53 protein-coding genes (1 of these 53 only partly in view) are annotated in these 56,415 nt (G+C 74.0%); 28 read left to right on the top strand and 25 right to left on the bottom strand.

The window, feature by feature from the left end; all coding sequences use genetic code 11:
• Positions 1–483 carry the 5' portion of a GntR family transcriptional regulator gene (locus tag AB0B41_RS14620; RefSeq protein WP_358202993.1) on the bottom strand. Its footprint begins 222 nt before the window's first position, so the window shows 483 of its 705 coding nt (coding positions 1–483); it begins with the start codon at positions 481–483; the stop codon falls past the left edge of the window.
• 295 nt (positions 484–778) lie between these two features.
• Between AB0B41_RS14620 and AB0B41_RS14615 the strand changes: the two genes are divergently transcribed.
• From AB0B41_RS14615 to AB0B41_RS14595, 5 genes are read left to right on the top strand one after another with little or no spacing between them, the layout of a single operon-like run.
• Complete coding sequence (locus tag AB0B41_RS14615; RefSeq protein ID WP_358203049.1) at positions 779–1,942, top strand: NRAMP family divalent metal transporter; 1,164 nt, start codon at positions 779–781, stop codon at positions 1,940–1,942.
• A 25-nt stretch (positions 1,943–1,967) separates the two neighbouring features.
• Positions 1,968–2,726, top strand: coding sequence for a 5-oxoprolinase subunit PxpA (locus AB0B41_RS14610; RefSeq protein ID WP_358202991.1), 759 nt, complete (start codon positions 1,968–1,970; stop codon positions 2,724–2,726).
• Positions 2,723–3,337: an allophanate hydrolase subunit 1 gene (locus AB0B41_RS14605; protein WP_358202989.1), complete on the top strand. Its 615-nt coding sequence runs from the start codon at positions 2,723–2,725 to the stop codon at positions 3,335–3,337. Before AB0B41_RS14610 ends, AB0B41_RS14605 begins: the two co-directional genes overlap by 4 nt.
• Positions 3,334–4,179 carry a biotin-dependent carboxyltransferase family protein gene (locus AB0B41_RS14600; RefSeq protein ID WP_358202986.1) on the top strand — a complete coding sequence of 282 codons (846 nt, stop codon included), beginning with the start codon at positions 3,334–3,336 and terminating at the stop codon, positions 4,177–4,179. The genes AB0B41_RS14605 and AB0B41_RS14600 overlap by 4 nt, the downstream gene beginning before the upstream one ends.
• Before the next feature lie 58 nt (positions 4,180–4,237).
• A complete protein-coding gene (locus tag AB0B41_RS14595) occupies positions 4,238–5,035 on the top strand; it encodes a putative hydro-lyase (RefSeq protein WP_358202984.1) in 798 nt (265 codons plus the stop codon).
• Here the strand turns inward: AB0B41_RS14595 and AB0B41_RS14590 are convergent.
• Positions 5,032–5,622, bottom strand: coding sequence for a TetR/AcrR family transcriptional regulator (locus AB0B41_RS14590; RefSeq protein ID WP_358202982.1), 591 nt, complete (start codon positions 5,620–5,622; stop codon positions 5,032–5,034). The two genes, AB0B41_RS14595 and AB0B41_RS14590, sit on opposite strands and share 4 nt — an antisense overlap.
• Before the next feature lie 292 nt (positions 5,623–5,914).
• On the opposite strand from AB0B41_RS14590, the gene AB0B41_RS14585 reads away from it, so the two are divergent.
• Entirely contained in the window at positions 5,915–7,117 is a 1,203-nt protein-coding gene (locus AB0B41_RS14585) for a cytochrome P450 (protein ID WP_358203047.1), read from the top strand.
• Here AB0B41_RS14585 and AB0B41_RS14580 read toward each other — a convergent pair.
• On the bottom strand, positions 7,081–8,010 hold the full coding sequence (locus AB0B41_RS14580; protein WP_358202980.1) for a LysR family transcriptional regulator: 930 nt from the start codon (positions 8,008–8,010) through the stop codon (positions 7,081–7,083). The two genes, AB0B41_RS14585 and AB0B41_RS14580, sit on opposite strands and share 37 nt — an antisense overlap.
• 91 nt (positions 8,011–8,101) lie before the next feature.
• Here AB0B41_RS14580 and AB0B41_RS14575 point away from each other — a divergent pair, with 91 nt between their 5' ends.
• Both AB0B41_RS14575 and AB0B41_RS14570 read left to right on the top strand, forming a co-directional pair.
• Positions 8,102–9,346, top strand: coding sequence for a cytochrome P450 (locus AB0B41_RS14575; RefSeq protein ID WP_358202978.1), 1,245 nt, complete (start codon positions 8,102–8,104; stop codon positions 9,344–9,346).
• A 101-nt stretch (positions 9,347–9,447) separates the two neighbouring features.
• Positions 9,448–10,671 (top strand): cytochrome P450, encoded by a 1,224-nt coding sequence (locus tag AB0B41_RS14570; protein ID WP_358202976.1) that lies wholly within the window; start codon positions 9,448–9,450, stop codon positions 10,669–10,671.
• 61 nt (positions 10,672–10,732) lie between these two features.
• Here AB0B41_RS14570 and AB0B41_RS14565 read toward each other — a convergent pair whose 3' ends face one another.
• Positions 10,733–12,391, bottom strand: a complete 1,659-nt coding sequence (locus AB0B41_RS14565; protein ID WP_358202973.1) for an AMP-binding protein — start codon at positions 12,389–12,391, stop codon at positions 10,733–10,735.
• 87 nt (positions 12,392–12,478) lie between these two features.
• Here AB0B41_RS14565 and AB0B41_RS14560 point away from each other — a divergent pair, with 87 nt between their 5' ends.
• From AB0B41_RS14560 to AB0B41_RS14545, 4 genes are all read left to right on the top strand, one after another.
• Positions 12,479–13,357: a TetR family transcriptional regulator gene (locus tag AB0B41_RS14560; protein ID WP_358202971.1), complete on the top strand. Its 879-nt coding sequence runs from the start codon at positions 12,479–12,481 to the stop codon at positions 13,355–13,357.
• 197 nt (positions 13,358–13,554) lie between these two features.
• Positions 13,555–14,523, top strand: a complete 969-nt coding sequence (locus AB0B41_RS14555) for a cyclase family protein (protein WP_358202969.1) — start codon at positions 13,555–13,557, stop codon at positions 14,521–14,523.
• Positions 14,524–14,531: 8 nt separating this feature from the next.
• Positions 14,532–16,187: an AMP-binding protein gene (locus tag AB0B41_RS14550; RefSeq protein ID WP_358202967.1), complete on the top strand. Its 1,656-nt coding sequence runs from the start codon at positions 14,532–14,534 to the stop codon at positions 16,185–16,187.
• Positions 16,188–16,426: 239 nt separating this feature from the next.
• On the top strand, positions 16,427–17,512 hold the full coding sequence (locus tag AB0B41_RS14545) for an SDR family oxidoreductase (RefSeq protein WP_358202965.1): 1,086 nt from the start codon (positions 16,427–16,429) through the stop codon (positions 17,510–17,512).
• Between the two features lie 262 nt (positions 17,513–17,774).
• On the opposite strand, the gene AB0B41_RS14540 is transcribed toward AB0B41_RS14545, so the two are convergent.
• Both AB0B41_RS14540 and AB0B41_RS14535 read right to left on the bottom strand, forming a co-directional pair.
• Complete coding sequence (locus AB0B41_RS14540) at positions 17,775–18,479, bottom strand: type 1 glutamine amidotransferase (RefSeq protein ID WP_358202963.1); 705 nt, start codon at positions 18,477–18,479, stop codon at positions 17,775–17,777.
• 53 nt (positions 18,480–18,532) lie between these two features.
• Entirely contained in the window at positions 18,533–19,108 is a 576-nt protein-coding gene (locus AB0B41_RS14535; protein WP_358202961.1) for a TetR/AcrR family transcriptional regulator, read from the bottom strand.
• A gap of 107 nt (positions 19,109–19,215) precedes the next feature.
• Here AB0B41_RS14535 and AB0B41_RS14530 point away from each other — a divergent pair, with 107 nt between their 5' ends.
• Positions 19,216–20,226 carry a phosphotransferase family protein gene (locus tag AB0B41_RS14530; protein WP_358202959.1) on the top strand — a complete coding sequence of 337 codons (1,011 nt, stop codon included), beginning with the start codon at positions 19,216–19,218 and terminating at the stop codon, positions 20,224–20,226.
• 185 nt (positions 20,227–20,411) lie between these two features.
• Here the strand turns inward: AB0B41_RS14530 and AB0B41_RS14525 are convergent, their stop codons facing one another.
• Positions 20,412–21,149 carry a CDP-alcohol phosphatidyltransferase family protein gene (locus AB0B41_RS14525; protein WP_358202956.1) on the bottom strand — a complete coding sequence of 246 codons (738 nt, stop codon included), beginning with the start codon at positions 21,147–21,149 and terminating at the stop codon, positions 20,412–20,414.
• A 56-nt stretch (positions 21,150–21,205) separates the two neighbouring features.
• Here AB0B41_RS14525 and AB0B41_RS14520 point away from each other — a divergent pair, with 56 nt between their 5' ends.
• Positions 21,206–22,009, top strand: a complete 804-nt coding sequence (locus AB0B41_RS14520) for a class I SAM-dependent methyltransferase (protein WP_358202954.1) — start codon at positions 21,206–21,208, stop codon at positions 22,007–22,009.
• On the opposite strand, the gene AB0B41_RS14515 is transcribed toward AB0B41_RS14520, so the two are convergent.
• Positions 22,002–23,669, bottom strand: coding sequence for a sulfatase (locus AB0B41_RS14515; RefSeq protein ID WP_358202952.1), 1,668 nt, complete (start codon positions 23,667–23,669; stop codon positions 22,002–22,004). The genes AB0B41_RS14520 and AB0B41_RS14515 overlap by 8 nt on opposite strands.
• An 80-nt stretch (positions 23,670–23,749) precedes the next feature.
• Positions 23,750–24,565, bottom strand: coding sequence for an MOSC N-terminal beta barrel domain-containing protein (locus AB0B41_RS14510; RefSeq protein ID WP_358202950.1), 816 nt, complete (start codon positions 24,563–24,565; stop codon positions 23,750–23,752).
• Positions 24,566–24,674: 109 nt separating this feature from the next.
• Here AB0B41_RS14510 and thpR point away from each other — a divergent pair, with 109 nt between their 5' ends.
• Entirely contained in the window at positions 24,675–25,211 is a 537-nt protein-coding gene (thpR, locus tag AB0B41_RS14505; protein WP_358202948.1) for an RNA 2',3'-cyclic phosphodiesterase, read from the top strand.
• On the opposite strand, the gene AB0B41_RS14500 is transcribed toward thpR, so the two are convergent.
• The gene (locus AB0B41_RS14500; protein ID WP_358202946.1) at positions 25,198–26,016 is read right to left on the bottom strand and encodes an LLM class flavin-dependent oxidoreductase; all 819 of its coding nucleotides are present in this window, start codon (positions 26,014–26,016) and stop codon (positions 25,198–25,200) included. The two genes, thpR and AB0B41_RS14500, sit on opposite strands and share 14 nt — an antisense overlap.
• On the bottom strand, positions 26,013–26,702 hold the full coding sequence (locus AB0B41_RS14495; RefSeq protein ID WP_358202945.1) for a DUF4386 domain-containing protein: 690 nt from the start codon (positions 26,700–26,702) through the stop codon (positions 26,013–26,015). Before AB0B41_RS14495 ends, AB0B41_RS14500 begins: the two co-directional genes overlap by 4 nt.
• Positions 26,703–26,777: 75 nt before the next feature.
• Here AB0B41_RS14495 and AB0B41_RS14490 point away from each other — a divergent pair, with 75 nt between their 5' ends.
• From AB0B41_RS14490 to AB0B41_RS14470, 5 genes are all read left to right on the top strand, one after another.
• Positions 26,778–27,239: a MarR family transcriptional regulator gene (locus AB0B41_RS14490; RefSeq protein ID WP_358202942.1), complete on the top strand. Its 462-nt coding sequence runs from the start codon at positions 26,778–26,780 to the stop codon at positions 27,237–27,239.
• A gap of 47 nt (positions 27,240–27,286) precedes the next feature.
• Positions 27,287–28,762 carry a peptide MFS transporter gene (locus AB0B41_RS14485; protein WP_358202940.1) on the top strand — a complete coding sequence of 492 codons (1,476 nt, stop codon included), beginning with the start codon at positions 27,287–27,289 and terminating at the stop codon, positions 28,760–28,762.
• Entirely contained in the window at positions 28,759–29,754 is a 996-nt protein-coding gene (locus tag AB0B41_RS14480) for a Gfo/Idh/MocA family oxidoreductase (protein WP_358202938.1), read from the top strand. The genes AB0B41_RS14485 and AB0B41_RS14480 overlap by 4 nt, the downstream gene beginning before the upstream one ends.
• A gap of 76 nt (positions 29,755–29,830) precedes the next feature.
• A complete protein-coding gene (locus AB0B41_RS14475) occupies positions 29,831–30,436 on the top strand; it encodes an aquaporin (RefSeq protein WP_358202936.1) in 606 nt (201 codons plus the stop codon).
• Positions 30,393–30,593: an aquaporin gene (locus AB0B41_RS14470; protein ID WP_358202934.1), complete on the top strand. Its 201-nt coding sequence runs from the start codon at positions 30,393–30,395 to the stop codon at positions 30,591–30,593. Before AB0B41_RS14475 ends, AB0B41_RS14470 begins: the two co-directional genes overlap by 44 nt.
• 7 nt (positions 30,594–30,600) lie before the next feature.
• On the opposite strand, the gene AB0B41_RS14465 is transcribed toward AB0B41_RS14470, so the two are convergent.
• From AB0B41_RS14465 to AB0B41_RS14455, 3 genes are all read right to left on the bottom strand, one after another.
• A complete protein-coding gene (locus AB0B41_RS14465) occupies positions 30,601–30,876 on the bottom strand; it encodes a hypothetical protein (protein WP_358202932.1) in 276 nt (91 codons plus the stop codon).
• Positions 30,877–30,981: 105 nt separating this feature from the next.
• Positions 30,982–31,419 (bottom strand): anthrone oxygenase family protein, encoded by a 438-nt coding sequence (locus AB0B41_RS14460; protein WP_358202930.1) that lies wholly within the window; start codon positions 31,417–31,419, stop codon positions 30,982–30,984.
• Positions 31,416–32,267: an NAD(P)H-binding protein gene (locus tag AB0B41_RS14455; RefSeq protein WP_358202928.1), complete on the bottom strand. Its 852-nt coding sequence runs from the start codon at positions 32,265–32,267 to the stop codon at positions 31,416–31,418. The genes AB0B41_RS14460 and AB0B41_RS14455 overlap by 4 nt, the downstream gene beginning before the upstream one ends.
• Before the next feature lie 136 nt (positions 32,268–32,403).
• Here AB0B41_RS14455 and AB0B41_RS14450 point away from each other — a divergent pair, with 136 nt between their 5' ends.
• Positions 32,404–33,390 (top strand): AraC family transcriptional regulator, encoded by a 987-nt coding sequence (locus AB0B41_RS14450; protein WP_358202927.1) that lies wholly within the window; start codon positions 32,404–32,406, stop codon positions 33,388–33,390.
• Here the strand turns inward: AB0B41_RS14450 and AB0B41_RS14445 are convergent.
• Positions 33,290–34,576, bottom strand: coding sequence for an MFS transporter (locus tag AB0B41_RS14445; protein WP_358202925.1), 1,287 nt, complete (start codon positions 34,574–34,576; stop codon positions 33,290–33,292). The two genes, AB0B41_RS14450 and AB0B41_RS14445, sit on opposite strands and share 101 nt — an antisense overlap.
• Before the next feature lie 65 nt (positions 34,577–34,641).
• Positions 34,642–35,766, bottom strand: a complete 1,125-nt coding sequence (locus tag AB0B41_RS14440; RefSeq protein ID WP_358202922.1) for a DUF2332 family protein — start codon at positions 35,764–35,766, stop codon at positions 34,642–34,644.
• Between the two features lie 109 nt (positions 35,767–35,875).
• Between AB0B41_RS14440 and AB0B41_RS14435 the strand changes: the two genes are divergently transcribed.
• Positions 35,876–36,388, top strand: a complete 513-nt coding sequence (locus AB0B41_RS14435; protein WP_358202920.1) for a bifunctional nuclease family protein — start codon at positions 35,876–35,878, stop codon at positions 36,386–36,388.
• On the opposite strand, the gene AB0B41_RS14430 is transcribed toward AB0B41_RS14435, so the two are convergent.
• On the bottom strand, positions 36,363–37,589 hold the full coding sequence (locus AB0B41_RS14430; protein WP_358202918.1) for an FAD-dependent monooxygenase: 1,227 nt from the start codon (positions 37,587–37,589) through the stop codon (positions 36,363–36,365). The two genes, AB0B41_RS14435 and AB0B41_RS14430, sit on opposite strands and share 26 nt — an antisense overlap.
• Positions 37,590–37,738: 149 nt before the next feature.
• Here AB0B41_RS14430 and AB0B41_RS14425 point away from each other — a divergent pair, with 149 nt between their 5' ends.
• Positions 37,739–38,623 (top strand): TetR/AcrR family transcriptional regulator C-terminal domain-containing protein, encoded by an 885-nt coding sequence (locus AB0B41_RS14425; protein ID WP_358202916.1) that lies wholly within the window; start codon positions 37,739–37,741, stop codon positions 38,621–38,623.
• Positions 38,624–38,654: 31 nt separating this feature from the next.
• On the opposite strand, the gene AB0B41_RS14420 is transcribed toward AB0B41_RS14425, so the two are convergent.
• Positions 38,655–40,526, bottom strand: a complete 1,872-nt coding sequence (locus AB0B41_RS14420) for an ABC transporter ATP-binding protein (protein WP_358202914.1) — start codon at positions 40,524–40,526, stop codon at positions 38,655–38,657.
• A gap of 231 nt (positions 40,527–40,757) precedes the next feature.
• The gene (locus AB0B41_RS14415; protein ID WP_358202912.1) at positions 40,758–41,615 is read right to left on the bottom strand and encodes a tetrahydrofolate dehydrogenase/cyclohydrolase catalytic domain-containing protein; all 858 of its coding nucleotides are present in this window, start codon (positions 41,613–41,615) and stop codon (positions 40,758–40,760) included.
• Between the two features lie 199 nt (positions 41,616–41,814).
• Here AB0B41_RS14415 and AB0B41_RS14410 point away from each other — a divergent pair, with 199 nt between their 5' ends.
• Positions 41,815–42,477: a hypothetical protein gene (locus tag AB0B41_RS14410; RefSeq protein WP_358202910.1), complete on the top strand. Its 663-nt coding sequence runs from the start codon at positions 41,815–41,817 to the stop codon at positions 42,475–42,477.
• On the opposite strand, the gene AB0B41_RS14405 is transcribed toward AB0B41_RS14410, so the two are convergent.
• Positions 42,383–42,676, bottom strand: a complete 294-nt coding sequence (locus AB0B41_RS14405) for a hypothetical protein (RefSeq protein ID WP_358202908.1) — start codon at positions 42,674–42,676, stop codon at positions 42,383–42,385. The two genes, AB0B41_RS14410 and AB0B41_RS14405, sit on opposite strands and share 95 nt — an antisense overlap.
• A 70-nt stretch (positions 42,677–42,746) precedes the next feature.
• A complete protein-coding gene (locus AB0B41_RS14400; RefSeq protein WP_358202906.1) occupies positions 42,747–44,108 on the bottom strand; it encodes a carotenoid oxygenase family protein in 1,362 nt (453 codons plus the stop codon).
• Positions 44,109–44,181: 73 nt separating this feature from the next.
• On the opposite strand from AB0B41_RS14400, the gene AB0B41_RS14395 reads away from it, so the two are divergent.
• Entirely contained in the window at positions 44,182–44,715 is a 534-nt protein-coding gene (locus tag AB0B41_RS14395; RefSeq protein WP_358202904.1) for a PadR family transcriptional regulator, read from the top strand.
• Positions 44,716–44,834: 119 nt separating this feature from the next.
• Here the strand turns inward: AB0B41_RS14395 and AB0B41_RS14390 are convergent, their stop codons facing one another.
• Positions 44,835–46,118: a multidrug effflux MFS transporter gene (locus AB0B41_RS14390; RefSeq protein ID WP_358202901.1), complete on the bottom strand. Its 1,284-nt coding sequence runs from the start codon at positions 46,116–46,118 to the stop codon at positions 44,835–44,837.
• A 177-nt stretch (positions 46,119–46,295) separates the two neighbouring features.
• Here AB0B41_RS14390 and AB0B41_RS14385 point away from each other — a divergent pair, with 177 nt between their 5' ends.
• From AB0B41_RS14385 to AB0B41_RS14375, 3 genes are read left to right on the top strand one after another with little or no spacing between them, the layout of a single operon-like run.
• Complete coding sequence (locus AB0B41_RS14385) at positions 46,296–47,966, top strand: SDR family oxidoreductase (RefSeq protein WP_358202899.1); 1,671 nt, start codon at positions 46,296–46,298, stop codon at positions 47,964–47,966.
• A 9-nt stretch (positions 47,967–47,975) separates the two neighbouring features.
• A complete protein-coding gene (locus tag AB0B41_RS14380; RefSeq protein WP_358202897.1) occupies positions 47,976–48,971 on the top strand; it encodes an alanine racemase in 996 nt (331 codons plus the stop codon).
• A 5-nt stretch (positions 48,972–48,976) separates the two neighbouring features.
• The gene (locus AB0B41_RS14375; RefSeq protein WP_358203044.1) at positions 48,977–50,134 is read left to right on the top strand and encodes a pyridoxal phosphate-dependent aminotransferase; all 1,158 of its coding nucleotides are present in this window, start codon (positions 48,977–48,979) and stop codon (positions 50,132–50,134) included.
• Between the two features lie 54 nt (positions 50,135–50,188).
• On the opposite strand, the gene AB0B41_RS14370 is transcribed toward AB0B41_RS14375, so the two are convergent.
• The 3 genes from AB0B41_RS14370 to AB0B41_RS14360 form a co-directional block, all read right to left on the bottom strand.
• A complete protein-coding gene (locus tag AB0B41_RS14370; protein WP_358202895.1) occupies positions 50,189–51,574 on the bottom strand; it encodes a hypothetical protein in 1,386 nt (461 codons plus the stop codon).
• Positions 51,556–53,166: an amino acid adenylation domain-containing protein gene (locus tag AB0B41_RS14365; protein ID WP_358202892.1), complete on the bottom strand. Its 1,611-nt coding sequence runs from the start codon at positions 53,164–53,166 to the stop codon at positions 51,556–51,558. Before AB0B41_RS14365 ends, AB0B41_RS14370 begins: the two co-directional genes overlap by 19 nt.
• Before the next feature lie 502 nt (positions 53,167–53,668).
• Positions 53,669–55,960 carry an FdhF/YdeP family oxidoreductase gene (locus AB0B41_RS14360; RefSeq protein ID WP_358202890.1) on the bottom strand — a complete coding sequence of 764 codons (2,292 nt, stop codon included), beginning with the start codon at positions 55,958–55,960 and terminating at the stop codon, positions 53,669–53,671.
• Between the last annotated feature and the right edge of the window lie 455 nt (positions 55,961–56,415).

The raw sequence follows: 56,415 nt of genomic DNA, 5'->3' as shown, positions 1-56,415 counted from the left end.
GCCGGCCAGCCCGACGAGCGCGCGGTGGAAGTGCTGGTTGGCGCCGGCGACTCCGGGCCAGTCGTCCCGCGCGGCGGCCTCGCGACCCTCCCGCACGGCCGCGCGCAGCCGTCCGACGGCCTTCGGGTCGCCCGCGCGCTCGCCCTCCCGGACGGCGGCCGGCTCGATGAGCAGCCGGGCGCGGTAGACGTCCCGGACCGCCTCGGCGTCGGGCACGGCGACGAACACCCCGCGGTTCGGCTCGCGGACCAGCACCCGCTCCGCGACCAGCTGTGACAGGGCCTCACGCACCGTGTTCCGGGAGACCCCGAGCGCATGGGACAGCGCCTGCTCGGGTAGCCGTCCACCGGGGCGCAAGCGGCCCTCGACCACCTCGTTCCGCACTGCGTCGGCCACCCGTTCGGCCGTGGACGTGCGGGCGACGAGGGCCCGCGCCCCGGTGAGCGAGGCGAGAGCGGCGCCGGCCGGGTCCGCGATCGTCACGGGCAGAGCCTACGTGACCATCGTGTTTCCGTATCCGGGCTTCCTCTTGCTGAATTGTTGAGCAATTCCTACGCTCACCATCCGAACGACCGGGTGTGGTCCCGGTCATGGTCCGGCGGGAGGGCACGTGAGCGCGAACGGCGGCAAGGCACAGGACGGCGACCCGGCGGTGCGGGCGCGGGACGTCGGCCCGGTGGGCCCGAGCGGCGGCGCCACCGGCAGTCCGGGCGAGGGAAGGGGCCCCGCACCGGCCACGCGTCCGGCCACCGCCGTCGCGAAGGGCGGCCGCGGCGCGCTGCTCGGCGCGATGTTCCTGATGGCGACCAGCGCCATCGGCCCCGGCTTCATCACCCAGACCACGACCTTCACCGTCCAGCTCGGCGCGGCCTTCGCGTTCGCGATCCTGGTGTCGATCCTGATCGACGTCGCCGTACAGCTGAACGTGTGGCGGGTCGTCGGCGTCTCCGGCCGCCGGGCCCAGGACCTGGGCAACCGGGTGGCGCCGGGCGTCGGCTGGGTGCTCGCCGCGCTGGTGCTGATCGGCGGGTTCGTCTTCAACATCGGCAACGTCGGCGGCACCGGCCTCGGGCTGAACGCGATGCTGGGGCTCGACGCGAAGATCGGCGGCGCGATCTCGGCGGTGATCGCGATCGCGATCTTCCTGAGCAAGCGGGCCGGGGTCGCGCTGGACCGGATCGTGGTGCTGCTGGGCGTCCTGATGATCGGCATGACGGCGTACGTCGCGATCGTCTCGCAGCCCCCGATCGGCGAGGCGCTGCGCAGCTTCGTGCTGCCGGACACCGTCGACTTCCTGTCGATCACGACGCTCATCGGCGGCACCGTCGGCGGCTACATCACCTATGCCGGCGCGCACCGCATGCTGGAGTCCGGCGTGACCGGTCCCGAGAACGTCGGGCCGATCACCCGCAGCTCGGTGCTCGGGATCATGGTCACCGGCGTCATGCGGGTGGTGCTGTTCCTCGCGGTGCTCGGCGTGGTCGCGGGCGGTGTCGCGCTGGCGAAGGACAACCCGGCGGCGAGCGCGTTCCAGGCCGCGGCCGGGGAGGTCGGCCTGCGGCTCTTCGGCGTGATCCTCTGGGCGGCCGCCATCACCTCGGTGATCGGCGCGGCCTACACGTCCGTCTCCTTCCTCACCACCGACCGGACCTCGCCGCGCACGCGGAACCTGCTGACCATCGCCTTCATCGGGCTGAGCGCCGTGGCCTACCTGCTGATCGGCACCGCGCCCGTCACGCTGCTGGTGTTCGCGGGCGCCTTCAACGGCCTGATCCTGCCCCTCGGGTTCACCGTGGTCCTGTGGGTGGCGTGGCGGCGCCGCGACCTGCTCGGCGGCTACCGCTACCCGCGCTGGCTGCTGGCCGTCGGCGTCCTCGCCTGGCTGATCGCGCTCTACCTCGGCTGGTCCTCGCTGGCCGCGGTGGGCAGCCTGTTCTCGTGACCCTTCTGCACGCGGAGGTGCCGACGTGACCGCCTTCGACCTCAACTCCGACCTCGGCGAGTCCTTCGGCCGCTGGGAGCTCGGCGACGACGAGGCCATGCTCGGCCTGGTGACCAGCGCGAACGTCGCGTGCGGCTTCCATGCCGGGGACCCGTCGACGCTGCGCCGGACCGTGGCGGGCGCCGCGGCGAACGGGGTGGTCGTGGGTGCGCAGGTCGCCTACCGCGACCTCGCGGGCTTCGGCCGCCGGTTCATCGACGTGCCGCCCGCGGACCTGACCGCCGACGTGCTCTACCAGATCGGCGGGCTGGAGGCGATGTGCCGGGTGGCCGGCACGACCGTCCGGTACGTGAAGCCGCACGGGGCCCTCTACAACGCGACCGTGCACCACCGGGAGCAGGCGAAGGCCGTGGTCACCGCGGTCGCCGAGTACGACGCGGCGCTGCCCGTCCTCGGTCTGCCCGGTTCGGAGCTGCTGCGCGCGGCCGAGGAGGCGGGCCTGCGCGGGGTGCCCGAGTTCTTCGTCGACCGCGGCTACACGCCGGAGGGCGCGCTCGTCTCGCGGCGCGAGGAGGGCGCCGTCCTGCACGATCCCGACGAGGTCACCGCGCGCCTGCTGCGGATGCTCGACGAGGGCGTGGTCCGGGCCGTCGACGGCTCGGACGTGCGGGTGTCCGCCGAGTCCGCCTGCGTGCACGGAGACTCGCCGGGTGCGGTCGGCATGGCCACCGCCGTGCGTGCGGGGCTGGAGAAGGCCGGCGTGGAGCTGAAGGGGTTCGTGTGAGGGTCCTGCCCTACGGCGACGCCGCGCTGCTCCTCGAAGCCGACGGGGAGATCGCGCAGGTCGTGGCGCTCGCCGACGCCTGCCGGGAGGCGGAGCTGCGTGGGGTGCTCGACGTCGTCCCGGCAGCCCGGACCGTGCTGCTCGTCGCCGAACCCGGCGCCGACCTCGGCCGCCTGCGTGCGGACGTCGACGCGCTCGAGGTCCGGCCGGCCGAGGCGGGCGCACCGGCCGGCACCGTCGAGATTCCGGTGATCTACGACGGCCCGGACCTCGACGACGTCGCCCGGTTGACCGGGCTGGACCGCGCGGAGATCGTCGCCGCGCACACCGGCACGCCGTGGCGGGTGGCCTTCGGCGGATTCGCGCCCGGCTTCGCCTACCTGTCCGGCGGCGACCCGCGGCTGCAGGTGTCGCGCCGCGAGGAGGCCCGCACGAAGGTCCCGGCCGGGTCCGTGGGGCTGGCCGGGGAGTTCAGCGGGGTCTACCCGCGGTCGTCGCCCGGTGGGTGGCAGCTGATCGGCCGCACGGACGCGCAGCTCTGGGACCTCGACCGCGACCCGCCCGCGCTGCTGCAGCCGGGCGCCGAGGTCCGGTTCGTGGAGGCGTCGTGATCGAGGTCCTCGACACCGGCCCGCAGGCCCTGGTCCAGGACCTGGGGCGGCCCGGGCTGGCGGCGATCGGCGTCGGGCGCTCCGGGGCCGCCGACCGGGCCGCGCTGCGGCTCGGCAACCGGCTGCTGGCCAACGACGAGAGCGCCGCCGGCGTCGAGATCCTCCTCGGCGGGTTCGCCGCCCGGGCCGGGAAGGACCTGCTGGTAGCACTGACCGGGGCCCCCGCCCCGGCGACCGTCGACGGCCGCCCGGTCGGCCACCACGCGCACGTCCGGCTCCGGCGCGGGCAGGAGCTGCGGCTCGGCCCGCCGCCCGCCGGCCTGCGCACCTACCTGTGCGTGCGCGGCGGGATCGCGGTGTCGCCCGTGCTCGGCTCGCGCAGCACGGACGTCCTCTCCGGGATTGGTCCCGAGCCGCTGGAGAAGGGGGCCGAGCTGCCGGTCGGCCCGGAGCCGGAGGACTTTCCGGTGATCGACTTCGCGCCCGTCGCGACGCCGCCCACGGGGCTCGTCACCCTGCACGCGATCTCCGGGCCGCACGCCGAGCACGCCGTCGACCCGCGGGCGCTGGCCACCGCCCGGTGGGTGGCCTCCGGCCGCACCGACCGCGTCGGGATGCGGCTCGAGGGCGCGACGCTGGAGGTCGCCGAGGGCGCCGGCTCGCTGCCCAGCGAGGGCCTCACCCGCGGCGCGATCCAGCTGCCCCCGGGCGGCGAACCCGTCGTCTTCCTCGCCGACCATCCCGTGACCGGCGGCTATCCCGTGATCGCGGTCCTGCGCGACGCCGACGTCGACCGCGCCGCCCAGGTCCGCCCCGGCCAACCCGTCCGCATCACCCTGTGAGTGGCGATAGTCGCCAGAGCGACTATTGCCACTCACAGGCCCTGACCAGGGAGAACACGTGCAGAACCTGACCCCCGTCGAGGCCCGCGAGCGCTTCCGCGCCGGACTCGTCACCCCGACGGCCGGGTGGTGCGCCGGCTTCACCCAGGCCAACCTCATCGCCCTGCCCCGCGAGCTGGCCTGGGACTTCCTGCTGTTCGCGCAGCGCAACCCGCAGCCCTGCCCGGTGCTCGACGTCCTGGAGCCCGGCGAGTTCGGTGGCCCGATCCTCGACGGCGACATCCGCACCGACATCCCGCTCTACCGGGTCTACCGCGACGGCGTGCAGGTCGCCGAGACGCCCGACGCCCGCGAGTTCTGGCGCGACGACCTCGTCGCCTTCCTCGTCGGCTGCAGCTTCACGTTCGAGCGGGCGCTGCTGGCCGCGGGCGTTCCGGTGCGGCACGTCGAGGAGGGCCGCAACGTTCCCATGTACCGGACGAGCCGGCGGTGCCGCGGCGCCGGGGCGCTCGGCGGCCCGATGGTCGTCTCGATGCGGCCGGTCCCGGAGCACCTGGTGAACACGGCGATCGCGGTGACGGCCCGCTACCCCTCCGTGCACGGCGCGCCCGTGCACGTCGGCGACCCGGGTGAGCTGGGCATCGCCGACCTCGCCGCGCCGGACTACGGCGACGCCGTGACCGTCCGGGAGGGCGAGGTGCCGGTGTTCTGGGGATGCGGGGTCACGCCGCAGGCCGCCGTCGTCGAGTCCCGGCCCTCGCTCGCGATCGCGCACGCGCCCGGCCACATGCTGATCACCGACGCCCGGGACGGGGACCACCTCGTCGGCCCCGAGCCGCTGGTGGGCGCGAGCTAGCCGCAGATCTGGTCGAGGTAGGCGGTCAGCGTGCGCCGGATCGCCTCCGGCGAGGTGAGCCGCGGCCGCGCGCAGCCCTGGAAGATCAGGCCCTGGAGCAGGGCGTCGAGGCAGAAGGCGGTGGCCTCGGGGTCCAGCTCCGGCCGCAGCTCCCCGCTGGTCTCCAGGACGCCGACGGCCCGGCGGGCCAGCCGGCGGATCCCGGCGCCGGTCTCCTCGCTGATCGCCGCCAACGCCGGCGACGACCGGGCGTGCGCCGCGAGGGCGAGGTAGGTCTCGGGGTCGGCGCGCTGCCGCTCCTCGACCGGCAGCAGCTCGAGCAGCATCCGCTCGACGCCCTTGCGGTCCACCGCCTCCACCAGCAGCGGTACCACCCGGGCGGCGCCACTGGTGACGGTCTCCACCATCGCCGTCTGCAGCAGGGCGTCCTGCGTGGGGAAGTAGTAGCGCAGGGCCGTGGGGGACAGGCCCGCCTCGGCGGCGACGCCGCGGACGGACGCCCCGGCGATCCCCTCGCGGCGGAGCACCCGCCAGAGCGCCTCGACGATCTCGGCGCGCCGGGCGTCGTGGTCGGCGAGGCGCGGCACGGGCTTTGTCTACCACGGCGCGGCGGGTAGGTTCTGGTACGGCCGTACTAGCAACGCTCCGTGCCGGTGGGTGACCGACGGGGGGTCGGCACGGGCGACGCGACGTGCGGTCAGGGCGCGGCCCCGGTCCCGTGACCGGGGCCGCGCTCCCCCGAACGCCGTCTCAGGGGTGTCTCAGCGTCGTAGCGGTGCTTGCATCGGATGTTCACGAGCCCCCGCTAGGGTCGGCCGCGTGCTGCCCACGCTCCGAGCACGCCTCGCGTCCTGGTTCGTCCGCCGTCAGCTGGCCCGCATGAACCGGAAGGGACTCGACCTGGGGTCGCTGCTGCCCGACTCCGCGCTGATGCCGCTGCGCCGCGACGGGCTCGACCCGATCGCGGCCCTGGCCGAGAGCCGGGAGGCCGCGCCCGTCAGCCGGCTCGACCTGCCGGTGAAGATCAGTGTCTGGCTGGTCACCGGGCGTGACGAGGTCCGTTCCGTCCTCGGCTCCGTCGACACCTACTCGAGCGACTTCAACCACCTCGCCGTGCAGGTCGGGATGGCGGAGAGCGAGCACCCCGGGGGGCTCGGCTTCTCCGACCCGCCGGTGCACACCCGGCTGCGCAAGCTCCTCACCCCCGAGTTCACGATGCGCCGGCTCGCCCGGCTCACCCCGCGGATCGAGGAGATCGTGGGGGACTGCCTCGACCGGATGGACGCGGCCGAGGGCCCCATCGACCTCGTCGAGGAGTTCGCGCTGCCGATCCCGTCGCTCGTGATCTGCGAGCTGCTCGGGGTGCCGTACGCCGAGCGCGAGGCTTTCCAGGAGGTCGCGACCGCGCGGTTCGACCTGCTCGGCGGGGCCAGCGCCTCGCTCGGCGCGATCTCCGACTCGCTGGTCTTCCTGCGCGAGCAGGTCAAGAAGCAGCGCGACGCCCCCACGGACGGCCTGCTCGGCATGATCATCCGGGAGCACGGCGACCGGGTGGACGACGAGGAGCTCGCCGGTCTCGCCGACGGCGTCCTGACCGGCGGGTTCGAGACCACGGCCAGCATGCTCGCCCTCGGCACGCTCGCGCTGCTCGAGGACCGGGAGGCGGCCCGGATGATCCGCGAGGACGACGCCGCGGCCGGCCCGATCGTCGAGGAGCTCCTCCGCCACCTCACCGTCGTGCAGGTCGCGTTCCCGCGGTTCGCCACCCGGGACGTCGAGATCGGCGGGGTCGCGGTGCAGGAGGGCGACGCGGTGATCTGCTCGCTGCTCTCCGCCGACCGGGACGGCGAGGGGCTGGAGACCTTCGACCCGCACCGCGTGCCGGGCTCGCACTACGCCTTCGGCCACGGCATCCACCGCTGCATCGGCGCCGAGCTGGCCCGGATGGAGCTGCGCGCCGCCTACCCGGCCCTGTTGCGCCGGTTCCCCGACCTCCGCCTCGCGGTGCCGGTGGACGAGCTGGAGTTCCGGGACGCCTCGATCGTCTACGGGGTGGAGACGCTGCCCGTGCTCGCGCGCTGAGCGCGCCAGCTCTCGCAGAACTCGACGAACGCCGCCGCCCGGCGGGTGAGGCGTCCGGCCGCCGGCGTCGCCACCACGACCGGCATCGGCGGCAGGGGGTCACGGACCGCCAGGTGGCGCAGCGGTAGCCCTTCGGCACTGGAGCGGACCACGGGCTGCTGGATGAGCATGCCGAACCCGAGGCCCCGGGCGACGAGTGCGCGCACGGTCTCGACACTGCGCGTCCGGTGCCGGATGCGCGGCTCGACCCCGTGGTCGCGGAGCAGGCCGCCGAAGTACTCCTCGCTCGGCGGGACGTCGAGCATGATCATGTCCTGGTCCGCGAGGGCGGCGAGGGGCACGTCCGGCGCGGCGGCCAGCGGGTGGTCGGGTGCCACCAGCACGTAGGGCCAGGTCCGCTCGACCACGCGGGTCTCGATACCGGGCCGGATCCCCAGGTCGTAGAGCAGCGCGGCCTCGCAGTCCCCGGCCAGCAGCGCGCGCTGCAGGCCCTCCAGCGAGTCCTCCACGAAGTCCAGCCGGACCGCCGGGTGGGCCGCTCCGAACGCCTGGAGCAGGGGCGGCAGCACGAACGGGCCGAGGGTCCGGAAGCACCCGACGACCAGCCGCCCGGACAGGGCCCCGCCGAGGTCGCGGGCCCCGGCCACGAGATCCTCCGCCCGCGCGAGGAGGGACCGGGCCTCCGGCAGGAGCTCGCGCCCGGCGGCGGTCAGGGTGAGCCCGCGGGCCCGGTGCCGGAGCAGCAGCTGGACGCCCAGGCCGCGCTCCAGGTCGGCGACGGCCATCGAGACCGCGGACTGCGACACGTGCAGCCGCTGCGCGGCGCCGGACATCGTCCCGACCTCCGCGGCCGCGACGAAGTAGGCCAGCTGCCGCAGGTCGACGCGGGTCATCAGCAGAACTTATCCAGTGGGTCAAACCTATGTGCTTTACGGATCACGCGGCCGCGCCCATCCTGGGCGCACCCGACGACGGAGGTGGACCATGACCCCACCCGACACCCGTGGCTGCCCGGTCCGCGCGGACGTGGACCCGTTCGACCCGGCCTACCTCGCCGACCCGTATCCGCTGCTCGCGGAGCTGCGCGAGCACGAGCCGGTCACCTACCTGCCGGTCCTCGACATGTGGGCCGTCACCCGGCACGCCGACATCGACGCCGTCTTCCGGGACCCCGTGACCTTCTCGGCGTCGATCGCGCAGGATCCGATCTTCCCGCCCGCTCCCGAGGCCCGGGCGGTCCTGGCGGGCTTCCGCGCGGCCCCGACGATGTCGAACTGCGATCCGCCGAAGCACACCCGGATCCGCCGGCACACCGCGCGCGCGTTCTCCGCGCGGCGGATCGCGGTGGTGGAGCCGGCGATCCGGGCGAAGGCCGCGGAGCTGATCGCCGCGATGCTGCGCGAACCGGAACCCGACGTCGTCGAGTCCCTGACCTTCCCGCTGCCCGCCTCGATGATCTTCACGCTGATCGGCTTCCCGCCGGAGGACACGGAGATGTTGCGCGGGTGGTGCGGCAACCGCACGGCCTTCAGCTGGGGCCGGCCGACCGCCGAGGAGCAGACCGGGATCGCCCGGAACATGGTGCGGTACTGGCGGTACTGCGAGGAGTTCGTGCACGCGCGGCTCGCCGATCCGGCCGACGACTACACCAGCGACCTCCTCCGCGCGCACCTCGCCGACCCGGAGGACCTGACGGTCGACGAGATCGTCAACGTCGTCTACGGGCTGAGCTTCGCCGGCCACGAGACCACGACCAACCTCACGACCAACGGCCTGCGCCGGCTGCTGGAGGACCGCAGCCGGTGGGAGGCGCTGTGCGCCGATCCGGCGCTGGTCCCGGCCGCGGTCGAGGAGGTGCTCCGGTACGACACCAGCGTGATCGCCTGGCGGCGCCGCACAACCCGCCCGGTCGACGTGGGCGGGGTGCCGTTGCCGGCGAACGCCCGCCTGCTGCTCCTGCTCGGCGCGGCCGGGCGCGACCCGCGGGCCCACCCCGACCCGGACGTCTTCGACCTGCGGCGTGAGCCCCGTCCGCACCTGGCCTTCGGCAAGGGCGTGCACTTCTGCCTCGGCGCCCCGCTGGCCCGCTCGGAGTTCCGGATCCTGCTCGAGCTGCTCCTGGCGGCGGCGCCGGACCTCGAGCTCGTCCCGGACCAGGAGCTGCGGTTCTCCCCGAACGTCAGCTTCCGCGGCCCGCGCTGCCTGCTCGTGCGCCGCGGGGGTGGATGAGCCACCACCGGATCGAGGTGTGGTGGGTGTCACGGGCGGGTGTTACGGTCGGACAACCAAACGGACGTTAGACAACGACGCCTGATGTGCCGGAGGCCCTCGTGTCCGCACCCACCACGCCCGCCGCGCCCGACATCCTCTCGCCGGAGTTCGCGCGCGACCCCTACTCCGCCTACGCCGTGATGCGCGAGCACCACCCGCTGATCTGGCACGAGGCGACCTCGTCCTACGTGATCAGCCGCCACGCCGACGTCGTCCGGGCCTTCAAGGACCCGGTCTTCACCAGCCGGAACTACGAGTGGCAGCTCGAACCGGTGCACGGCCGGACGATCCTGCAGATGGACGGCCGGGAGCACGCGACGCACCGCAACCTGGTCGCGCCGGCCTTCCGGGGCCGCGAGCTGGCCGAGAAGTTCGTGCCGGTCATCGAGCGCAACTCGGCGGAGCTGATCGAGGCCTTCCGTTCGGCGGGCGAGGTCGACCTGGTCGACCGCTACGCGACCCGGTTCCCGATCAACGTCATCGTCGACATGCTGGGCCTGCCCAAGGGCGACCACGAGCACTTCCACCGCTGGTACACGTCGATCATGGCCTTCCTGTCCAACCTGTCCGGGGACGAGGAGGTCGTCGCGCAGGGCCTGGCGACCAAGGCCGAGTTCGAGGAGTACCTGCTCCCGATCATCGCCGCCCGCCGGGAGGACCCGGACGACGACCTGCTGTCCACCCTGTGCACGGCGGAGATCGACGGCGTCCGGATGAGCGACCACGAGATCAAGGCCTTCTGCAGCCTGCTGCTCACCGCGGGCGGCGAGACCACCGACAAGGCGATCGCCAGCCTGATGGTCAACCTGGTGGCGCACCCCGAGCAGCTCGCCGCGGTCCGCGCCGACCACTCCCTGATCGCGGCCGCGTTCGCCGAGACGCTGCGCTTCTCCCCGCCGGTGCACATGATCATGCGGCAGCCGGCCGAGGACGTGGAGCTCTCCGGCGGCGTCGTCCCGGCGGGGAGCACGGTGACCTGCCTCATCGGGGCGGCCAACCGGGACCCGGAGCGGTACGCGAACCCCGACGAGTTCGACCTGCACCGCCCCGATCTGGACCTGGCCCGGGCCTACACCGCGGGTGCCGGCCACACGGCGTTCGCGCTCGGGCGGCACTTCTGCGTGGGCGCGATGCTCGCCCGCACGGAGCTGGAGATCGGGATCGCCCAGCTGCTCGACGCGATGGACGACATCCGGTTCGCCGACGGCGCGCCGCCTCCCGAGTACGGCGTCTTCACCCGCGCACCGACCTCGCTGCCCCTGGTGTTCACGCCCGCCGGGTGACCCCGCCGCCCCCGCCGGCGCGACAGGCGGCCGGGAGGGGGTGGGGTGCCGGGGCGGTCGGTCAGTCCTGCCGCAGCTCGCGGCGCAGGAGCTTGCCCGTGGCCGACCGCGGGAGGGCGTGCACGATCTCCACCTCGCGCGGGTACTTGTAGGCCGCCATGCGGCGTCGGCAGTAGTCGATCAGTTCCGGCTCCGTCGCCCCGACCCCCGGGCGCAGCGCGACGTAGGCCCGGGTCGACTGCCCCCGGTAGTCGTCCGCGATGGCGACGACCGCCGCCTCCTGCACGGCGGGGTGGGTGGCGAGCACCTGCTCGACCTCGTGCGGCCAGACCTTGTACCCCGCCGCGTTGATCAGGTCGGTGCTGCGGTCGACGACGTAGAACCAGCCTTCGGCGTCCATGAACCCCACGTCGCCGGTCTTCAGTCCCGCGTCGGCGAAGGCGGCGGCCGTCGCGTCGGGCCGCCGCCAGTAGCCCGGCGCCACCTGGGGGCCGGAGGTCACCAGCTCGCCGATCTCGCCCGGCGGCAGGGGCTCGCCGTCGTCGTCGACGACGCGGACCATCGTGTCGAAGACCGGTACGCCGACGGAGAGCACGCCTGTGTCGCGGTCGACGGGCGCGCGGACGCCCGGCGGGACCATGTGCGTCGGTGACGACGACTCGGTCTGGCCGTAGACGTTGTGGATGTAGGAGCCGAGCGCCGCCTCCAGCCGGTCGGCGACCTCGGGGAGGATCGGCGAGCCCCCGGAGTAGAGCAGGCGCAACGACCGGAGGTCCCCCGTCCGGAGCCCCGGCTCCTCCGCGAGTGCGATGTACGCCGTGATCGGTGCGACGGCGAAGGAGGGCCGGTGCTCCCGGACGGCGTCCAGCACGACGCCGGGGTGGAAGCGGTGGGTCAGCACGACCGGGGAGCGGAGGGTGAACGCCAGCAGGATCGCGCCGACGAGGCCGGTGACGTGGAACACCGGTGCCATGGCGAGGACCGGTTCGCCGGCGCGCAGGCCCGTCCAGTCCCGGTAGGTCTGCGCGTTGAAGGCGAGGTTGCGGTGCGTCAGCATGGCCGCCTTCGGCTCGCCGGTCGTCCCGGAGGTCGGGGCGAGGACGGCGACGTCCGTCGGGACCGGCGGGACGTGCACCGGCGCCGGCCCGGCGAACGAGGCGACGAGGGCGCCCAGGTCGAGCGTGTCGCCGGGCCTGCAGCGGCGGGCTCCGGCGAACAGGCGCTCGTCAGGACGGGTCTGGTCGTCCAGGGGGGACGCCGTGACCACTGTGTGGACCCCCGTGTCGCCCTGGGCCAGCACGCCGCGGGCCACGTCCTCGTAGAGATCCTCGAGGGCGAGCAACGCGGTGGGGGCGTAGTCCCGCAGGGCGAACTCGAGCTCGCGCGCCTTGCTCATCGGGCTGACCAGGGCGGCGATGCCTCGCGCCTTCCACGCGGCGATCAGCCCGATCACGAACGCGGGATCGTTCTGCAGGTACAGGGCGAGCCGGTCTCCGGGGGCGAACCCGCGAGCCGTCAGCAACGCGGCGAGCGCGTCGGACGCAGTGTCGAGCCGGGCCCAGCTGATGCTCGTGCCGAAGTAGTGCAGGGCGGGAGCGTCAGGCGCCGCCTTCACTGCCGAGGTGAAGAGGGCGAGGGCCGACTCGTGCTCGACCTGCAGCGACGGGGCGCGCCCGGCGGGGTAACGCGCGAGCCACGGCCGTTCGTCGTCGACACTCATGCCCGCCTCCCGGCGACCGGGGCGAGGGTGACCGCTCCCACGTGCGGGGAGTCTACGGACCGGCGCGAGCCGCCTACGATGTTCAGCATGCCCGAACAGCCGGCCGGAGGGGTGGCGGTCCGACGGGCTCGTCAGCATGCCGGTCTGACGCTGCGGCAGCTCGCCGCCGATCTCGGGGTGAGCGTCGGCACGATGAGCGCGATCGAGAACGGGAAGGTCGGCCTCACCGTCGACCGCCTGCAGCAGATCGCGCGCCGCCTCGGGATGTCCGCGAGCCAGCTGCTCGACCCCGACACCGCCCCGCTCCCGGGCCCACCGCCGCCGGAGGCCTCCCCGCCTCCGGCGGGCTGGCGGGATTTCGCCGCACTCGACCTCGACCCGGTGCTCACCTCCGCGGTCGAGGTCTTCAACGAGACCGGCTACCACGGCGCGACCATGCGGGTCATCGCGACCGGCGCCGACATCAGTATCGCCGGCATGTACCACCACTACCCGAGCAAGCAGCGGCTCCTGGTGGCGCTGGTGGAGCTCGCCCTGCAGGACCTCCGCTGGCGTATCACGGCCGCGGCCGGCGACGCGGCCGGCACGGTGCAGGAATTCGCGAACATGGTCGAGGCCATGGCGCTCTTCCACACCGAGCGGGCCGAACTGGCCCACATCGTCCTCTCCGAGATGCGCAGCCTCGAGGAGCCCGACCGCAGCCGGCTGACCGGCCTTCAGGGCGAGATCCGGGAGGCCTTGGACAGCACCGCCTCCCGTGCCGTCGAGCAGGGGAGGTTCGCCGTGCGTGACCTGCCGACGACGATCCGGGCGATCACGACGATGTGTCTCGCCCTGCCCTACTGGTTCCCGGGCGACGGGTCACCCGGTGCGCCCGGGCCGGCAGGGCTCGCACGCCGGTACGCGGACCTGGCCCTGGACATGATGCGCGTGGTCCCGGACCAGGCGGGACCCGAGTTCAGCTGAGCTGAACTTCCGCGCTCGCAGCCGCGGACGCTCGCCGCGCGAGATCCTGCGTCGTTCCGCAGGTCAACCCAAACCAGGCCTTGACGGGACCGTCGGTCGTCAGCATCATCCTGAACACCGCCCGAGCGAACGTTCTGAATGCTCGGCGTCTGTTCAGTGCCGGTGATGTGCGTGTTGTGTGCGTGAAGGAGACGACGATGTCCGAAGTTCCTGCGATGCGCGAGCTCCTCGGCGAGGACGCCCCGAAGAACTGGGGCAAGTGGGGTCCCGACGACGAGCTGGGCTGCCTGAACTACCTCGACGCCGGTGAGGTGCTGCGCGGCGTGCAGCACGTGAAGTCGGGCGAGGTCTTCACGCTGCAGATCCACATGGGTCGCACCGAGAGCCCCGGGGACCCGATCTGGCCCGGCCGCAAGGGCATGTCGCGCCAGAACGAGCTCGACGAGTCCACGTGGGACGGTGCGGACGCCCCGGCCTTTCCCGGTGGCCTGCACTACGCGGACGACACCGCGCACATCTTCCTGCAGGGCTCCACGCAGTACGACGCGCTGGGCCACGTCTGGTACGACGGCCAGCTCTGGAACGGCTACGACGCCCGTACGACGATCGACGCGATGGACAAGGCGTCCGTGCTGCCGATCGCCGAGAAGGGGGTCGTCGGGCGCGGCGTGCTGATCGACATGGCCCGCCACCGTGGCAAGCAGTGGCTGGACAAGGGCGAGACGTTCGACCACACCGACCTCGAGGCCGCGGCGAAGAACCAGGGCGTCGAGATCGAGAAGCACGACGTGCTGGTCATCCGGACCGGTTGGATGAAGTACTGGTACGAGCTCAACGACCCGGAGACCTTCTACGACGGGTTCGTCGAGCCCGGCCTGACCTACTCCCGCGAGCTCGTCGAGTGGTTCCAGGAACGGGAGATCCCGAACCTGGTCACCGACACCATCGCCAACGAGGTCACCGCCGACCCGAACTCCGGTGTCGCCTTGCCGCTGCACTGCGCGCTGATGCGCAACCTCGGCGTCACGCTCACCGAGATCGCCTGGCTGGACGACCTCGCGGACGCCTGCGCCGCCGACAACCGCTGGTCCTTCCTGTACGCCGCCGCTCCGCTGAAGGTCGTGCACGGCACGGGCGCGCCGGTCAACCCCATCGCCATCCGCTGAGGGATTCGATGTCCGTCTACGACGACAAGCCCTGGCTCGCCCGCTACGACCAGGGCCAGCCGCATTCACTCACCCCGGAGTACGACTCCGCGCTCGACATGTTCCGCGCAACCGTCGCCCGGGCGGGCGACGCGGACGCGATCCGCTACTTCGACCGCCGCATCGGCTTCGCCGAGCTCGACGCCCTGACCGACGCGTTCGCCGCGGGGATCGCCGCCGAGGGCTTCCGACCGGGCGAGCGGGTCGCGATCTTCGCGCAGAACGTGCCGCAGTTCGTGATCGCCCAGGTCGGGACCTGGAAGGCGGGCGGGATCGCCGTCTCCGTCAACCCGATGAACAAGGAGCGCGAGCTTGCCGAGCTGCTGAAGGACTCCGAGGCCACGGTCCTGGTCGCCCTGCAGTCGCTGTACCGGGACGTGGCCACGAAGGTGCTCGACGGCACCGCCGTGCGGACCGTGATCACGACGTCCGAGCTGGACTTCCAGACCCGCGACGCGCCCGCCGTCTTCGCCGGGGTCGAGCGGATCGAGAGCCCCGGGACCACGGACCTGCTCGAGCTGCTCGAGGCTCACCGCGGCGCCACGCCGCCGGAGGTCACGCTGGGCCCCGACGACGTCGCCTTCCTGACCTACACCTCGGGGACCACGGGCCCGCCCAAGGGCGCCATGACCACCCACCGCAACGTCGTCTTCAACGCGCAGACCTACCGGGACTGGATCGGGATCGGCCCGGACGACGTCGTCCTCGGCATCGCCCCGCTGTTCCACATCACCGGGCTGGTCGGGCACATCGCCATCTCGCTGCTGTCCGGGGCCCCGTTGGTGCTGATGTACCGGCTGGACCCGGCACTGACGCTGGACGTCGCCGAGGCCGAAGGCGCCACGTTCACGGTCGGCTCGATCACCGTGTTCATCGCGTTGATGAACGCCCCCAACGCCGACAAGGCGAAGCTGGCCACGCTGACCAAGGTCTACTCGGGTGGCGCCCCCATCCCGCCCAGCACGGTCGACGCCTTCCGGGACGCCTTCGGCCACTACATCCACAACATCTACGGCCTGACCGAGACGACGTCGCCCTCGCACGGCGTCCCGTTCCACGCCGAGGCGCCGGTCGACCCGGCTTCCGGCGCGCTGTCGGTCGGGGTGCCCGTCTACGACACCGTCGTGCGGATCGTCGGCGAGGACGGGCAGGACCTGCCTCCGGGCGAGGTCGGCGAGCTGGTCACCGCGGGCCCGCAGGTCGTGGCCGGATACTGGAACAAGCCGGAGGAGACGGCCAGGGCGCTGCCCGAGGGTGTGCTGCACACCGGCGACGTCGGGTACATGGACGAGCAGGGCTGGTTCTACATCGTCGACCGGAAGAAGGACCAGATCAACGCCGGTGGCTACAAGATCTGGCCCCGCGAGGTCGAGGACGTCCTCTACGAGCACCCGGCAGTCCGCGAGGCGGCGGTCGTGGGCGTCCCGGACGAGTACCGCGGCGAGACCGTGAAGGCCTTCGTCTCGCTCAAGGCCGACGCCTCGACCACCCCGGAGGAGATCATCGCGTTCACCAAGGAGCGGATGGCCGCGTACAAGTACCCGCGGCAGGTCGAGATCCTCGACGAGATCCCGAAGACGGTCAGCGGCAAGGTGCTGCGGCGCGAGCTGCGCACCCGGAGCTGACGCCGCCGCGCTCGGCCCCTCCCGCCCGGGAGGGTGCCGGGCGGCCCCACCGGCACCCGTGTCGGCCCCTGGGCCCCGGCGCCGAGCATGCGACCGACGCGGCTCGGCGCCGGGGTCCCCCAACCCGGCCCGCCGCCCGGGCACCGCGCACCTCGGTGCGGAGTCCTGGTGCGGAGTCCTGGCCGGTGTGCCCGCCGGGACGACCGTCCCTGTTCCGCATACGCACGAAGGAGTGCTCGATGCCCAAGACAGTCCTCATCGCCGGCGCCAGCGGCCTCGTCGGGGCCGCTTGTGTCGACAGGTTCCTCGACGACGGCTGGAACGTGATCGCGGTGTCCCGCCGCGAGCCGGAGATCTTCGGCGACAAGCCCTTCCGCCACCTCCCCCTCGACCTGCAGGACGCCGAGGCCACGCGGGCAGGCGTCGCCGATCTCGCCGACGTCACGCATGTCGTCTACACGGCCGTGTTCGAGAAGCCGGGGCTGATCGCCGGCTGGACCGAGCAGGACCAGATGGACACCAACCTGGCGATGCTGCGCAACCTCGTCGAGCCGCTCGCCGAGAACGCCCGGCTCGAGCACGTCACCCTGCTGCAGGGCACCAAGGCCTACGGCATCCACCTGCACCCGATGCGGATCCCGGCACGGGAGCGGTACCCCCGGGACGACCACGCCAACTTCTACTGGCTGCAGGAGGACTACATCAAGGAGAAGTCCGCCGCGAAGGGGTTCCGCTTCACGATCATGCGCCCGCAGCTGATCGTCGGGCCGAACACCGGCGTGGTGATGAACCTTCCGCCCGTGATCGGGGCCTACGCCGCCATCTGCAAGGAGGAGGGTCGCCCGTTCGGCTTCCCGGGTGGCGTCTCCTACGTCTGGGAGGCCGTGGACACACGGCTCGTCGCCAACGCGATCCACTGGGCGGCCGAGGCGCCCGCCGCGGACGGGCAGCACTTCAACCTGACCAACGGCGAGGTGTTCGAATGGCGTGATCTGTGGCCGGCGATGGCCGAGGTCCTCGGCGTCCAGGTCGGCCCCGACGAGCCCTTGTCACTGGGGAAGTTGCTCCCGGAGAAGGCCGACGTCTGGGACCGGATCGTCGAGAAGCACGGCCTGCGCAGGCTCACCATCGAGCAGCTCCTCGGCGAGTCGCACCACTACGCCGACTTCTGCATGGCCTACGGCGCCGCCGAGCCTCCGCCGCCGGCGTTCGTCAGCACGGTCAAGATCAAGCAGGCCGGGTTCACGGAGGTCCGCGACACCGAGGAGACCTTCGTCCACTGGTTGAAGGTGTTGCAAGAGCGTCGAGTGCTCCCGCCCGCCTAGGCCGTGTCTCCCGACCCGCCACCACCGCTCCCGGCGCCCACGCCGTCCCCGCCGGCGTTGCCGGGCCACCCGATTACGCCCGGTATGAGGGCGGCCCGGCGGCCTTGCCGGGAACAACGTGGATCACCGGGCCCGGCGGCGCCAGGTTGAGAGACACGGCCTAGGAACACGGGGACCCGCCCCCGCGCCCGGCCGGTAGGCGCAGGCTGGCCGGGATCGGGCACCACCGACGGGTGCCTCGGCCGCCGCCGCGCGATCGGCCTCACGCGGCGGCGGCGAGGTCCGCCCGGGCGAGGAAGCCGACGACGAGGGCGCGGCAGGCGTCGGCCAGCTCGTCGGCGCGCGAGATGAGCTCGGCGCGCACCGCGTCGAGGTCCACCTCCGCGGCGACGGCCGCGGCGACGTCGGGCGCCCAGGACTCGGACCAGGTGGCGAACACGTCCGGGGTGATCTCGGGGTGGAACTGCAGGCCGAGGTGCGGTCCGAGGGCGAACGCCTGCAGGGCGACGGCGTTGCGGGACAGCTCCTCCGCCCCGGGCGGCAGGGTGAAGGCGTCGTAGTGGAACTCCATCCACCGCCCGGCCGGGAGCACGTCCGGCCGGAGGGTGTCCAGGTCGACCAGCCCGCGCTCCGGCTCGGGCGCGCGGCCGACGGTCCCGCCCAGCGCCCGGGCCAGCGCCTGTCCGCCGAAACAGATGCCGAGCACGGGCGTGCCGACCTCGACGGCGCGGCGCAGGAAGTCCAGCTCGGGCGCGAGCCACGGCAGGGAGTCGTCGTACGCGGCGTGCGCGGAGCCCATGACCACGACGAGGTCGCGGTCGGCGGGGTCCGGAACGCGGCCGTCGCCCAGGAAGGTCGCGATCTCGACGTCGACGCCCTGCTCGGCGAGGGCCGGCAGGACGGTCCCCGGGAGCCGGCGCTGCCGGAGGGGATCGGTCTCGTGGACGACGACGAGTGCGCGGGGCATGCCCCGTGGCTACCGGTTCGGAGCGCCTCCCGTCCACCCCGCCGCCTCCCGCCCTACCCCGCCCCCACCAACCGGAGGGCGAACTCGGTCTGCTGCCACACGACCTCGTTCTCGCTGAGCTCGCCCTCCTCGCGGTACCAGGTGGCGAGGCCCATACCGAGGTCGAGGATCGCGTAGGAGGCCAGGCGGACCGAGGGGACGCGGAAGCGCCCGGCCGCGACCCCCTCCTCCACCAGCCGCCGGAAGGAGCGCTCGTACTCGGCCCGCTTGCCGAGCACCGTCCCGCGGTGCGGCTCGACGAGGCTGCGCATCTCGCTCGCGCCGACGAAGGCCTCGCGCCGGTGCCGGGCGTGGAAGCGGACGTGCGCGTCGACGGCCCGGCGCAGCCGCTCGACCGGGTCCGCGGTGCCCGCGAGTGCCACGCGCTGCAGCTCCAGCAGGCCGTCCATGGTGGTCGTCATCAGCTCGACCAGCAGGTCCTGCTTCGACGCGACGTGCTTGTAGAGGCTCGGCCCGCGGATGCCCACGGCCGCGCCGATCTCTGCCATCGTGGTGCCCTCGTAGCCGCGGGCGGCGAACAGCTCGAGCGCGGCCGCGCGGATCGCGGTACCCGTGGCCCCGGTACCCAATGCCCACCCCCTCGCGGCTAACGAGTGATAGCCGCGACCGTGACAGTACCCGTCGTCGTATGGTCCGATGGCTAGCAGTCGTTAGCCGATCGATCCGAGGAGGCACCGTGGCCGTGCAGGGACTCGACCTGCCGAAGCTCCAGGCGTACGTCGAGGAGCACGTCCCGGGCACCGGCCCGCTGTCCGCCGAGCTGCTGCACGGTGGCCGCTCCAACCTCACGTACCGGCTGACCGACGGCACGCAGACCTGGGTGCTGCGCCGGCCGCCGCTGGGTGGGCTCACGCCGTCGGCGCACGACATGAAGCGCGAGTACACGGTCGTCGCGGCGCTGTACGGGCACGGCGTGCCGGTCGCGAAGCCGATCGTGCAGTGCGAGGACGACTCGGTGATCGGGGCGCCGTTCGCGGTCGTCGAGTTCGTGGACGGGCGGGTGATCCGGACCCGGGACGAGCTCGACGCCCTCACGGACGGCGAGGTGCACGACTGCGCCTTCGCGCTGATCGACGCCCTGGCCGCCCTGCACGCCGTCGACCCCGCGTCGGTGGGGCTGGAGAAGTTCGGGAAGGCGCAGGGCTACCTCGGCCGGCAGGTCCGGCGCTGGTACGACCAGTGGACGCGCGTGCAGACCCGTCCGCTGCCCGACGTCGAGACCCTGCACGAGCGGCTCGCGGCGATCACGCCGGAGGAGTCCGCCGCGTCGATCGTGCACGGCGACTTCCGCATCGACAACGCGATCCTCGGGCCGTCCGACGTCACCGAGGTGCGCGCGCTCGTCGACTGGGAGATGTCCACGCTCGGCGACCCGCTGTCGGACCTCGCCCTGCACATCGCCTACTCCGACCCGGTGTTCGACCCGGTGCTCGCGGGCGGCGCGGCCGCCACCTCGACCCGCATGCCCCCGGCCGACGACCTGGTGGCCCGGTACGCCGAGACGTCGGGCCGCACCATCGCCGACTGGCCCTTCTACCTGGCCCTCGGCTACTTCAAGGCCGCGGTGATCGCCGAGGGCATCCACGCGCGGTTCGTGGCCGGGAAGACCGTCGGCGAGGGCTTCGAGACGGTCGGGGGTGCGGTCGAGCCCCTCGCCGCCGCCGGGGTCCGGGCGCTGGGGAACTAGGCCGTGTCTCCCAACCCGCCACCACCGCTCCCGGCGCCCACGCCGTCCCCGCCGGCGTTGCCGGGCCGGCCACCCGAATACGCCCGGTATGAGGGCGACCCGGCTGCCTTGTCGGGAACAACGTGGATCACCGGGCCCGGCGACGCCAGGTTGAGAGACGCGGCTTAGGAACCGGAGCCGGGGAACTAGAGCGCCACCCGGCGCCGGTACAGCAGCAGGGTGTCGCGGCCGAAGGACCAGAGCAGCGCGGTGAGGGCGGCGGCCACGAGCACGACGGCCGCCGCCACCGGCAGGATCCCCGCCGCGGCCACCACGAGCACGATCCCCTGGACCGCGGCCACGGCCTTCGCGGAGAACCGGGCCGGGAGGCTGCCGGTGAGCCACGGCAGCATCCAGCCCGCGGCGACGAACGCGTACCGCAGCCCGCCGATGACCAGCACCCACGGCCCGGTCACGGCGGCGACCTGCACGCTCAGCACGAGCACCAGGAAGGCGTCGGTCTCCATGTCGAACCGAGCGCCCAGCTCGCTCACGGTCCCGGTGCGCCGGGCCACCCGCCCGTCGACGAAGTCGAGCGCCAGCGCGACCGAGGCCAGCGCCACGAGCGGGACCAGCGCGGGCTGCCCCGACACGAGCCCGTCGACGATGAGCGCCGTCACCCCGCCGATCAGCACCGCGCGGCCGAGCGTGACCAGGTCCGCGGGGCCCAGGGCCTCCGTCCGGGCGCGGCGGGCCGCCCCGGCGAGCAGCGCGTGCAGCCCGGCCGCGTAGCCGACGCCGGCCAGCCACCCGGCAGGGCCCAGGCCGGCCGCGGTCGTGAGCGCGCCGAGCAGCACGAGCTGGAGGACGGCCGCGGCGGCCTGCTGCCGGTCGAGCGGCAGGGCCGTGCCGGGGGACGTCGTCAGGGGGCTCTGCAGGTACACACTCCCTACACGGACGGGTGGCGGCGACGGTTCAACGGAGTTCGACGGAGGCGCGGATGGAGTGGGACGCGAGGTGGAGTACCCCGGGATCGCCGGTGTGCGCCCCGGACTGGCTGGCCTTGCGGGAGCCGGCCGACGCCGAGGCCCGGGCCCTCGATCTCGTCGAGCCACTGTCCGCGCTGGAGCCACCGCTCGTGGTCCGCGACCTCGGGTGCGGCAGCGGGTCGATGGGCCGCTGGCTCGCCCCGCGGCTGCCCCGCCCGCAGCGCTGGTACCTGCACGACCGCGACCCGCGGCTGCTGGCGATCGCGGCGGAGAGCGTCCCCGGCGAGCCGGTCCAGGGGGAGCTGGCCGAGCTCACCGATCTCGCCGGTACCTCGCTGGTGACCTGCTCGGCCCTGCTCGACGTGCTCACCGCCGACGAGGTGCACCGGCTCGCCCGGGCGTGCATCGAGGCCGGCGCCGCGGCGCTGTTCACCCTGTCCGTGACGGGCGGCGCCCGGCTGACCCCGGCCGAGCCGCTGGACACTGCGCTCGCCGCCGCGTTCGACGCCCACCAGCGCCGGGCCGTCGACGGCCGCCGGCTGCTCGGGCCCGACGCGGGCGCGGTGGCGGCCGAGGCCTTCCGCGCCCTCGGCGCCACGGTGACCACCCGGCCGAGCCCCTGGCGGCTCGGCCCGGCACACCCGGAGCTGACCGAGGAGTGGCTACGCGGCTGGATCGCGGCCGCATGCGAGCAGCAGCCCGCACTCGCGCCCGACGTGGGCCCCTACCTGCGCCGACGGCTCGCTGCCCTCGCGGCGGGCGAGCTCCGCGCCGAGGTCGGGCACGTCGACGTCCTGGCGCTGCCCGCTACCTGAACGTGTCGAGGAACCGGTCGCGGAAGGCGTCCATCCGCCACACGGGCGCGTCGGGCGCCGGCGTCAACCCGGGCTGCCACTGCCACCCGGCGACCTTGTCGAGCACGGTCTTGTCCTTGGTGACCACCGAGATCGGGACGTCGTGGTTCGGGCTGCCGCCGGTGATGATCGGTGCGGCCTGGTGGTCGCCGAGCACGATCAACACGAGGTTGTCGTTCCCGTAGTTCTTCACCCAGGACACCAGCGCGTCGAGCGAGTACTGGATCGTCCGCCGGTAGCTGTCGCGCACCCGCGCGGGGTCGCTCCAGACGACGTCCGGCGGGTCCGCCGCGCGGACCTCGTCGTCGTACACGCTGCCGTCGCCCAGGGAGTTCCAGTCCCGCATGGTCGGCACGGGGGTCCACGGCACGTGGCTGGAGGTCAGCGTGACCTCGCTCATCAGCGGCCCGCGGCCGGGCACCCCGTACTCGAGCTGCTGGAACTTCGACAACGCGAACTGGTCCGGCATCGGGGACCAGCTGTAGTTCAGCCCGCGGTAGCCGAGGGCGTGGACGTCGTAGTGCCGGTCGACGCCGTAGAAGCCGCCCTCGGGCCAGGCCTCGGCGGTCCCGGGCATCACGTCGGCCGTGCGCCAGTCCCCCTGCTGGAAGGCCTTGGTCAGCGTGAGCCGGTCGCTGGAGGTGAGGCTGCGGTAGCGCTGCTGGTTGTCGATCCACAGCCCGGACAGGAAGGTCGCGTGGGCGAGCCAGCTGCCGCCGCCCGCGATCGGTGAGGTCAGCCAGCCGCTGCGGGACTCGAAGCCCGCGGCGGCGAGGTCCCGGTCGCCCTGCGCGAGGGTCTGCCCGACGCCCTGCGCGTACTGCGGGTCCTCCACGGCGCTGCGGCCGTAGCTCTCGACGTAGGCGACCACCACGTCCTTGCCCTTCAGCGCGGTGAGCAGCTGGTCGGGCGGGGTGTCGCGGAAGGCGTCGACCGCGGCCTGCCGGGCGAACTCCCGCTCGTCGGCGAGGCTGACCGGCACCTGCTTCGCCGTGGCCCACGCGAGGGAGGCGGCGCTGCGGGAGGCGAACGGGACCGGCGGCAGGAGCTGGGCGCCGAGCACCGCGCACACCACCCACGCCGCGGTGAGGACCGTGACCACCCGCGCGCTCAGCCGCCGGCGCTCGCCCAGGAGCCCGGCGAGCCGCCGCACCGCCAAGGCCATGAGCACCGGCACCGCGACGACCAACAGCCCGGCCCCGACCAGCGCCGCGATCCCACCGGCCCGGCCGAACGACTCGTTCAGGAAGTCGACGGCGTTGCCGAGCAGCACGCCGTCGAGCACGGGGTCGAAGGGCCGGACCAGCACGGAGCGGAAGCCCAGGTCGGTGATCCGCAGCAGGAGCAGCACACCGAGCAGCGCGCCGAGGACGAGCGCGACGGCCCGGCGGGCCCGGCCGCGCAGCACGAGCAGCAGGGCGGCGCCGGCGAGGCCCTCGACCGGGAGCCGCAGGAAGGCGAGGGGCTCGAGCTGCGCGACCTCCGCGGGTGTGGTGAGCGCGACCAGGACGAAGACCGCCGCGAGCACCGTCAGCAGTACCGACCCGATCCGACGGACCCGGCGCGGGCGGTCGTCGGACGCGGGCGGCGGCGCGGTCTCGGGTGGGCTCGTCACGGTCATGGGTGGTACTCCTCGGCACGGCGCGCGGCACCCCGAGCGGGCGCCGGCACCTGAGGACACGGCCCGCGGGGCGCCGCGGTTCAGAGGATCTCGACCTCGTCACCCACCCGGACCGTGACGCCCGGGGTCTCCGGCACGAGGTTCGTGCCGAACACGACCTTTCCGCCGGTCCGCCGGTGCCGGGCGAGCGTCGCCAGCGGCTCGCGGCCCTTCTCGGCCGTGTCGGGGTCGATCGTGGTGACCACGCAGCGGCCGCAGGGCTTGACCGCGCGGAACCGGGCCTCGCCGATCCGGAGCGCGGTCCAGCCGTCCTCGGCCCACGCCTCCGACCCGGCGACGACGACGTTGGGCCGGAACCGGACCATGGACACCGGGCCCTCGCCGGGGTTCGGCCCCGCGGCGATCAGCTCGTTCAGGGCCGCCAGCGAGCCGTCCGTGGTGAGCAGCAGCGGGAACCCGTCGGCGAAGGAGACGGTGTCGCCGGCGGCGCCGAAGTCCGGGTCGACGGGCCGGCGGCTCGGGTCGTCGAGGTGCACGAGCTGCAGCGGCCGGCCGAGGACCTCGGTGAGCCACGCGGCCGCCTCCTCACCGGCGAACGTGGCCTTGACCCGGTCCCGCCACACCACGACGTCGACCAGCGGGCCGCCGTCGGGCACCGGCACGGGCAGCGGGGCGACGCCCGGGCCCCGCACGGTGAGGCCCTCCCCGTCGGGCTCGGGGTGGACCAGCACGAGCCGGGGCAACGCCCGGGCGGTGACGAACGTGCCGTCGGGCTCGGTGACCATCCAGCGCCGGTCGCCGGCGAGCCCCCACGGTTCGACCCGGGCCTGCGCGACCTCGGCGCCCCGGCAGGACTTCACGGGATACCGGGCCAGCCGGCTCACGACGAGCGTCACCCGACCGAGCCTAATCACCCGCGACCCGGCACCAGGACACCGCACGACAGGGCCGTTCGTGCGAACGGCAGCGCCCGGATCGCTCCCGCCGAGGGGCAGGATCGGGTCCGTGCGTGTGTTCGTGGCCGTGGTGCCGCCGCCGGAGGCGGTCGCGGAGCTGGCGGCCGCCGTGGCCCCCGTGCGCCGGGACCTACGCGGGGTCCGGTGGACGAGCCCCGAGCAGTGGCACCTGACGCTGGCCTTCCTCGGCGAGGTCGACGAGGAGACGCTCGACGGGGTGCAGGCGGGCCTGGCCGCGGTCGCCGCCGGTGGCGCGCCCGTCGAGCTGGCGTTGTCCGGCGCCGGCCGGTTCGGCGAGCGGGTGCTGTGGACCGGGCTCGCGGGCGACACGGACGGGCTCGCCACCCTCGCGGCCGGGGTGGCCGCGGCCGTCCGCGCCGCCGGCGTCGCGCTGGAGGACCGGCCCTTCCGGGCCCACCACACGCTGGCCCGCGGGCGGGGCGGCGTGAGCGGGCTCGGGCAGGCCGTCCGGGCGCTGGCCGGGTTCGCCGGGCGGCCGTGGCGGGCCGAGGCGCTGCACCTGGTCCGCAGCCGGCCTGGCCCGGCCTACGACGACCTGGCGACCTGGCCGCTCAGCTCCCCGTGAGCCGCTCCACCACCGGCGCGAGCGCCTCCGCGAACGGCTCGCTCACGGCCAGGTAGCTCACGCCCAGCTCGGCGCGACGGCGGTCGAGCTCGGCGGCCATCTCGTCCGGCGTGCCGCGCAGCACCGCGAGCGTGTCCGGGTCGCGCAGCGCCTCCGCCGCCCCCGGGCCCGCCCACCGGACCGCCCAGTCCGGGATCTCGTCGCCCACCACGAAGACGTTCATGCCGATCTCGAGGTCGCGACCGCCGGCGCGGGCGCGCAGGTCCCCGGCCATCCGCTTGACCTCGGGCCGCGGGGTCGTGGGCTGCGCGGCCAGGGTGACGATGTCCGCCACCTCCGCGGCGAGGCCGAGGGCCCTCGGTCCGGACGCGGCCATCAGCACCGGGGTGCGGATCTCGCCGTCGAGCTCGCGCAGCGCCGCGATCGCCGCCCGGACCTGGGCCAGCCGCTCGGTCGCGGTGCCCCAGGGCATGCCGAGCGCCTCGGCCTCGGCGCGGGCCGCGGGCCGACCGGTGCCGATGCCGAGGTCGAACCGGCCGCCGGTCAGCGCGGTCATCGTGTGCGCCTCCCACGCGGTGGCGCGGGCGGTGCGCAGCGGCCCCGCCAGCACGAACGGGCAGACCCGCAGGCCGGGGGCCGCCGCGGCGGCCGTCGCGAGCGCGGGCAGCGGAGCGTGCAGGTGCAGGTTGTCCGGGGTGAGCAGGGTCGAGTAACCGAGGTCGGCGACGCGGCGGGCGCGGGCGGTCCAGGCCTCGCCCGGTCCCTGCGGCGCCGCGACGACCCCGAAGCGGAACGGCCGGCTCATCGGGCCGCCTCCGGGTTCCGGGTCGCCGGGAGGGCCACGGCGAACGCCACGAGCACGAGGACGCCCCCGAACCGCCCGACCGGGATGAGCGGGTAGAGCAGCTCCGTGATCAGCGCGAACGTGCTGAGCACGGCGAGGCCCCCGATCGCCAGCGCGGTCCACGCGAGCCAGCGCGGCACCAGCCGGCGGATCAGGGCCGGCACCGCCAGGCCGAGCAGCAGCAGGCCGAGCGGCGCCGCGAAGCCGATCCCGCCCGTCGCGAACCAGAGCCAGACCAGGGCACGGGCCAGCGCGGCGTCCCCCAGGCCGGCGGTCTGCGCGGCGACCCACCCGACCAACGCGCTGACGCCGAGCGAGCCCGCGGCCAGCACGGCGCCGGCGAAGCCCATGAGCGGGCCGGGCGCGGAGACGCCGAGCCGCTGCAGCCGCCGCACGGCCGTGGCGGCGTACACGACCAGCGGGAACGCCGAACCGAGCAGCAGGGCGGCCCCGACCGACAGCAGCGTGCCGTGCGCGGCGGTCCAGGCGAGCGTCGCCTCCGCGCCGGTCCCGGGCCGCGGGCCCGACGAGCCGAGCACGGCCCCCGCGACGGTGAGCCCGGCGAAGGCGAGCGCGGGCACGAGGAGTGGAGGCCCGCCCTGACGGTCGGGGCGGGTGCGGGCGGGCCGGGTGGCGGTCATGGTCATCGTTCCCCCTGTGATCCGTTACGGGAAAGAATCGTTCACTTGTGTACACGGTTTGTCAAGGGATACGGTTCTCCCGTGATCGACCCCAGCGGCCCCGGTTCCGCCTTCCTGCTGGCGCAGCTGGGCGCCTATGCCGCGGGCCGCTTCGCCGAACGGATCGCGGAGCTCGACCTGACCCCGCCGCAGACGGGCCTGCTGCGCGCGATCGCGGCCGAGCCGGGGCAGTCGCAGCAGGCCCTCGCGCGGCTGCTCGGCACGCCGCCCAGCCGGCTCGTCGCGCTGGTCGACGGGCTGGACGAGCGCGGCCTGGTGGAGCGCCGCCGCAATCCCGACGACCGACGCCTGCACGCCCTGCACCTCACGCAGGACGGGGAGGCCCTGCTGCGGCGGATCGCCGAGGTCGGCCGGGCGCACGACGACGCGATCTGCGGCCCGCTCGACGAGGCCGACCGGGCCCGGCTCCGCGACCTGCTGGCCAGGCTGGCCGACGCCCACGGGCTCACGCCGGGTGTCCACCCGGGATACCGGCGGTTGTAGACCTCCGGGCGATGCCGCCGGCGACGGGCGGTGACAGGGTGTCGGGCATGAGCGACACCCGGCCCGCGGCCGCGTCGGCCCAGGAGCGCGCCGATCGCGGCTTCTTCGGGCAGCCGTCCATGCTCTCCGCCCTCTTCGGGGTGGAGATGTGGGAGAGGTTCTCCTTCTACGGGATGCAGGGCATCCTGCTGATCTACCTGTACTACTCGGCCGAGCAGGGCGGGCTGGGGATCCCGGAGGCCACCGCCGCCGGCATCGTCGGGGCCTACGGCGGCCTGGTCTACCTGTCCACGATCGTCGGCACCTGGCTCGCCGACCGGGTGCTGGGCGCGGAACGGACCCTCTTCTACGCCGCGATCGTCGTCATGGCCGGGCACATCGCGCTCGCGGTGATCCCGGGGCTGGCCGGCGTCGGCGTCGGCCTGGTGCTGGTCGCCCTCGGCAGCGGCGGGGTGAAGGGCAACGCGACGGCCCTCGTCGGCACCCTCTACGCCCCGGACGACGAGCGGCGCGACGCCGGGTTCTCGCTGTTCTACCTGGGCATCAACCTCGGCGCACTGGTCGGGCCGCTGCTCACGGGGCTGCTGCAGTCCACGGCGGGCTTCCACCTGGGCTTCGGCCTCGCCGCGGTCGGCATGGCCGCCGGGCTGATCCAGTACGCGATCCGGCGCAAGAACCTGCCGGGCAAGGCGCACGAGGTCCCGTCGCCGCTGGGCGACCGGGAGCGCCTCCGCGCGATCGTGGTCGCGGGCGTCGGGGTCGTGGTGATCCTGGTGCTGGCCCTGACCGGCGTGCTCAGCGCCGACCGGCTCGACCTCGCGGTGATCGTCGTGACGTCCGCGGCGGCCGTCGGCTACTTCGCCCTGATGCTCGGCAGCCGGCGGGTGACCCCCGTCGAGCGGCACCGGGTGCTCGCGTTCATCCCGCTGTGGATCGCCAGCGCGGCCTTCTGGTCGCTCTACCAGCAGCAGTTCACGGTGGTGACGATCTACTCCGACCAGCGCCTCGACCGGAACCTGTTCGGCTGGGAGTTCCCGGTCGCCTGGGTCCAGTCGATCAACCCGATCTTCATCATCGTGCTGTCGGGGGTGTTCGCCGCCCTGTGGACGAAGCTCGGGTCGCGGCAGCCTCCCACGCCGGTGAAGTTCGGGCTCGGCGCGGCGATCATGGGCGTGGCGTTCCTGCTGTTCCTGCCGATGGCCGGCGGCGGCCCGAACAGCGCGCCGCTGCTGGGGCTGATCGGCATCCTGTTCGTGTTCACGATCGCCGAGCTGATGATCTCGCCGGTCGGGCTGTCGGTGTCGACGAAGCTCGCGCCGGAGGCCTTCCGGGCGCAGATGGTCGGGCTGTTCTTCCTGTCCGTGGCGCTCGGCAGCGCGCTCTCGGGGGCCCTGGCAGGCTTCTACAGCGAGGACTCCGAGCGGGCGTACTTCGGGGTGCTCGGGGCGGTCGCGATCGCGATCGGCGTGCTCGTCGTGCTGTCGACGCCGCTGCTCAAGCGGCTCATGGAGGGGGTCAGGTGACCGTCCGCTGGGGAATCGTCGGGCCGGGGCGCATCGCGCGGAAGGTGGCCGCGGACTTCGCCCACGTGCCCGACGCCGAGGTCGTGGCGGTCGCGTCGCGGTCGAAGGAGCGGGCGGCGGCGTTCGCGGCCGAGGTCGGCGCGGGCACCGTGCACGACACCTACCGCGGGATCGTCGAGGACCCCGACGTCGACGTCCTCTACATCGCCACCCCGCACCCGCTGCATCGCGCGGTGGCCCTCGCCGGGCTCCGGGCCGGCAAGGCGCTGCTGGTCGAGAAGGCCTTCACCGTGTCGCCCGAGGCGACCCGGGAGATCGCGGCGCTCGCGGCCGAGCGGGGCCTGTTCGTGATGGAGGCGATGTGGACGCGCTTCCAGCCCGCGATCGTGCGGATGCGGGAGCTCATCGCCGAGGGCGCGATCGGCGACGTCATGGCCGTGCAGGCCGACCTCGGCGCCCAGCAGCCCAGCAGCCCCGACGACCGCTTCTACAACCCCGCGCTCGGCGGCGGCGCCCTGTTCGACCTGTCCGTCTACCCGATCTCGTTCGCCCAGATGGTGCTCGGCAACCCGGAGAAGGTCACCGTGCACGGCTACATGGTCGAGGAGGGCGTCGACGTCGAGGAGGCGATCCTGCTCGGCTACCCCGAGGGCCGCAGCGCGACCCTCTTCGCCTCGCTGCGCTGCCAGTCGCCGGGGATGGCGCGGGTGGTGGGCACGGGCGGCTGGATCGAGGTGCCGCCGCGCTTCCACCACCCGTCCCGCCTGCTCGTGCACCGCAACGGCCACGAGCCGGAGGAGCTCCACCTCCCCGCCACCGGTGCCGGCTACTCGCACGAGATCGCCGAGGTCACCGAGGGGGTCAAGGCCGGGCTGGCCGAGAGCGCCGTGATGCCGCTGGCCGACACCGTGGCGGTGCAGGACATCATGGGCCAGGTCGCCGACCAGCTCGGCATGGCCGTGGCCGAGGGCCCCGCTGAGCTCGAGCAGTAGCCGACCTCGAGCAGAAGGTAGGGGCTCGAACACCAGTTCGATCCACAGGTGTGGATGAACCTGTGGACAACTCCGCGTGAGTGCCCATCTCCGCTCCGGTGACACGGCGGTCGGCGGGCAGCTGTACGGGTCGAGTATCGGGACGAACACGGCCGCCGCGACCGTGGCCGAGCTGATCGGCACCTTCGTCCTGGTCTACGGCGGGACGGCGGTCGCCGTCGCCGCCACCCTCGACCGGCCCGTCGCCGGACCGGTGTACAACTCGCTGGCCACCCCGCTCGCCTTCGGGCTGGCCCTGCTCGGGGTCGTGGCGTCGATCGGCCACGTGTCCGGCGCGCACGTCAACCCGGCCGTGACGATCGGGCTGGCGGCGACGGGTGCCTTCCCCTGGCGGCTCGTGCCGGCCTACGTGGTCGCGCAGATCGTCGGCGCGGTCCTCGGCTCCCTCGCGACCTGGCTGACCTTCGGCAACCCCGGGCGCGACGAGGCCGCCCTGGCCGCCACGGCACCGGCCGCCGGCGTCGGGGGTGGAACGACCTTCCTCGTCGAGCTGCTCGTGACCTTCGTGCTGGTGTTCGCGGTGGTCTCGGTCGCCACGGACGACCGCGTGCACTCGCGCCTCGCGCCGGTCGCGGTGGGTGCCGCCCTCGCCGTCGCAATCTCTTCATCGCGGGCCCGGTGACCGGCGGCTCGGTCAACCCGGCCCGGACCTGGGGCCCGCCCTCGTCGCGGGCGACTTCTCCGCGCTGTGGGCCTACGTGCTCGGCCCGATCGTCGGCGGTGTCCTGGCGGCGCTGCTGTACCACCGCTTCCTGGCCAAGGGCGACAAGCCCGCCTGAGATCGGGTCATCGGCGGCGGGTCCGGCGGGTGGCGGGCATGTCCATCCGGTCGCCGAGCATGGTCCGGCAGATCCGGACCGCGTGGGTGCGGAGGTGCTCGTCCTCGGCGGCCCGCAGGGCGATCTCGTCGAGCAGTGAGGCGAGGCCGAAGGCGTACTCCGGGTGCGTGAGGCCCGCGTAGCCGGCCTGGACGGCGTCGTGCCGCAGCCAGGCCGCGGCCCTGCCGATGATCTCCTGGTCCGCGCGCAGGGCGGCGTGACGGCGGCGCTCGTACGGATGCACCGGTTCCCCCGAGGGTCGTGCCGAACAACAAGGACGTGGCCCGGGGGAAGCGGACCGGTGACCCACTCTGCCCCGTCCGCCCGCCCCGGGCCATCCCCCGCTCGGTCACACCACGAGCAGTACGGCCGCCGCCACCGTGAGCAGTGTCCGCACGGCGTGCGCGCGGTTCCACGGCCGCTCGAAACGCTCCCAGGCCTCGTCGTCGGCCGTCGCCCGGTCGAGCGCGGTGTTCAGCGGGATGTTCACGGCGAACGTGATCGCGTGCACGCCCAGCACCGCGAGCACCGCGCCGGCGACGACGAGCCGGGAACCGGCGAGCGCCGCGAGGACCGCGGTGGCGACGGCGAGCAGTCCGGTCCCGGCGAACAGCAGGCCGAACACCGGGTTCACGATCGCCCGGTTGATCGCCTGCATCGCGCCCGCCGCCTCCGCGGCCGGCCGGCGGTGCAGGCCGGGCATCACCGCGACGGAGAAGGCCAGGAACAGCCCGCCCAGCAGGGCGGTCCCGATCGTCGTCAGGATGACGAGAACGGAGAGGATCATGCCGTCACCCCCAGCCCGTCGGCCCACGCCGCGACGGTCGTGGGCGTGGTCGCGTCGGCGGTCCGCCCGGACGACCGGACGAGCCCGGAGTCGAACGCGGAGTTCATCTCGACGTGCAGGGCGGCGACGTCCGGCGGCATCCCGACCTGCTCCAGCGCGGCGACCATGGCCTCCTCGGGCACCCGGACGTAGTCGAGCTCCGGCAGCCCGACGCGCGGGGCGAGGTCCGCGAGGGCCTCGGGCACGGTGAGATCGGCCGGGCCGAGCAGTTCGCGCACGCCGGTGCGGCTGCGGGTGAGCAGGGCGTCGGCGGCCGCGTCGCCGACGTCCCGGGTCGCGATCATCGGCAGCCGGGTGGCGGGGTCGATCGTGTCGGCGTGGACGCCCTCGGCGCGCATGGCGTCGAGGCCGTGGAGGAACGACTCGAAGAACAGCCCGGTTCGCAGGAACAGCACGTCGGCGTCGAGGGTGCGCAGCCGCTGCTCCTGGCGGTGCAGCGCGGTGAGGTAACCGGTGCCCGCGGGGACCTCGGCGCCCAGCGAGCTCAACGCCACGACGTACGGCACCCGGGCCGCGCGCAGCGCTGCGGTGACCGCCTCGCCGAGCCGGTCCTGCACGGCGTGGTAGCCCGGCGTGAACAGGTCGAACGGCAGCAGGACGTACGCCGCGTCCGCGCCGGTGAAGGCCCGGGTCAGGAAGTCGCGGTCGCCGGCGTCGCCCTGCCACGGCTCGGCCCCGGGCACGGCGCGGCCGGAGCGGGAGACCGCCCGGACCCGCTCGCCGGCCTCCGTGAGCCGCGCGGCGACCCGTCCGCCGGTGTTCCCCGTGGCGCCCAGAACGGTGATCATGTCGTGTCCCTTCCTCGGTGGTGTGCGTCCAGCCTGGGGTTCGCGTCGAGGATGGAGAACGGTCGAAGATCCGGGTTTCTTGCTCGATCGTCCATGTGTGCTGGACTCGCGGGCCCACCCTCGCGACAGTGGTGCCATGACGCTGCACCCGCCCTGGACACCCGGCGACGCCGTCGGGGAGGCCCTGCACGTGCTGCGGATGAGCGGGACCTTCTACTGCCGCTCGGAGCTGTCCGCGCCCTGGGGCTTCACGCTGCCCGCGATGCCGGGCTGCCTGTGGTTCCACGTCGTGACGGCCGGCAGGTGCCTGCTCGAGGTGGGCGACGGCGTGCGGGAGCTCCGCGAGGGCGACCTCGTCCTGGTCCCGCGCGGCGAGGGGCACGTGCTGCGCAGCGACCCGCAGGCGTCGACGCCCTCGATCCTCGCGATCCCGCACGACATGCCGGACTCGCGCTACGCGGTGCTCCGGCACGGTGGCGGCGGGGCGGTCGCGACGATGGTGTGCGGCGCGGTCCGCTTCGACCATCCCGCCGCGCGCACGCTCGTCGGGCTGCTGCCGGACCTGATCCACGTGCCGGTCTCGCCGCTGACCGACCGGCTGCGCGACACCCTGCGGCTCATCGCCCTGGAGGTGGAGGAGCTGCGCCCCGGCGGTGAGGCCGTGATCACACGGCTCGCCGACGTGCTGGTCATCCAGGCCATCCGGACCTGGATGGAGACTGACGCGGCCGCCCGCACCGGCTGGCTCGGCGCGCTCGCGGACCCGCAGATCGGCCGGGCGCTCGCGCTGGTGCACCGGAACCCGGCGCGGGCTTGGTCGGTCGCCGCGCTGGCCGCCGAGGTCGCGATGTCCCGCTCGGCGTTCGCGGCGCGCTTCACCGCGCTGGTGGGCGAGCCCGCGATGGCGTACGTGACGCGGTGGCGGATGCACGTCGCGCTGGACCGGCTCGCGGGCGGGGACACGGTGGCCCGGATCGCGGCGGACCTCGGCTACCGGTCGGAGGCGGCGTTCAGCCGGGCCTTCACCCGGGTGGTGGGGGAGCCGCCGGGTGCGGCGCGGCGGGCCCTCGCGGCGCGGGACGATCCGGCGGAATGGGAGACGGCCGGGTGGGTCGCGGGGTGACGAGCGCCCGCGCGGCCGGGGTCGCCAGCCAGGCCGCGGCCAGCGCGGACACCGCCGCGAGCCCGGCGAGACCGGGGACGAAGCTGCGCCCGCCGCCCACGACCGCGAGCAGCACGGGCACGAAGAAGCCCAGGTAGGAGCACGCGTAGAAGGTGCCGGTGAGGGCGCCGCGGGCGGCGGGGTCGGCCAGCCCGGCGACGAGCGTGAGACCCGTCGCGAGGCAGATCCCGTAGGCCAGGCCGAGCAGGACGGACACGGGCACGACCAGCGGCCAGGCCCCGGTGAGGTCGGCGAGCAGCCCGAGGGCGATGCCGGCCGCGCCGAGCGCCAGGGCGATCGCGCCGGCCCACGTCGCCCCGAGGCGGCGGACCAGCGGCTGGACGACCACGCCGGTCCCCATCGTCAGCCCCGCCACCAGCCCGGTGACGGCCACGCCGATCCCGGGCATGACCGGCTCCAGCTCCAGCGGCAGCACGTTGACCGCGGTCGCGGCGAAGGCGAAGACCCCGATCGCGATCGGCACGACCACCAGCCCGAACGCCCGCCCGGAGCCCGGTGGGACCCCGAGGTTCACCAGCGGTCCGCCGCTCCGCCGCTGTTCGGGCGGCAGCGTCTCCGGCACCCGCGGCAGCAGTGCGAGCGCGGGCAGCATCAGGGCGACGTGCACGAGGTAGGGCAGCACCGCGGGCCCGCGCGCCCACTGCCCGAGCAGCCCGGACACCAGCGGCCCGAGCGCCCAGCCGCCGCCGAGCGCGACCGCGGTCAGCCGGGCGGCCCGGGCGCCGCCGTCGCCGGTCGCCGCCATCAGCTCCCCGAGCCAGGCCGTACCCACGCTGAACACGACCCCGGACACCGCGCCCTGCAGGAACCGCCCCGCGAACAGCACCCACGGCGCCGCGGGCACGGCGAGGAAGGCCAGCGTGGTGACCAGCGCGAGCGCCACGAACGGGACGACGACCCGGCGCCGGCCGACCGCGTCCGACCACGGCCCGGCGAGCAGCAGGGCCGGCACGAGCCCGGCGGCGTACACCCCGAACGCCGTGGTCAGTGCGGTCGGCGAGAACCCGAGCGTCGCGCGGTAGTGCAGCAGCAGCGGGGTCGGGACGTTCGTGCCGTAGGCCACGGCGAAGACCACGACCCACAGGGCGGCCCAGCCCGGCACCGCGTGACGCCCACGTCCCCGCACGCGGGCACCGTAACCCGATCGGGGGGCGGGCCGGGAGCCCGTTCCGGCCGGACGGCGGTCGGACGTCAGCCCGGGAGCCACTCCAGCCAGGCCGCGCTCGGGTGGGCGCGGCCGAGGACCGTGCCGCGCCGTCCGCCGTCGCGTAGCGAGACCCGGCCGATCACCCCGAACACCCCGCCCTCGCGGTTCTCCGCGATCCAGTGGTCCGGCACATCGAGACCCTGGACGGTGCCGCGTGCGTCCGGTCCCAGCGGGACCAGCGGGTCGACCGAGATCCACTCGAGGTCCCGGCCGGCCCGGGCGAGCGCGTCGTCGAACGCGGCCAGCCGTTCCGGACCGAGGAAGACGTGCACGTACGTGTCCACGAGGCACACCAGCGCGTCCGACGGCAGCCCGGCGACGACGTCGACCAGCGTGTCGACGACGTCCCCGCGCACGATCGGCTCCGGGTCCGCCAGCGCGAGGTCGGTCGCGGCGGCGAACCGGGACACCGCGCCGGCCTCGGGCGGCACGCAGGCGGCCAGCCAGGTCCGCGTGGCGGCGTCGGCGAGGTCGTGCGGCTCGACGTCCACGCCCACCCGGGCGACGATCGCCGGCGGCTGCGGCGGGACCGGCGGCGTCGCCCCGCGGACCTCGCAGGACAGCTCCAACGGGCCCTCACCGCAGCGCAGCTCGCGGCCGTCCGGCAACCGGTAGCGGTAGGCGTAGCGGTCGGGACGCAGGCCCAGCCCGGCGCCCGTGCCGAGGTCGACCAGGGCGAGCGGCCGTGGGTCGTCGGCGGCGATCACGGCCAGCGCCGGGAGCACGTCGAGGCACCGCGCGACCTCGGTCATCTGGTAGCGGTGCCCCGCGCACAGCCGCGCGAGCTCCTCCCGCTCGGCGCGGGCGAAGGCGGCGAGCGCGGGGGTGAAGCCGGCGTCCTGCGCGGGCTGCGGTCCACCGGGCAGTGGGAAGTAGCGGGCGAGGTCACCGCCGCGCTCGACGGCGAGCTTCCGGACCGCGGCGGACAGCAGCAGGGCGGGCTGGCGGTCGGGCGGCAGGTCGGCCGCGATCCCGAGCAGCACCTCGTCGTCGGCGATGCCGCGGAGCAGGGCGGCCGTGAGCCACCAGCTCGCGGGGGCACCGGGCGTGGACCAGGCGTCGGCGACCGCCCTGGCCTGGGAGACGACCTGCGCGGTCCGATCGATCACACGTCCGGGCTCGCGTCCGTCGCCCGCCTCGTTAGCAGGAACGGCGCCGGATCGTGAGCAGTCTCGATCTGAGACAGGGGGTCCGGGTGTGATCCAGCACACTGGACGAATGCGCGCGATGCAGGTGCTCCGGCTGGTCGTCCACGCACGGAGCCGGCAACCGGTGCTGGTGCTCGGCGAGGTCGACGGGGAGCGGTGCGTGCCGATCTTCCTGCGGCCGCAGCAGGCCGAGGTGATCGCGGTGGGCCCGCGCGAGGGCGGCGACCCGGCCGCCGCCGAGACCGCCCTCGTGCAGGACGTGCTGCTCCCGCTGGTCGGGGCGCTCGGCGCGCGGCTCACGGGCGCGGAGATCACCGACCTGGTCGACGGCGTCTACACCGCCGAGCTCGTGCTGCGCGACGAGGCCGCGGCCGAGGTTCGGGTGAAGGTCCGGCCCAGCGACGCGCTGGCCGTCGCGGTGCGCGAGGGGCTCGCGATCGGGGTGGCCGACGCGATCCTCGACGAGGTCGGGCAGGACACCTCCGAGGTGTTCCCCGACGGCACCGACGCGCCGCCCCACGAGCAGCTGCGGGAGTTCCGCGAGTTCCTCGACGACGTCACGCCGGACGACTTCCGGCGGTGACCGGGCGGTCGTCGCGGTCCGCGTCGTAGTCCGGCAGGTCGATCGCCTCGGCCCGGGTGAAGAACAGCTTCCGGGCCAGCCCGCGCAGCGGCCGGCTGACCATGAGCTTCATGGTCCAGATGAGGTTGCGGATCGCGGCCCGGGTGTGCGGGGCGTAGCCGCGGATGCCGCCGGGCGGTAGCACCTGGCCCTGCGTGACGTACGGGCGCATCCGCTCCTCGTACGCGGCGAAGGCGGCCTCGTGCGAGGCGTGCCGGCCCAGCTCGCCGGCCAGCACGTACGCCCCGACCAGGGCCAGGCTCGTGCCCATGCCGGTGAGCGGGCAGGGTGCGTAGCCGGCGTCGCCGACGAGGGCGACCCGGCCCGTGCTCCAGCGGTCCATCCGGACCTGGGCGACCAGGTCGAGGTAGAAGTCGTCGGCCGTCTCCATCGCCGCGACCAGCTGCGGGGCGACCCAGCCCATGCCACGCATCCGCTCGGCGACGATCGCGCGCTGGGCGTCGAGGTCGCGGCGGTCGTACTCCAGCGGCTCCGAGAGGAACGAGAGCCCGGCCTTGGCGCGTCCGGGCGTGCTGTCCGGGCGGGCCGACGCGACGCGGCCCGGCTCGTTGTACATCTCGTACCAGCCGTCGAGCCCGACCGGGTCCGGCGCGGTGAACCAGGCCGTGTAGCCGCCGACGGGGCGCACGAACTCCTCCTCGGGCCCGAACGCCAGCCTCCGGATCCCGGAGTGCGGCCCGTCCCCGCCCACGACCAGGTCGAACGTGCGCGTCCCGCCGTCGGAGAAGGACACGGCGACGCCGTCCGGCCCGTCGTCGAGCGCGGTCGCCCGCAGTCCCCAGAGGTACTCCGCGGTGGTCGCCCCGAGGAGGATCCGCGACAGGTCGCCGCGGAGGATCTCGTACTCGCTGACGATGCCGTCGCCGCCGAGGTCCGCGACCCGCATCTCGGCGAGGTGCCGCCCGGTGGCGTCGACGTACGCGAGGCCCTCCTGGTCCATGCACGCCGCGCGCACGGCGGGCATGAGCCCCATCCGCTCGACGACGGTGCGCCCGGCACCCCGCAGGTCGACGGTCTGGCCGCCCGGGCGCGGAGCCGGGGCGTTCTCGACGACGGTCACGGCGAAGCCGCGCCGCTCCAGCCAGAAGGCGAGGGCGGGGCCGGCGATCCCGGCCCCCGAGATGAGGATGGTGCGGGTCATGGTGCGTACCTCCTTGGTGCTGATGCACCAAAGGTACGGCGTACGCAGGTGTTCTCAATGCCTTGTGCTGCGGATACGATCGGACGGCGGAACGCGCTCTAGTGCACCGTCGTGGTGCATCCGGAGCGCACTAGTGCGGGGGGAAGCACGTGGCGTACACGGAGGTCGTCGAGGTCATCCGGGCCCGGATCACCGCCGGCGACCTGGCGCCGGGCGACCGGATCCCGTCGACCCGGCAGATCGTCGCGGAGTTCGGCGTCGCGATGGCCACGGCCAGCAAGGTGATCGCGGCGCTGCGGCAGGAGGGGCTCGTCCGGGTGCTGCCCGGTGTCGGAACGGTGGTCGCGGGCGGGGTGGCGGAGCCGGAGCCCGAGCTGGGGCGCAGGCGGATCCTGCGCGCCGCGATCCGGATCGCCGACGCCGAGGGAATCGACGCGCTGTCCATGCGCCGGGTCGCCGCGGAGCTGGGGGCCGGGGCGATGTCGCTGTACCGGCACGTGCCCGGCAAGGAGGAGTTGCTCCTGCTGATGCGCGACGCCGCGTTCGGCGAGTTCCCGCTGCCGCCGGTCCCGCCGCCGGGGTGGCGGACGCAGCTGGAGGTCTCGCTGCGGTCGTTGTGGGCGCTGTACCGCCGGCATCCCTGGGTGGCGCGCACGACGTCGCTGACCCGGCCGTACGCCGGGCCGAACCAGATGCCGTACTCGGAGTGGAACCTGCGCGCCCTCACCGGCCTCGGCCTCGACGACCCCACGATCTTCCGGCTGCACCTCGCGCTCTTCGGGTACGTGCACGGCTCCGCCGCGAGCCTCGAGGCCGAGGCGCGGGAGGAGGCCGAGACGGGCGTGACGCTCTGGCAGTGGATCCACGCCCGGGAAGCCGAGACCCGCGCGGTGATGGAGTCCGGCTCCTTCCCGAACTCCGTGCGGGTGTTCCTGCACGCGGACACGGGCTTCGACCTCGACACGATCTTCGAGACCGGCCTGGCGAGGATGCTCGACGGCATCGCGGCCCTGCTTCCCCGTGAGTGGCAATAGTCGCCATGGCAGCTATCGCCACTCACGACCGTCAGGCGGCGGTCTCGACGGGCTCGTCGAACTGGGTGCGGTAGAGCTCGGCGTAGCGGCCGGACCGGGCCAGGAGCTGCTCGTGCGTGCCGCGCTCCGCGATCCGCCCCTGCTCCACGACGAGGATCTGGTCGGCGTCGCGCACCGTGGACAGCCGGTGCGCGATCACCAGCGCCGTCCGCCCGTCGAGCGCCTCGGCCAGGGCGGCCTGCACCGCCGCCTCGGAGGTGGAGTCGAGGCTGGCCGTGGCCTCGTCGAGCACCACGATCCGCGGCTTCGCGAGCAGCAGCCGCGCGATCGTCAGCCGCTGCCGCTCCCCGCCGGAGAGCCGGTACCCCCGCTCGCCGACGACGGTGTCCAGCCCGTCCGGCAGGGCCGCGACCAGGGCGCCGAGCCGGGCCCGCCGCAGCGCCGACCACAGCTCGTCCTCGCCCGCCCCCGGCGCGGCGAGCAGCAGGTTCGCGCGGATCGTGTCGTGGAAGAGGTGACCGTCCTGGGTCACGAACCCGACGTCGCCGTGCAGGTCCGCCGCCCGCACGTCCCGGACGTCGACCCCGCCGACCGTCACCGTGCCGCCGTCGACGTCGTAGAGCCGCGCGAGCAGCTGCGCGATCGTCGACTTGCCGGCGCCCGAGCTGCCGACCAGCGCGGTCAGCGAACCGGCGGGGACGGTGAAGGAGACGTCGTGCAGCACGGTGTCGCCGCCGCGGGCGTCGAGCGTCGCGACCTCCTCCAGCGAGGCCAGCGACACCCGCGCCGCGGCCGGGTAGGCGAAGTCGACGTGGTCGAACCGGACGTCGAGCGGCCCGGCCGGCAGCGTGCGCGGCTCGTCGGGGTCCTGGATGGCCGGCTCCAGGTCCAGCACCTCGAACACCCGCTCGAAGCTGACGACTGCGCCCATCGCCTCGACCCGGGCCCCGGCCAGCGCGGTCAGGGGCGCGTAGAGCCTAGTCAGGAGCATCGCGAGGGAGACGACGGCGCCCGGCGCCAGCATCCCGCCGAGCGCGAGCCCGCCGCCGACGCCGTACACCAGCGCGAGCGCCAGGGCCGAGACCAGCGTCAACGCCGTCACGAACACCCACTGCACCATCGCCGAGCGCACGCCGATGTCGCGCACCCGCCCGGCCCGTGCGGCGAACTCCGCCGACTCCTCGGCGGGCCGCCCGAACAGCTTGACGAGCGTGGCGCCGGGCGCGGAGAACCGCTCGGTCATCTGCGTGCTCATCGCGGCGTTGTGGTCCGCGGCCTCGCGCTGCAGCCGGGCCAGCCGCGAGCCCATCCGTCGGGCCGGCACCACGAACACCGGCAGCAGGACGAGTGCGAGCAGCGTGACCTGCCACGAGATGCTCAGCATCACCGCGAGCGTGAGCACCAGCGTCACGACGTTGCCGACCACCCCGGACAGGGTGTCGCTGAAGGCCCGCTGCGCGCCCAGCACGTCGTTGTTCAGGCGGCTGACCAGAGCGCCCGTGCGGGTGCGGGTGAAGAACGCGACCGGCATGCGCTGCACGTGGTCGAAGACCGCCGTGCGCAGCTGCAGGATCAGGCCCTCGCCGATCGTCGCGGAGAACCAGCGGGTGAGCAGCCCCAGCCCGGCCTCGGCGACCGCGACGACGGCGATCAACCCGGCCAACCCGCCGACGACGCGGAGCCCCGCCCCGGCGTCGATCGCGTCGACCACCCGCCCGGCGAGCAGCGGCGTGACGACGGTCAGCACCGCCCCCGCCACGCTGAACAGCACGAACGCGGTGATCCGCCGCTTGTGCGGCCGCGCGAACCCCGCGATCCGCCGCAGCGTGACGGGCACCGGCGCCCGCGTCTCTTCCCGCTCGCGGGAGGCGGTGCGCAGGGCGCTCCAGGTGTTCACGTCCATGAGCCCGACGGTAGAACCTGAAGTTCACTGTAGGTCAAGAAGTGGGTCGGCTGAGGCGCCAGGAGCCGCCCCCGGCGCACTCAACCGGTGATCACGCCGCACGCGGTCGGGGTGAGCGCACACCGCACAGCCGACCGCCTCCTACGCGCCCATCGTCGATCACCCGCCGCCCGAGCTCCGACGCCTCGTGAGTGGCGATAGTCGCTATGGCGACCATCGCCACTCACAGGGTCACTTGTTCGCCTTCTCCGCGGCCGAGATGACGTTGCGGAAGAGCATGGCGACGGTGGTGGGGCCGACCCCGCCCACTCGCGGCGTGATGGCGCCGGCCACCTCGGCGCAGGACTCGTCGACGTCCGGGAGCAGCCGCTTCCCGGAGTACCGCACCCCGCCGCCGATCACGGTCGCACCAGGGCGAACGTGCTCCGGCTGGATGATCCCCGGCACGCCGGCGGCGGCGATGAGGATCTCGGCGCGCTTGGTGTACCGGTCCCAGTCCGGGACGCCGGTGTGCACCACGGTGACCGCGGCGTTGGCGGTGGGCCGCTTCTGCGCGAGCAGCATCGCCAGCGGGCGGCCGAGCGTGGCGCCGCGACCGAGGATCACGACCTCGCGACCGGAGACCGGGATCTCGTGGAAGGCCAGCAGTTCCTCGATGCCCGCAGGCGTGCAGGGCAGCGGCCCGGGCAGGCCGACGGCGAGTCGTCCCATGTTCATCGGGTGCATGCCGTCGACGTCCTTGTCCGGGTCCATCTCGGCCAGCGCGGCGTCGTAGTCGAGGTGGCCGGGCACCGGGTACTGGATCAGCAGGCCGTGCACCGCGGGATCGTCGTTGTAGCCGCGGATGGCCGCGACCAGCTGCGCCTGGGTGGCGTCCTGGGGCAGGTGCGTGTGCGGCGAGTCGATGCCGAGCTCGGCGGCCTGCTTCTGCTTGATGCGGATGTAGCCGGCGGAGGCGTCGTCGTCGCCGACCAGGATCGTGGCCAGGCTGGGGGTGACGCCGCGGGCGCGCAGCGCGTCCGCCCGGGCGGTGACGTCGGCCAGCACCCGCTCGGCGACGGGCTTGCCGGGCAGCAGTCGTGCGGTCATGGGTTCCCTCGTGACGCGGGGGCCCAGGCGGTCGACCCCCGCGGACGTCAGCTCCCCGATGGTCGTTGCCATCCTCGGTATGCCGCCAGTCGCGCGTTCGCCGTGATTGTTCCACGCGCGCGCCGACCGCCGCCCGGCCGCAGCCACTGCGCGAGAATTGGCCCTTGGCGGGAAGGCCACCTCGGCGCACGCTGGGAGCGTGGATCTCCGCCCGCTCCCCGTCAGGCACGCCCCGCTCCGACGGCTCCCGCAGCTGCTCGCCGGCCTTGCGCTCTACGGGACCTCCATGGCGATGCAGGTCCGCGGGGCGCTCGGGCTCAACCCGTGGGACGTCCTGCACCAGGGCCTGGAGACCCGGCTGCCGCTGAGCTTCGGGCTGATCACCGCGATCACCGGCGCCGTGGTGCTGCTGCTGTGGATCCCGCTGCGGCAGCGTCCGGGCGTGGGGACCGTGGCCAACGTCGTGGTGATCGCCCTGTCCGTCGACGCCGCCCTGGCCCTGATCCCCGAGGCCCACACGTGGCCCGCGCGGGTCGGGCTCATGGCCGGCGGGATCGTGCTCAACGGCGTGGCCTCGGCCGCGTACATCGGCGCGCGGCTCGGCCCGGGCCCGCGGGACGGACTGATGACGGGCCTCGCCGCCCGAACCGGCCGGTCGATCCGGCTGGTGCGGACGGCGATCGAGGTCGTGGTGCTGGCGACCGGCTGGCTGCTCGGCGGCACCGTCGGGATCGGGACGGTGCTCTACGCGCTGGCGATCGGCCCGCTCACGCAGGCGTTCCTCCCGCTGTTCCGGGTTCCCGGCGACCCGCGTCCCGCCGCTGCTGCGCCCGCCGCACGTACCAGCCGTTCCACACCATGAGCCCGACGAACGTGGCGATCCACAGCGCCTCGGTCACGCCGACCGAGACGTCGACGGGCAGCAGGTAGACCAGCGGGACCCGGACGAGCGCCTCGGCGATCAGGCCGACGCCCCACACCGTGGAGGCGAGCCGGTGCCCGCGCCGGACGTGCGGGTTCGTCGCGTACTCCGCCGCGGCGGCCGCGGCCTTCGAGGGCACGAAGCTCTCCAGCGCGGCGAGGGTCAGCGCGACGGGACGGCGGGGGCGGTCGGGGAGGTGGCCACCGTGGTCATCGAAACTCCCCGTCGGAGAGGTCCCCGTCGGAGATCCACGAGCCGTGGAAGCCCGCGGGCACGCCGCGGGGCAGCGCCACCCGCGCGACGGGCGCGCCGGCGACGTCCGTCGCGTCGAGCACCAGCAGCTCGGAGGCCTTGCCGTCCCGCGTGGTGGTGATGGAGAGCAGCCAGCCGTCCGCCTCGCCGCGGCCTGGCGCTCCGGACGGGACGAACACGGCCTCACCGGCGACGGCGTCCGGCCCGAGCCCGTGCGCCGCGACCGTGCCGCGCTCGGCGTCGTGCTGCAGGATCCCCTCGGTGTCGGACACGGCGTAGAGGTACCGGTTCGGCCGGCCGACCCGTTCGTCGTCGACGGTCGGGAACTCCAGGCCCGCCTCGGAGAGCTGCGCCTGGGCGACGGTCCCGGCGGCCGCGTCGATCGTCCAGCGGTGCAGCGTGGCGACGCCCGCGGCCGCGGCGGCCGCCACGTGTCCGGACGGGCTCGGGCCGATGGCCTGCCAGGTGGCCGCGATGGCCTCCCGCGTGTAGCGCGCGACGTCGAGCACGATCCGGCCCGCCTCGTCCTCGTACGCGTTGCCGACGTGGAAGACGTAGCAGGGGTCGATCTCGAACCACCGCACCTCGCCGGGCCGGTCCAGCGGCATGACGCCGAGCCGGGCGCCGTACGCGTCGTCCCAGCCGTAGGGCAGGCCGGCCCGCATCTGGAAGGTCATCGGCAGGTCGAGGAACACGGCGTGCCTGGCGGTGACGGCGAAGTCGTGCATCATCGTCGGCCCCGCGACCGGGACCTCGGCGCTCTCCACGAGCTCGCCGCCCGCCGAGAGCCGGTGGTAGGTGAGGTACGGCGGCAGCGGCGAGTAGCCGAAGAAGTGCAGGTCCCCGGTGACCGGGTCGGTCTTGGGGTGCGCCGTCATCGCCGTGGTGAGGCGGCCGGTGAAGTCGTCCGGCCCGACGGTGTCGAGCTCCGGCGTCACGACGTACGGGTAGCCGTTCTCCACCAGCGCCAGGATCCGCCCGCCGTGCTCGATCACGTGCGTGTTCGCGTGGACGGCGGTGCGGTCGAAGGTCCCGTCGGGGCGCACGAAGGGGTGTCCCTCCAGGGCGCCGGTGCGGACCCAGCGGTTGCGGTACCACTCGGCACGGCCCTCCCGGAGTCGGACGCCGTGCAGCATCCCGTGGCCCGCGAACCAGTGCCCGGGGTTCTCGCCCGGCAGCGGGTTCGGCCCGTTCCGGAGGTACCGGCCGGTGAGCTCCGGTGGGAGCGTTCCCGTGACGGGCAGGTCGACGGCCTCGATCTCGTCCGGCACCGGGGCGAGGTGGCCCTGCAGGTAGAGCGGCGTCTCCGTCGTCGTCATGGGGAGAACGGTGCACCCTCCACGCACTACCTGTCAATGGTGACATGTCTACTTCGACAGGTAGGCTGTGCGCATGTCACTGCCGCACGCACTGCTGGGTCTGCTCTCCGTCCACCCCCGGAGCGGGTACGAGCTGACCAAGGCCTTCGAGCGCGACCTGGGCCGGTACGCCTGGCAGGCGGGCCACACGAGCATCTACCCGGAGCTGAACCGGATGGCCGAGGCCGGCCTGGTGGAGGTCACGCACGAGGGCGCCCGCGGCGCGCGGACCTACGACGTCACCCCGGCGGGGCGTGAGGAGCTGCGCACCTGGCTGCTCACCCCGCCGAAGCAGGCCAAGGTCCGCAACGAGCAGGTGCTGCGCATGTTCCTGCTCTCCGCGCTCGAGCCCGCCGACGCGCTCGTCGTGCTCCACCGGATCGCCGAGGCCACCGACCAGGGCGTCACCGACCTGCGGAAGGTCCGGGAGGAGCACGCCGACGCACCCATGACCGGCGCGGACGGCTTCGGCCAGCTCGCGGCGGAGTTCGGGCTGCGCCAGTACGAGGCGGTCCGCGACTGGGCGCGGTGGGCGATCGAGCGCCTGGAGCCCGAGCAGGGGACCTGAGCGCTCCCGGGACCACCCCGAGAACGCCGACGGCCCCGGGCGGGGGCCGGGGCCGTCGGTGCGGTGCGGTGCGGTGCGGTGCGGTGCGGTGCGGATCAGGCCGTGATGCCGGTGCCGGGTCAGGCGACGGCGGGCCGCTCGTCCACGAGCTCCGGCTCGACGACGGCGGGCGCGGTCTCCTCGTCGATGTTCCCCAGCGTCCAGGGCCGGACGACGGCGAGCAGCATGACCAGCGCGAGCACCTGCGAGCCGGCGATGGTCAGCCCCATGGCCAGCGCGTCGTTGCCCAGCAGTCCGACGACCGGGGAGGTCAGGGCGCCGACGCCGAACTGGACCGCGCCGAGCAGCGCCGCCGCGGTGCCGGCGCGCTCGCCGTGCCGGGAGAGGGCGAGGGCCGGGGCGTTGGGCAGGGCGAGCCCGACCGAGGCCAGCACCGCCCAGAGCGGCACGAGCACGCCGACGAGTCCGCCGGTCCCGGTGCCGGCGAGCACGGCCAGCACGGCCGCGGCGACGGTCCCGGACACGCTGGCGGTGAGCAGCAGCTGCCGCGGCTCGAAGCGGCGCAGCAGCGCGGCGTTGGCCTGCGTCGCGCCGATCAGGAAGATCGCGCCGGCGCCGAACAGCAGGCCGAACTGCTGGGCGTCGAGCCCGAACTCCTGCTGGAACACGAAGCTGGACCCGGAGACGTAGCCGAACATGCCGGCCATCGCGAACCCGGCGACCAGGATCAGGCCGACGTAGACGCGGTCGCGGAAGAGCGCGCGGTAGGCCCGCAGGGTGGGCCCGACGGCGGCGCTGCGGCGGCGCTCCGGCGGCAGCGTCTCGCCGAGGGCGAAGTACAGCACGGCCAGGAGGACCAGGCCGTACACGGCCAACGCGACGAACACGCCGCGCCAGTCCGCGAGCCGCAGCAGCTCCCCGCCGAGGGTCGGGGCGAGCACCGGGGCCGCGCCCATGACGAGCATCAGGCGGGAGAGCAGGGTGGCCGCGGCGCGGCCGCTGAACAGGTCCCGGACCACGGCCATCGCGACGACCGCGCCGGCGGCGGACCCGACGCCCTGCAGCACGCGCAGCACGCCGAGCACCTCGACGTTCGGCGCGACCACGATGAGCAGCGAGGACACGACGTGCAGCGCCGTGCCGGCGAGCAGGGGCTTGCGGCGGCCGACGGCGTCGGCGAGCGGGCCGATGAACAGCTGGCCGAACGCCAGGCCGATCAGCGTGCCGGTGAGGGTGAGCTGGATCGTCGACGAGGACGTCTGCAGCTCGGTCGCGATGCCCGGCAGCGCGGGCAGGTACATGTCGATGGTGAGCGGGCCGAGCGCGATCAGTGCGCCCAGCAGCAGGGCGATGCGCGCGCGGCCGGGCGTCGTCGGCGCGGGTGTCGCTGGTGGTGTGGGCAACGGCGGGGCCTTCCTCGGTACTCACGGGTCCGGATCGCCCGGCGACGTCGCTCGGTCGCGGTTCGTACCCGCCGGTGGTGTTCCGAGTGGTTCAAGGCCCCGTGCCCGGTGTGCTGTTCCGGTTCCCCGAACAGGTGTGTCGTGGGTCACGTACTCGCGAGTAGCTACGCTCGGCCCATGCGCAGCGAGGCACGTACCGTCCGCACCCCGGACGGCCTGGACCTGGCCGTCCACGTCACCGGCCCCGAGGGCGCCCCGGTCGTCGTCGCGGTGCACGGCTACCCGGACGACCACACGGTGTGGGACGGCGTCGTCCCCCTGCTGGCCGACACCTTCCGGGTGGTGACCTACGACGTCCGCGGCGCGGGCGCGTCGCAGGCCCCGGCAAACCGCGAGGGGTACCGGATCGAGCGGCTGGCGGCGGACCTCGTCGCGGTGCTCGACGCCGTCGCCCCCGACGGTCCGGTGCACCTGCTCGCGCACGACTGGGGCTCGATCCAGGGCTGGCATGCCGTCACCGACCCGGCGCTGCGCGCGCGGTTCGCCTCCTACACGTCGATCTCCGGCCCGTCCCTGGCGCACATCGGGGCCTTCGGGCGCGATGCGCGGCTGCGCGACCGGATGCGGCAGCTGGGCCGCTCCTGGTATGTCGGGTTCTTCCAGCTGCCGGTGCTGCCCGAGCTCGCCTGGCGGTCGGGGCTGGCGGGTGGGCTCGTCGCCCGCCGCGAGGGGATCCCGCGACCCGCGGCGGGCGACGCCGTGCGCGGGCTCGAGCTCTACCGCGCCAACCTCGGCCGCGGCGGCGGGGAGCGGCGCACGGAGGTCCCGGTGCAGGTCCTGGCCCCGACCGGGGACCGGTACGTCACGCAGGCGCTGCAGGCGAGCGCCGAGCGGTTCACCGACGACTTCCGGTTCCGCCGGGTGGCGGGCGGGCACTGGCTGCCCCGCAGTCGCCCGGAGGTGGTCGCGCGCTGCGTGCGGGAGCAGGTCGACGCCGTGTCCGCGCCTGCCGCGGCCCCGCGCCGCACGCGGCCGACCCCGGGCCGGTGGACCGACCGGGTCGTGCTGGTGACCGGCGCCGGCAGCGGGATCGGGCGGGCGGTGGCCCGCGGCTTCGCGCGGCGCGGCGCGGTGGTCGTCGCGGCCGACAAGGAGCTCTCGACGGCCCGGCAGACCGCCTTCGAGACCGGCGGGCACGCCTACCAGGTCGACGTGGCGGACCCCGACGCGATGGCCACGTTCGCCGACCGGGTGTGCGCCGAGGTCGGCGTGCCGGACGTCGTGGTCAACAACGCCGGTATCGCGATCTCGGGTCCCTTCCTCGCCCACCGGCCCGCGGACTGGCGGGCGATCGTCGACGTCAACCTGATGGGCGTGGTGCACGGCTGCCGGCTGTTCGCAGCCCGGATGCGCGAGCGCGGCGAGGGCGGGCACCTGGTCAACGTCGCCTCGGCCGCCGCGTTCACCCCGACGACGTTCCTGCCCGCCTACTGCGCCACCAAGTCCGCGGTGCTGATGCTGTCGGAGTGCCTGCGCGCCGAGCTCGCGGGCGACGACATCGGCGTCACGGCGCTGTGCCCCGGCTTCCTGCCCACGAACATCGGCGGCTCGGCGCGGTTCGTCGGGGTCGACGACTCGACGGCGGCCGAGCGGCGTCGCTCCACCGACCGGCTGCTCAAGCGCCGCCGGTACCCGCTGGACAAGGTCGCCGACGCGGTGGTCGCCGCCGTCGAGGCGAACCGGCCGATCCAGCTGCTCACAGTGGAGAGCCGCACCGCCTACGCACTGTCCAAGGTGGCTCCCGGCGCCCTCCGCCGCGTCGCCCGCCTCCCCGCCCCCGGCCTGTAGCGTCCGGACGTGCGCGTCGACGACCTCACCACCCCCGCGTTGCTCGTCGAGCGGGGCGCCCTGCGCCGCAACCTCGACACCATGAGCGCCGCGCTCCCCGGTGCCCGGCTGCGCCCGCACGTCAAGGCGCACAAGTGCACGTCCCTCGCGCGGTGGCAGCGCGACAACGGCCATCCCGGCTTCACCTGCGCCACGATTCGCGAGTGCGAGGTCATGGCCGAGCACGGGCTCGGCGGCGACCTGCTGCTGGCCAACGAGGTCGTCGACGCCTCCCGGCTCGGCAAGCTCGTCCGCGACGGCGCGCGGATCACCCTGGCCGTCGACTCGCGGGAGACGATCGCGGCGGCGTTGCGCGGCAACGTCCTCGAGGTGGTGATCGACGTCAACGTCGGCCTGCCGCGGTGCGGCTGCCCGCCCGAGCGGGCCGGCGAGCTGGCCGATCTCGCCCGGCGCAACGGCCTCGAGGTGCGCGGCGTGATGGGCTACGAGGGCCACCTGATGATGGTCCGGCCCGCCGAGGAGCGGCGCCGGCTCGTGCGCGAGGCGATGGAGAAGCTGGCGGCCGCGGCCCGGGACGTCGGTGGCGAGCTCGTCAGCGCCGGCGGCACCGGCACCTACGACGTCAACGAGTGGGCCACCGAGATCCAGGCCGGCTCGTACGCGCTGATGGACAGCGCCTACACCCAGCTCGGGCACCCGTTCGAGCAGGCCGTGTTCGTGCTGGGCACGGTGATCTCGGTGTCGGCCGAGTGGGCGGTCGTCGACGTCGGGCTCAAGGCGCTGGGCATGGACCACGGCAACCCGACCATCCCCGGCGCCCAGGTCTGGTTCTGCTCGGACGAGCACACCACCTTCGCGCCCGGGGACCTGCGGCTGCGGGTGGGCGACCGGGTCCGGGTGGTTCCGGCGCACGTCGACCCGACCGTCGCGCTGCACGACGCGATGTGGCTGGTCGACGGCGAGCAGGTCGCCGAGCGCTGGCCCGTGGACATGCGAGGCTGGTGACCGTGCTGCGCCGAGAGTTCCTGACCGGGCGGCTGCGCCCCTTCACCTCCACGATCTTCGCGGAGATCACCCAGCTCGCCGTGCGCACCGGCGCGATCAACCTGGGTCAGGGCTTCCCCGACACGGACGGACCGGCGTCGCTGCTGGCCGACGCCGCCGCGGCGATCACCGAGGGCGGGGTCAACCAGTACCCGCCGGCCCCGGGATTGCCGGCGCTGCGCGAGGCGGTGGCGGCGCACCAGAAGCGCTTCTACTCGCTCGAGGCCGGGGACGTGCTCGTCACCATGGGCGCCACCGAGGCCATCGCGTCGGCGGTGATCGCGCTCTGCGAGCCGGGCGACGAGGTCGTGGTCTTCGAGCCCTACTACGACTCCTACCCTGCCGTGATCGCGATGGCCGGGGCCACGCGCCGGACCGTCCCGCTGCGTGCCCCCGACTTCCAGCCCGACCCGGCGGAGCTGCGCGCGGCGTTCGGGCCGCGCACGCGGGCGGTGCTGGTCAACACCCCGCACAACCCGACGGGCGCGGTGTTCGGCCGGGACACCCTGCGCGCGATCGGGGACCTCGCGATCGAGCACGACGCCGTCGTGATCACGGACGAGGTCTACGAGCACATGACCTTCGGCATCGAGCACGTCCCGATGGCGACGCTGCCGGGCATGGCCGAGCGCACGCTCACGATCTCCAGTGCCGGCAAGACCTTCTCGGTGACGGGCTGGAAGATCGGGTGGGTGCACGGGCCCGCCGCGCTCGTCGCGGCCGTACGGGCGGTGAAGCAGTTCCTGACCTTCGCCGGCGGCGCCCCCTTCCAGCCGGCCGTCGCGAACGCGCTGGCCCTGCCCGACGACGTGTTCGCCGCGATCGCCGGCGACCTGCGGCCGAAGCGGGACCTGCTGGCCGACGGTCTGCGCGAGGCCGGGATGCGGGTGTTCGAGCCGAGCGGCACGTACTTCGTGGTCGCCGACCTCGCCCCGCTCGGCGTGACCGACGCCGCCGCCTACGCCCGCGCCATGCCCGAGCGGCTCGGCGTGGCCGCAGTGCCGGTCAGCGTGTTCTGCGACGACCCGCATCTCGCCCCGACCCTGCTCCGCTTCGCCTTCTGCAAGCGCAACGACGTCCTCCGCGAGGCCGTCTCGCGGCTCCGCACCGCACCACCCGCATGAGCGAACGGCGCTCTCGCTCACCAGGTGTGAGCGAGAGGGCCGTTCACCGAGGGGTCAGGCCGGTTCGGCAGGGTTGCCGCGCCAGCGGGAGTCCGGGCTGGTGACCGAGCCCTTCATGAGGAAGCCGTCGGCGTCGAGCACCGAGTTCGCGCCCGTCTCCACGCCGTAGTGGACGAAGGCGGCCACGCCCAGGCTCACCCCGTCGCCGATCTCGGTGCGGTCGGACTTGAACGTGCCGTCCTCCAGCGAGTGGCACTGGATCGTGCTGCCGACGTCGAGCGTGACGTCGTCGCCGAGGGTCACGAGCGTGTGCTCGGGGATCGCGGCGCCGTCGTCGAACAGCCGCTTCCCGACCCGCACACCCAGTGCCCGCAGCACCAGCGCCTTCATCGGCGTGCCGTCGAACAGGGCGAGGAAGGGCGGCAGCAGCTTCCACAGCCGCTCGTGCCGCCAGAAGTACGGGTCGTAGATCGAGCAGTACCTCGGCGAGAGCCGCCGGAAGCCCATCGCGGCCCGCTCCACCAGCGTGAACCACACGCGCCCGCGACGACGCCGGCCAACGCGGCCAGCCCGACCGCGAGTGGCCCGAGGGGTGCCGTGGAGCAGGGCATCGCCGAGGCCCGCCGCCGTGAGCAGCAGGGCGTACGCCCAGCGCGCCGCCAGCAGCGAGAACCCGGTGAGGGTGTTGCTGACGTTCTTGCGGCGCAGGCGGCGGCGGAACTCCTCGCCCTCGGCGAGGTGGTCGAACCGGCCGTCGCGCTCGACCGAGCGCGGGATCGGGAAGGCGGGCGAGCCGAGCAGCCCGGTGTCCTCGCGCACCTCGCCGTCGACCGGCACGAGCACCTTGGTCGCGAGCAGGACGTTGTCGCCGATCCGCGCCTCGGCGGGGACGATCACGTTGTTGCCCAGGAAGTTCCGCTCGCCCACGTGCGCCTCCCGCACCCGGAAGCCGCTGGACGTGTACTCCGCGTTGGCCAGCGACAGGCCGTCGGAGATCATCGTCCCGCGGCCGACGGACACCGCGAACGGCGTGTCGTGCTTCTGCGTGGTGCCGAAGTTCGAGCCCGTCTGCTGCACCCGGCCGAGGTCGTAGCCCAGCAGCCGGAGGTAGCGGGTGATCGCCGAGCTGTCGCCGAACAACGCGTCGAGGAACGGCCGGTTGGACAGCCGGGTCACCAACCGCAGCAGCGAGTACCGGAACCCGAACAGCGCGTAGGTCCGGCCCGGCGTGATCATCCGCCGCAACAGCCGGGGCAGCACGGTGGCCAGCACCAGCTGCAGCAGGACCAGGGTGCCGAACGCGACCGAGCCCAGCACCAGGACGTCCCGCAGGAAGCTGCCGACGGTCGTCGGCGCGGCGGTCCCGCCGACCCGCTCCGCAGCCAGCGCTTCGAGGGCGCCGAGCGCGACGGGCAGCACGATCACCAGGACCTGCAGCACCTGCAGGGTGCCGTAGACCGCGCGCCCGGCAGGTTCTTGCGGTCCGCCTTGTCGCTCGTCGTCATCGGGACGTGGTCAAGCTGTTCCAGGTAGGCCGGGACCATGTAGGCGGGCAGCCGGTCGCGCAGCCGGGCCAGCAGGTCGTCCCGCGAGACGGTGCCGCGCGTGCTGTACCAGGCGACCAGCTCGCGGACGCCCTCCGCCGGCTCCCACACGTCCACGACGGCCTGGGCGACGCCGGGCACGCCGAGCAGCACGGACTCGATCTCGGTCAGCTCGATCCGGTACCCGCGGATCTTCACCTGGGTGTCGATGCGGCCGTGGTAGGTGATCTCGCCGTCCGCCGTGACGGAGACGAGGTCGCAGGTGCGGTAGACGCGCTGCCGCACCCCCTCGACGTCGTCGCGGAAGGCGGCCGCGGTCTTCTCCGGCTGGTTGAGGTAGCCGCTCGCCAGGCCCGGCCCGACGATGCCGAGCTCGCCCTGCTCGCCGCGCGGCAGCGAGCGCGTCGGGTCCTCCGGGTCGAGCACGACCGTGCCGTAGGTGGGCAGCGGACGGCCGAGCGTCACCGGGTGGTCGGGGTGCAGCTCGGTCCACGTCGCGGTGACGGTGGCCTCGGTGGGGCCGTAGACGTTGAGGAACCGGCGGTCCTCGGAGTGCCAGCGCGCCACCAGGTGCTGCGGGCACGCCTCACCGGAGACCAACAGGAAGCGCAGCTGCTCCGACCCGGCCGGGTCCAGCGTGGCCAGCAGCGTGGGGACGCACGCCAGCGCGGTGACGCCGCGGTCGCGCAGGAACTCCTGCAGCTCGTCGCCGACGAGGGAGGTGCCGGCGGGCTTGGGCACCACCGTGGCGCCCGCGACCCACGGCACCCACAGCTCCTCGACGGAGAAGTCGAAGGCCAGGGTCATGCCCTGGTACACGCGGTCGTCGGGCCGGTAGCCGTAGTGCTCGCCGGCGACGCGCACGAAGTTGCAGATCGAGGAGTGCTCGATCGCCACGCCCTTCGGCCGCCCGGTCGTGCCCGAGGTGTAGATCAGGTAGGCGAGCTCGTCGGCGGGGATGCCGGACTCCGCGGCGGTGAGCGGACCGTCCTCGGTGGACGGGCCGTCGCCGGGGTCGACGGCCTCGACGTCGCCGGGCAGGGTCGGCGCCAGGTGACCGGGCGCCAGGGCGAGCCGGACGCCGGCGTCGCCGCAGATGTAGGCGATGCGGTCCGCCGGGAAGCCGGCGTCGAGCGGGACGTAGGCGGTGTGCCCCTTGAGCGCGGCGAGCATCGCGGCGTAGGCCGCGACCGGCTCGTCGAGCAGCAGCGCGACCCGGTCGCCGGGCCCGGCTCCGGCCGCCAGGAGCCGGCGGGCCAGCCGGTTCGCCCGGCGGTCCAGCTCGGCGAAGGTGAGGTCGGCGTCGGCGGTCGACACGGCGATCTCGTCGGCGCGCCGCTGGGCGAGGTCCTCGAAGACGTGGTGCAGGCGCTCGCCGGGACGCCAGTGGACGGACTGGTCGCGCGCGGTGTCGACGAGCACCGGCTCGTCGGCCGGCGGACGTGGCGCGGGTACGGGCGGTGCTCCGGGCCTGATGGTGGTGCTCATTATGGTTTCCCCCTGGTGCTACGGCCCGCGTGCCAGAGTCGGTGCGGAACGGTGCGGGCCGCTCGATCGCGGCCGCGAACGGGGCTCGCCGACAGGGACGTGTGGTGATGTCGGCGTGTCCGGAAAAGAGATGGTGAACGGCGCGGAAAGGGATCGACGGTTCTACGACGCTGTTCCTATTCACCCGTCCGGACCCGTCGGGATCCGGGGTGCGGGTGGTTCGGGTCGGGTCAGCAGGGAGGCCGGTGCGGCCACGCTCCTGCCGTGCTCTTCGTGCTGGTCACGGTGCCGGACCTACACGGGAGCCCCGAGTGCAAACCTCGGGGCAGCCCGACTTTTCGGACACGCCGAGGAGATCCCCTACGGACGGAACCACCGGGGCGGTTCGCCGGGGACGCTTTTGTTCACTCGGACGGACCAGCAATAACAGCGTATTCGGAAGCTGCAAGCTGTGATTCGCCGGACCGTTGCGGAGGGCCTCACGGCTGCGTGATGACTCGTTTCACACCCGTTCGAGGCGGACGACGACCCATTTCGAGGTGGGGGTGCCGGAGTCGAGGGCTTGGGAGTCGAGCGGGACGAGGGGGTTGGTCTCGGGGTAGTAGGCGGCGATGCAGCCCGTGGGGGTGTCGTAGGAGACGAGCCGGAAGTTCTCGGCGCGGCGTTCGATGCCGTCGTCCCATTCGGAGACGAGGTGGACGTGGTCGCCGTCGGCGAAGCCGAGCCCGGCCAGGTCGGCGGGGGAGATGAAGACGACGCGGCGGCCGGAGTGGATGCCGCGGTAGCGGTCGTCGAGGCCGTAGACGGTGGTGTTGAACTGGTCGTGGCTGCGGATGGTCTGCAGCACCAGCCGGCCCTCGGGCACCTGGGCGACCTCGAGCGGGCTGACGGTGAACACGGCCTTGCCCTCGGGGGTGGGGAAGGTGCGGGTGTCGCGCGGAGGGTGGGGGAGGGTGAACCCGCCCCGGCGGTTGATCTTGTCGTCGTAGGCCTCGCAGCCGGGCACCACCCGGCCGATGGCCTGGCGGATGCGGGCGTAGTCGGCGGCGAACTCGCCCCACGGAATGTGGTGCCGGTCGCCGAGGGTCGCGTGCGCGATGCCGCAGAGGATGTCGATCTCGGAGCGCAGCTGCGGGCCGGCGGGGGTGGCGCGGCCGCGGGAGGCGTGCACCGCGGACATGGAGTCCTCGACGGTGACCCGTTGCACGCGCCCGCCGGTGGTGTCCTGTTCGGTGCGCCCCAGGGCGGGGAGGATCAGCGCGTCGTGGCCGGCGGTGAGGTGGCTTCGGTTGAGCTTGGTGGAGATCTGCACCGTGAGCGCCGCCGAGCGCAGGGCGGCTTCGGTGACGTGGGTGTCGGACATGGCGGCGGCGAAGTTCCCGCCCAGCCCGACGAACACCCGCGCGTGCCCGTCGCGCAGGGCGCGGACCGCGGCGGCGGCGTCGTGTCCGTGCGCGCGCGGGGGCTCGAAGCCGAACTCGGCGCCCAGGGCGTCGAGGAAGGCGTCCGGGGCTTTCTCCCAGATGCCCATGGTGCGGTCGCCCTGGACGTTGGAGTGCCCGCGCACCGGGCACAGGCCGGCACCCGGCTTGCCGATCATGCCCTGGAGCAGGGCGACGTTGACGAACTCGCAGATCGTGGCGACGGCGTTGCGGTGCTGGGTGATCCCCATGGCCCAGCAGTTCACGATCCGCTGCGAGGTGGCGAACAGCTCGGCGGCGGCCTCGATGTCGGCCCAGTCCAGCCCGGTCGCGGCCACGACGGCGGCGCGGTCGAGGTCGCGGATGTGGGTGGCCCAGGCGTCGAACCCGACGGTGTGCCGGGTGATGAAGTCGGCGTCGACCGCGCCCCGCTCGAGCAGCAGGTGCCCGATGGCCTGCCAGAGCGCGAGGTCGCCGTTCGAGCGGATCTGCAGATAACGGTCGGCCAGCCCGGTGCCGCGCCCGGCCAGGCCCTTCGGGGTCTGCGGGTTGTCGAAGCGCAGCAGCCCGGCCTCCCGCAGCGGGTTGATCGCGAGGATCTTCGCGCCGTTCTGCTTGGCGATCTCCAACGCGGACAGCATGCGCGGGTGGTTGGTGCCCGGGTTCTGCCCCGAGACCACGATCAGATCGGCCTCGTGCAGGTCTTGCAGGCTCACGGAGCCCTTGCCGATGCCGATGGTGCGGGCCAGCCCGACCGAGGTGGACTCGTGGCACATGTTCGAGCAGTCCGGCAGGTTGTTGGTGCCGAAGGCGCGGGCGAAGAGCTGGTAGACGAACGCGGCCTCGTTCGACGCCCGCCCGGAGGTGTAGAACAACGCCTCGTCCGGGGAGTCCAGCGCCTGCAGATGGTCGGCGACCAGGGCGAACGCGGCGTCCCAGGAGATCGGCTCGTAGTGGTCGGCGCCGCCGCGGCGGACCATCGGTTCGGTGAGCCGGCCCTGCTTCTCCAGCCAGTGGTCGGACTGCTGGACCAGCTCGGAGATCGGGTGCGCGGCGAAGAACTCCGCGCCGACGGTGTCGCGCTGGCCCTCCCAGGACACGGCCTTGGCGCCGTTCTCGCAGAACTCCGCGGTGTGCCGGTGATCGGTCGGGTCCGGCCAGGCGCAGGACATGCAGTCGAACCCGTCGACCTGGTTGAGCGTCAACAGGTTTCGCGCCGACTTCACCGGGCCCATCTGCTTGAGCGCCCGGGCCATCGACACCCGCACCGCCTTCAACCCCGCCGCATGCGTGGCCGGCCGCCCCACCCGCAGGCGGGACTCCTCGACATCGACACGGGCGTCGACACGGGGGGATTCGGGGGTGGTGGACACGGGGAACCTCCGGCGAGCGTGCGGGCCGGCGGGGATCCGGCCTCCCCGAGTCTAGATATCGCTCACTGGTGCACCTTCCTTGTGTCCGGGCCGGCTGGGATGGTTCGGACGCACCACTGGTGGCCACCGGGTGATCGCCCTGCTCGCTCGACCGTTCGAGGTCCACTCTGAGTTCTGCGGGGCCCGGTGGTCCCCGGCACGCCGACTGGCGACAGGGCTGCGCGCCGACGAGCGCCGATCAGTGAGCGACCGGCTGCCGTGTCGGGAACCACCGGGTGCCTACCTGCTGCGGCATCAGACAGGAGGCAACGATGAGTGTCGCCCCGAAGGGCGGTCCTACGCGACCCGCCGAGCAAGCCTATCCGGACACAGCCGTGCCGACCGGCGGGATCGACTGGGCCAGTACCGATCACGCCGTCGCGGTCGTCGCCGCGGACGGGACCGCGCTGGAGCGG

The organism is Pseudonocardia sp. NPDC049154 (assembly GCF_040648315.1).
In the GTDB taxonomy this organism is placed as follows: domain Bacteria; phylum Actinomycetota; class Actinomycetes; order Mycobacteriales; family Pseudonocardiaceae; genus Pseudonocardia.
The sequence above is the reverse complement of the archived record's forward strand: the minus strand, read 5'-3'. Positions and strand labels throughout refer to the sequence as shown.

Coding starts and splice junctions, on each gene's coding strand:
- AB0B41_RS14450 (WP_358202927.1), top strand. CDS start 32,404: ATGACGCTGCACCCGCCCTGGACACCCGGCGACGCCGTCGGGGAGGCC.
- AB0B41_RS14460 (WP_358202930.1), bottom strand. CDS start 31,419: ATGATCCTCTCCGTTCTCGTCATCCTGACGACGATCGGGACCGCCCTG.
- AB0B41_RS14500 (WP_358202946.1), bottom strand. CDS start 26,016: ATGAGCCGGCCGTTCCGCTTCGGGGTCGTCGCGGCGCCGCAGGGACCG.
- AB0B41_RS14385 (WP_358202899.1), top strand. CDS start 46,296: ATGCGCAGCGAGGCACGTACCGTCCGCACCCCGGACGGCCTGGACCTG.
- AB0B41_RS14555 (WP_358202969.1), top strand. CDS start 13,555: ATGTCCGAAGTTCCTGCGATGCGCGAGCTCCTCGGCGAGGACGCCCCG.
- AB0B41_RS14550 (WP_358202967.1), top strand. CDS start 14,532: ATGTCCGTCTACGACGACAAGCCCTGGCTCGCCCGCTACGACCAGGGC.
- AB0B41_RS14365 (WP_358202892.1), bottom strand. CDS start 53,166: ATGAGCACCACCATCAGGCCCGGAGCACCGCCCGTACCCGCGCCACGT.
- AB0B41_RS14455 (WP_358202928.1), bottom strand. CDS start 32,267: ATGATCACCGTTCTGGGCGCCACGGGGAACACCGGCGGACGGGTCGCC.
- AB0B41_RS14540 (WP_358202963.1), bottom strand. CDS start 18,479: ATGCCCCGCGCACTCGTCGTCGTCCACGAGACCGATCCCCTCCGGCAG.
- AB0B41_RS14520 (WP_358202954.1), top strand. CDS start 21,206: ATGGAGTGGGACGCGAGGTGGAGTACCCCGGGATCGCCGGTGTGCGCC.
- AB0B41_RS14400 (WP_358202906.1), bottom strand. CDS start 44,108: ATGACGACGACGGAGACGCCGCTCTACCTGCAGGGCCACCTCGCCCCG.
- AB0B41_RS14420 (WP_358202914.1), bottom strand. CDS start 40,526: ATGGACGTGAACACCTGGAGCGCCCTGCGCACCGCCTCCCGCGAGCGG.
- AB0B41_RS14560 (WP_358202971.1), top strand. CDS start 12,479: ATGCCCGAACAGCCGGCCGGAGGGGTGGCGGTCCGACGGGCTCGTCAG.
- AB0B41_RS14435 (WP_358202920.1), top strand. CDS start 35,876: ATGCGCGCGATGCAGGTGCTCCGGCTGGTCGTCCACGCACGGAGCCGG.
- AB0B41_RS14565 (WP_358202973.1), bottom strand. CDS start 12,391: ATGAGTGTCGACGACGAACGGCCGTGGCTCGCGCGTTACCCCGCCGGG.
- AB0B41_RS14515 (WP_358202952.1), bottom strand. CDS start 23,669: ATGACCGTGACGAGCCCACCCGAGACCGCGCCGCCGCCCGCGTCCGAC.
- AB0B41_RS14545 (WP_358202965.1), top strand. CDS start 16,427: ATGCCCAAGACAGTCCTCATCGCCGGCGCCAGCGGCCTCGTCGGGGCC.
- AB0B41_RS14495 (WP_358202945.1), bottom strand. CDS start 26,702: ATGACCATGACCGCCACCCGGCCCGCCCGCACCCGCCCCGACCGTCAG.
- AB0B41_RS14580 (WP_358202980.1), bottom strand. CDS start 8,010: ATGACCCGCGTCGACCTGCGGCAGCTGGCCTACTTCGTCGCGGCCGCG.
- AB0B41_RS14575 (WP_358202978.1), top strand. CDS start 8,102: ATGACCCCACCCGACACCCGTGGCTGCCCGGTCCGCGCGGACGTGGAC.
- AB0B41_RS14415 (WP_358202912.1), bottom strand. CDS start 41,615: ATGACCGCACGACTGCTGCCCGGCAAGCCCGTCGCCGAGCGGGTGCTG.
- AB0B41_RS14485 (WP_358202940.1), top strand. CDS start 27,287: ATGAGCGACACCCGGCCCGCGGCCGCGTCGGCCCAGGAGCGCGCCGAT.
- AB0B41_RS14395 (WP_358202904.1), top strand. CDS start 44,182: ATGTCACTGCCGCACGCACTGCTGGGTCTGCTCTCCGTCCACCCCCGG.
- AB0B41_RS14430 (WP_358202918.1), bottom strand. CDS start 37,589: ATGACCCGCACCATCCTCATCTCGGGGGCCGGGATCGCCGGCCCCGCC.
- AB0B41_RS14585 (WP_358203047.1), top strand. CDS start 5,915: ATGAACCGGAAGGGACTCGACCTGGGGTCGCTGCTGCCCGACTCCGCG.